Below are 56,282 nucleotides of genomic sequence, written 5' to 3'. Positions count from 1 at the left end.
ATTCAGGTTCGGGCCGTTCAGCACCAGGACCTTGCGCTTGCTCATGTCAGTTGCTCCGAAAACGGGGGCTCATCGCTACGCGACTTCGCCCCCTGACGTCAAGATTCGACGCTAGTGTGCGCTTGCGCAAACGCAAAGTCTTTTCGGGTTTTCGCTAATTTGTACCAACTAGTTAGTTTGTATAATTCGACGCACCATCCCAGTAAATTCGGGATATGGCGCGCGCAGCGGGCTCAACGACTGGTTCAATTCAGGGTCGGTCCGGCGCGCGCCACCCCGCTCATCCGCAGGATTCGCCCATGCAGCGCTCGATCGCCACCGTGTCCCTGTCCGGCACGCTCGCCGAGAAGCTCGCCGCCATCCAGGCCGCGGGTTTCGACGGCGTCGAAATCTTCGAGAACGACCTCGTCTACTTCGACGGATCGCCCGCCGACGTGCGGGCCATGGCCGCCGATCTCGGCCTCGACATCGTGCTGTTCCAGCCGTTCCGCGATTTCGAGGGCGTCAGCCCCGCGCAGCTCGCGCGCAATCTCGACCGCATCCGGCGCAAGTTCGACGTGATGCATGCGCTCGGCACCGATCGCATCCTCGTCTGCAGCAACGCGTCGCCCGACACGATCCCCGACGATGCGCTGCTGGTCGACCAGCTCGGCGCGCTCGCCGAGGCGGCGCAGCAGGCGGGTGTCGTCGCCGCCTACGAGGCGCTGGCGTGGGGCCGGGTCGTGAACACGTACGGCCATGCGTGGCGGCTCGTGAACGCGGTGAACAACCCGCACCTCGGGCTCGCGCTCGACAGCTTCCACACGCTGTCGCTCGACGATTCGCCGGACGCGATCGCCGACATCCCCGGCGACCGGATCGCGTTCGTGCAGATCGCCGACGCGCCGAAGCTCGTGATGGACGTGATCGAATGGAGCCGCCATTTCCGCTCGTTTCCCGGCCAGGGCGACTTCGACCTCGCGCGCTTCACCGCGCGCGTGATCGAGGCCGGCTACACGGGGCCGCTGTCGCTCGAGATCTTCAACGACGGCTTCCGCGCGGCGCCGACCGCGCTCACGGCGGCCGACGGCCACCGCTCGCTGCTCTACCTCGAGGAGCTCACGCGTGCGCAGCTCGCGCGGGAAGGCCGTGCGCCCGCCGCGAGCCAGCCGTTGTTCGCGCCGCCCGCACCGCCGGCACACGTCGGCTTCCAGTTCATCGAATTCGCGGTCGACTCGCGCGCGGCGGCCAATGTCGGCGAATGGCTCGGCAAGATGCGCTTCCGGCTCGCCGGCCGCCACCGCTCGAAGGACGTGACGCTGTTCCAGCACGGCGCCGCGTCGATCGTGCTGAACGCGGAGCGCGATTCGTTCGCCGATGCGTTCTTCCAGCAGCACGGGCTGTCGCTGTGCGCGTCGGCGTTTCGCGTCGACGACGCGAAGGTCGCGTTCGAACGCGCGGCGGGTTTCGGCTATGCGCCGTTTTCCGGGCGCGTCGGCCCGAACGAGCGCGTGCTGCCGAGCGTGAAGGCGCCGGACGGCAGCCTCGAATACTTCGTCGACGAAACCCCGGACGCGCCGACGCTGTACGAATCCGACTTCGTGCTGACCGACATCGACGGCCCGAGCGAAGTCGGCCCGCTGACCGGCATCGACCACGTGTGCCTCGCGCTGCCGGGCGACGCGCTCGACACGTGGATCCTGTTCTTCAAGACGGCGTTCGGCTTCGAGGCCGAACGCAGCTGGCTGGTGCCCGACCCGTACGGGCTGATGCGCAGCCGCGCGGTGCGCAGCGCGGACGGCTCGGTGCGGATCGCGCTGAACGCGTCGGTCGACCGCCACACCGCGGTGGCCGAGTCGCTCGACCGCTACCACGGCACCGGGCTGAACCACGTCGCGTTCCGCACCGACGACATCGTGAAAACGGTCGCCGAGTTCGCGGCCGACGGCGTGCCGTTCCTGCGCATCCCGCGCAACTACTACGACGACCTCGCCGCGCGCTACGCGCTGCCGGACGCGCTCATCGACACGCTGAGCGCACACCACCTGCTGTACGACCGCGACGAACACGGCGGCGAGTTCCTGCATGCGTATACGGAGCTGGTCGACAACCGGTTCTCGCTGGAGATCGTCGAGCGCCGCGGCGGATACGACGGCTACGGCGCGGCGAACGCGGCCGTTCGCCTGGCGGCCCAGGCGCAGCGCAGAAAATAAGGGGCAGGGAAAAACCGGGTGCGACGAAAGGTCATCGCCTATTTGTCTGGTGAATCGGCCGCACATGCACTACGCTGGCGCAAGTGCTGTCGGACGCCCGCCTGAAGCGGCTTGCGCCGATCGGGTTCGCAAAGCCGCCGCCGGGCCGTTACATGCTGTAACCACCGGCTCGCCGCGGCCGGTCAATGATCGGGGCGTTTTAAGAATCGCTTAAGTCTTCGACGGCACCATCCGCAACCATATCCGAAGACACTCTCGAAATAGGAGGACAGCGATGAGCGCCGTAGATGCACCCGCGGGCCGCCCGGCCGCGCCCCCTGCCAAACCCAAGACGATGCTGCGGCGCCTGCTCAGCCATCACGAAATCGCGACGCTGCTCGTGCTGCTGCACGCGCCGATCGGCGCGAGCGCGGCCAAACCCGAACTCCCTGCGCTGCAGGAAGACGGCCTCGTCGAGATGGTCAAGCTCGACGCCGACACGCAGCCGAGCTTCCGCCTGACGGAAAACGGCACGGCCGTGCTGAAAGGGCTCGGCTACCGCTGAACCGGCGGATCGCCCGCCGCCCCACCCACCGCGCCGGCTGTTGCCGGCGCGCGCCGTTTACCCCGCCCTTACCCGTTACCCCGCCCGATCCTGCAGCATCATCCGGTATTCCGTCGGCGTCACGCCGACCGTCGCCTTGAACTGGCGCGTGAACGCGCTGTGATCGGTGTACCCGCATAGCGCCGCCACGTCGGTCACCTTGTCGTGCGTGATCAGCAGCGCGGTCGCGGCGTCGAGCCGCGTCTTCAGCAGCACCTGGCGCGGCGTCAGGTGGAACACCTTGTGGAAATAGCGCTCGAGCTGCGCGACCGACATCCCGGCCATCAGCGCGAGCTGCTTCAGGTTCAGCGGCTGCACGTAGTGATCCTGGATGTACTGGACCACGTCCGCGAGCTTGCTGTAGGCCGGGTGCGAACCTTCCTGCGCCTTCAGGTCGCGCGAGATGCCGGCGAGCCCGACCACCTTGCCGGCCGCGTCGCGCAGCGGTTCCTTGCAGGTCAGGCACCAGCCCGGCTGGCGGCCCGGGTACAGATGCAGTTCGAGCTGGTCCATCAGCTGGTGGCCGGCGTTGATCGTCGCCATGTCCTGCTCGAAGTAGCCGTGGCCGAAGCGGCGCGGAAACACTTCGTCGGTGGTCTTGCCGAGCAGGTCGCGCTTGTCCTTGTAGCCGCAGCGCATCGCGAGCGTGCGGTTGACCAGCGCGTAGCGGCCGTCGGCATCCTTCACGAAGAACGCGACGTCGGGCAGCGCATCGAACACCGGCTCGAGCAGGCGGAAGTGCGCGAGCATCGCGCCGAAATCGGCGTTCTCGGGCTGGTAGCGCAAGGTGTCGGACAGGCTCATGGACGGTACGGCAAGCAAGGTCGTCATCCCGGCATCCGCTAGGCGAGTGGCTGATGGCGTCGATTATAGGAGCGCGCCCCGCATCCGGCGCGCCGGCGCGGTGCGGCGCCGCTTCGGGCGCGCACGCGTGCGCGCCCGAAGCCGCCATCCTAAAAAACGCCGCCGCGCCGCGTCTTGGCGCGATTGCGCATGCGGGATGACGATTTCAGCATATATCAGGGTAATCGACGATATGCCGAAATCGTCGCCAGCCGCGCTCCGAACACGCAAGACGCGTGCATTTTCGCTACCTAGACTTGCTTCACGGTCACGAGACGACACACGGCCATGCCGGCATGCGACACGCACACGATGCCGCAATCGCCATACGGCACGCCGATTTCGGCACAGCCAGGCCGGCGCGTCTCGCCCGGTTCACCGGCGCCGGCCCCTGCTCGCCCGCCGGCCCAACCACGCCATCAAGGGGAAGTGAAAGTGAAGCTGAAGGTATCGCACGTCGCGCTGGCCGCCGCCTGCGCACTGTCGGGCGCCCACGCCATCGCCGCCGACGTCGTCAAGATCGGTTTCGCCGCGCCGCTCACCGGCCCGCAATCGAACTACGGCACCGACATGCAGAAAGGCGTGCAGCTCGCGATCGCCGATTTCAACGCGACGCATCCGACGATCGGCGGCAAGCCGGTCACGTTCCAGCTCGACTCGCAGGACGACCAGGCCGACCCGCGCACCGGCACGACCGTCGCGCAGCGCCTGATCGACGACAACGTGAGCGGCGTGATCGGCCACTTCAACTCGGGCACCAGCATCCCGGCGTCCGATCTGTACGATCGCGCGGGGCTGCCGCAGATCTCGATGGCAACCTCGCCGCAATACACCGCGCGCGGCTACAAGACCACCTACCGGCTGCTGACGAGCGACGCGCAGGCGGGCCGCATCGTCGGCACCTACGCGGTGAAGACCCTGCACTTCAAGCGCATCGCGATCATCGACGACCGCACCGCGTACGGCCAGGGCATCGCCGACGAATTCGCGAAGGCCGTGCAGGCCGCGGGCGGCACGATCATCAAGCGCGACTTCACGAACGACAAGGCGCTCGACTTCTCCGCGATCCTGACCAACCTGAAGGGGATGAATCCCGACGCGATCTTCTACGGCGGCGGCGACGCGCAATCGTCGCCGATGATCCGCAAGATGCGCCAGCTCGGGATGAAATCCGCATTCGTGACGGGCGAGATGTCGCGCTCGCCGACGTTCCTGAAGGTCGGCGGCGATGCGGCCGAAGGCGCGATCGTCTACATGGGCGGGCTGCCGAAGGAGAAGATGCCCGGCTTCGCCGGCTACGCCGCACGCTACAAGGCGCGCTTCAACGAAGACGTGATCACCTATTCGCCCTACGCGTACGACGGCACGATGGCGCTGCTCACCGCGATGAAGGACGCCAACTCGACCGACCCGAAGGTCTACACGCCGTATCTCGGCAAGCTGGCGATCAAGGGCGTGTCGGCCCCCAGCATCGCGTACGACCCGAAGGGCGACCTGAAGGATGCGCCGGTGACGATCTACAAGGTCGAGCGCGGCGCGTTCAAGCCGGTCGACACGATCGCCGGCAACTGATAGGCGAGATTCCTTCCCGCGCGGCGCGCCAGCGGCTCACCGGCCGCCCGCGCCGCGCACTTCGGCGGCACGGTCCCAAGCCTTCCTCAGCGCACACCCGCGCGCGCATTTCGCGCTCCTGTAGAATCCCCCCACCCGCTTTGACGCTTCGTCTGCGCCGCGCCCCATCCCGGTGCGGCGATGCGCGTCGCGTGCCCCATCCGGCACCCGGCACGCTTCGACGATGCAAGCCGCGCCTTGTCAGTCCATGCCGATAGCGGGCCCTGGAGACGCAGCACCGACAACAACATTCAAAAACCGATCGCCCTGAACATGCAAGCTTCCGAACTGAGCGGCGTCCCGCGCGCCGCAGAGCGCGCGCTGACGCGCAGCGACTACAAGACCCTCGGCCTCGCCGCACTCGGCGGTGCGCTCGAGTTCTACGACTTCATCATTTTCGTGTTCTTCGCGCCCGCGATCGGGCAGCTGTTCTTCCCGCACGATATTCCCGACTGGCTGCGCACGCTGCAGACCTACGGCATCTTCGCGGCCGGCTACCTCGCGCGCCCGCTCGGCGGCGTGATCATGGCGCACTTCGGCGACCTCGTCGGCCGCAAGCGGATGTTCACGCTGAGCGTGCTGATGATGTCGGTGCCGACGCTGCTGATGGGCCTGCTGCCGACCTACGACACGGTCGGCATCCTCGCGCCCGTGCTGCTGCTGCTGTTCCGCATCCTGCAGGGCGCGGCAGTGGGCGGCGAGGTGCCCGGCGCGTGGGTGTTCGTGTCCGAGCACGTGCCGTCGCGCCACATCGGCTATGCGTGCGGCACGCTCACCGCGGGCCTGACGGCCGGCATCCTGCTCGGCTCGCTGGTGGCCGCGGGCATCAACAGCCGCTACTCGAGCAGCGAAGTCGCCGCGTTCGCGTGGCGCATCCCGTTCCTGCTCGGCGGCGTGTTCGGCCTGTTCTCCGTCTACCTGCGCCGCTGGCTGCACGAGACGCCGGTGTTCGCCGAGATGAAGGCGAAGAAGGCGCTCGCGGCCGAGATCCCGCTGAAGGCCGTGCTGCGCGACCACGGCCGCGCGGTGATCGTGTCGATGCTGCTGACGTGGATGCTGTCGGCGGCGATCGTCGTCGTGATCCTGATGACGCCCGCGCTGCTGCAGAAGCAGTTCCACCTGACGCCCGCCACGACGCTGTTCGCGAACAGCATCGCGACGCTGTGCCTGACCGCCGGCTGCATCACCGCGGGCTCGCTCGCCGGCGCGATCGGCGCGAAGCGCGTGCTCGGCATCGGCGGCCTCGTGCTGGCCGCGTGCTATTACCTGCTGTTCGCGCGGGTCGCGGCCGACGCGTCGACGCTGCCGATCTACTACGGCATCGCGGGCTTCGCGGTCGGCACGATCGGCGCGGTGCCATACGTGATGGTGAAAAGCTTCCCGGCGGTCGTACGGTTCTCGGGGATCTCGTTCTCGTACAACGTCGCCTATGCGATCTTCGGCGGCCTCACGCCGGTGATCGTGTCGCTGATGATGAAGTCGAATCCGCTCGCGCCGGTGATGTACGTGGCGGCGATCTGCGTGCTCGGCGCGATCGCCGTGCAGTTCGCGAAGGACGCGCGCTAACGCCGCGCCGAGGCGACGTGCCTGCAAGCGCGCGCCGCCGAACGTCGAAGGGCCGAATTCCGCAGCGCGCGGGATTCGGCCCTTTCGTTATCCGCGCGTCAAAGCGCTCAGCGCAGCGAACCGTACGACGAGTTGCCGCGGCGCGCGCCGTCGATGCTCGCGCCGCCCGCGCCGGTCACGAACAGCAGCAGGAAACCGCCGGCAATCGCGACGTTCTTCCAGAAGTGGATCACCATGTCATGCTGGACCGCGGGGTTCGTCGCGTCCCAGAAGTTGTGCCCGATCACGGCGGTCGCGAACGTATAGAACGCCATCAGCAACGCGAGCGGCTTCACCTTGTAGCCGACGATCAGCAGCAGCGCGCCGAGCCCTTCGATCGCGACGACGAGCGGCGCGACGATGGTCGTCAACGGCACGTTCATGCCGCGCAGGTAGCCGACGAAATCGCCATAGCCGAGCAGCTTCATCACGCCGCCCCATAGAAACAGCGCCGCCAGCGCCAGGCGCGCGAAAAAAATGACGCCGGAATCGACGGGACGCGTCATGCCTTTCTCCTCGTTGCAGTTCGGCCGGCCGCGCGGGATCGTGCCCCATGCGGCTCGCCGGGCCTGCCCGGCCCGGCAAATGGGCCAGAATAGAGGCACTTTCCGCCGCATCCAAGCAAAAGGTTGTACCAAATCTTTACAGAGCGGCGCCCGGTTCCGGACAACGAAACAATCGACGCGTTCAGCCCGCGTCGCTCAACAACACGCCCTTCTTGAACAGGAAGCAGCCGTAGCCGCGCGGCTCGCCGGTGACGATCACCGCGTAGGCCTGCTGCGCGCGCACATAGAACGCGAACCGGTCGATGCCGGCGAGCGGCACCGCGCGCCCTTCCGCGCGATCGATTTCGGCCTGCACTTCGCGCTGCACCGGCGGCACCGCGGCCGGATCGCCGACGACTTCCATCCGCCATGCGGGCGTTTCGACGAAGGTGTCGAGCGGCAGCACCGACAGCACCGCGCGCGCGACGCGCGCCGAATCGGCGCCGTCGATCCGCAGCGCGCGGCCGACCGCGGTGTGCCGCGCGACCGACTCCGCCGGGAAATTCGCATCGCAGATGGCGACTTCGTCGCCGTGGCCCATCGCGCGCAGCGCGTGCAGGATGTCGGCGTGCAGCAGCGGATCGAGATTCTTCAGCATGTCGGCGGGTCTCCGGGGTCGTGAACGAACCGCATAACGTTACCCGATCCCGACGCCCGCCTCCATACGACGACGGGCGCCCGAAGGCGCCCGTCTGCCTGCCGACCGTCCGATCGAACGCCCGCGCGTCAGGTCACCGGCGCCGGGTTGAACAGCGCCAGCGCGTTCGCGAGCTTCCATTGCTCGGCCCACGTGCGCCGCTTGCCACTCGCGACGTCGAGCATCAGCCGGAACAGTTTCCAGCCCACCTCCTCGATGGTCGCCGCGCCGGTGGCGATCTGCCCGGCATCGAGATCCATCAGGTCGTGCCAGCGGCGCGCGAGGTCGCTGCGCGTCGCGACCTTGATCACCGGCACCTGCGCGAGACCGTACGGCGTGCCGCGCCCGGTCGTGAACACGTGCAGGTTCATCCCCGCCGCGAGCTGCAGCGTGCCGCAGATGAAATCGCTTGCGGGCGTGGCCGCGTACAGCAGCCCCTTTTGCTTCGCGCGCTCGCCGGGCGGCACGACCCCGCTGATCGGCGCGCTGCCCGACTTCACGATCGAGCCCATCGCCTTCTCGACGATGTTCGACAGGCCGCCCTTCTTGTTGCCGGGCGTCGTGTTCGCGCTGCGGTCGACGCGGCCGCGCTGCAGGTAGCGGTCGTACCAGTCCATCTCGCGGATGATCGCGCGCGCGACGTCCTCGTTCGCCGCGCGCGACGTGAGCTGCGCGACGCCGTCGCGCACTTCGGTCACCTCGGAGAACATGATCGTCGCGCCGGCGCGCACCAGCAGGTCGGCCGCGAAGCCGACCGCCGGGTTGGCGGTCAGGCCCGAGAACGCGTCGCTGCCGCCGCACTGCACGCCGACCACGAGATCCGACGCCGGGCAGGTTTCGCGCCGGCGGCAGTCCAGCCGCGCCAGATGCGACTCGGCCATCCGCATGATCGAGTCGATCATCGACTCGAAGCCGATGTGCGCGGCGTCCTGCAGGCACACTACGCCGCCGTTATCGCCAGGTTCACCATCGGCCGCGACCGGGATCACGCCCGGCGGCAGCAAGCGCTCCGGCTGCAGCTTCTCGCAGCCGAGGCTCACCGTCATCACCTCGCCGCCGAAGTTCGGGTTCAGGCTGATGTTGCGCAGCGTGCGGATCGGGATGTCGGCGTCCGGCGCATCGATCGCGACGCCGCAGCCGTACGTGTGCTCGAGGCCAACCACGTCGTCGACGTTCGGGTAGCGCGGCAGCAGCTCCGCCTTGATGCGCCGCACCGCGTGCTCGACGACGCCCGATACGCACTGCACCGTCGTCGTGATCGCGAGGATGTTGCGCGTGCCGGCCGAGCCGTCCGGATTGCGGAAGCCCTCGAACGTATAGCCTTCGAGCGGCGGCAGCGGCGACGCCGCGCGGGTCGCGAGCGGCAGGTCGTCGAGCCCGGGCGGCTCGGGCATGCGCATCGTGCGCTCGTTGACCCAGCTGCCGCGCCGCAGGTCGGTCAGCGCATAGCCGATCACCACGTTGTAGCGGACGATCGGGTCGCCGGCCGCGAGATCGGCCAGCGCGACCTTGTGGCCCTGCGGCACGCGTTCGCGCAGCGTGAGCCCGTCGGCGAACGTCGCGCCCTCGGGCAGGCCGCCGTCGTTGACGACGATCGCGACGTTGTCGTCCGGATGCACGCGGATGTAGAGCGGGGAAGCAGTCATCGGAATTCCTGGGGCTACCGTCTTAATTGTTAGTCATCATATGACATTGAGCAGTACCCGGGAATGTTGCGTAAACCCTTACCCGGAAAGACCCTACTTACGCGATAACGGCAAACCGCTTGCGTCACCTTATCCTGCGTTGTACGATGACATACAACGACATCGCCACTCACGGCCCGCATGCCGTTCCCGACGAACCCAGCACTCGCGCTAGACGGACGACCCAACCATGACTTCTCCGCAAGAACTCAAACAGATCATTTCCCACGGCCTGCTGTCGTTTCCGCTGACGGACTTCGACGCGGCAGGCAACTTCCGCCCGGCCACCTATGCCGAGCGCCTCGAATGGCTCGCGCCGTACGGTGCGACCGCGCTGTTCGCCGCCGGCGGCACGGGCGAGTTCTTCTCGCTCACGCAGCGTGAATATTCGGATGTGATCCGCGTCGCGACCGAGACCTGCAAGGGCAAGGTGCCGATCCTGGCCGGCGCGGGCGGCGCGACGCGGGTGGCGATCGAGTACGCGCAGGAAGCCGAGCGCCTCGGCGCGAGCGGCGTGCTGCTGATGCCGCACTACCTGACCGAAGCGAGCCAGGAAGGGATCGCCGAGCACGTCGAGCAGGTGTGCCGCGCGCTGAAGATCGGCGTCGTGGTGTACAACCGCGCGAACTCGAAGCTGGATGCGGACATGCTCGAGCGCCTGGCGGACCGTTGCCCGAACCTGATCGGCTTCAAGGACGGCGTGGGCGACATCGAGAGCATGGTCACGATCCGCCGCCGCCTCGGCGATCGCTTCTCGTACCTCGGCGGGCTGCCGACCGCCGAAGTCTATGCGGCCGCGTACAAGGCGCTCGGCGTGCCGGTGTACTCGTCGGCCGTGTTCAACTTCATTCCGAAGACGGCGATGGCGTTCTACGAGGCGATCGCGAAGGACGACCACGACACGGTGGGCCGCCTGATCGACGAATTCTTCCTGCCGTACCTGAAGATCCGCAATCGCCGCGCGGGCTATGCGGTCAGCATCGTCAAGGCGGGCGCGAAGCTGGTCGGCCACGACGCGGGCCCGGTGCGCGCACCGCTCGTCGACCTGACCGAGGAGGAAGTGGCGCAGCTCGATGTGCTCATCAGGAGGATGGGAGCGCAGTGAGGGCCGCGTCGGGCCAAAGCGGTCAATCGTCCGAAGTGATGCGGCGGCCCGCGTCGGTTTCCACCCTCTCCCCTGCTGCGGGAGTCATGCGGCTCCCGCGCCGCATGCCCGCAGACAGCGCCGATGCGTGCGGGCTGCGTGTCTGGACGGCCAGGCGCTGCCGATGCGCCTCGATACGTCCTTGATGATCGATGGTCGCACTTCTTCATCGCTGTCCGTCGGTCACGTGCAGCAGCATTGCGAGCAAGCAGACGTCTCCGGATAATGTCGGGACTTGATCGAGGATCGCTGCCGCTGAACGCTGGATGACCGATACATTACCCACCGGCCCTTGGGGCGACGATTACCGAAGCTGGCTGACCGAACTCAAACAACGCGTGGAGCGTGCTCGGCAGCGCGCAGCTGCAAGCGCGAACCGCGAGCTCGTCACGCTCTACTGGCAGATCGGCCGCGACATTCTTGAACGGCAGCAACGACAGGGATGGGGGGCGAAGGTCATTGACCAGCTCGCACGGGATCTGAAGTCCGCATTTCCCGACATGCGGGGATTTTCACCGCGCAACCTCAAGTACATGCGCGCGCTTGCACAGGCGTGGCCAGCAGCGGAATTTGTGCAGCAACCTGCTGCACAATTGCCCTGGTTCCATCTCTGCACGCTGCTCGACAAGGTCAAGGATCCCGCTGCTCGCGACTGGTATGCAGGCAAGGCGCTCGAACATGGCTGGTCACGCAATGTCCTTGCCATGCAGGTCGACACGCAGGCCTATGCACGCGCCGGCAATGCCGTGACCAACTTCGACGCGCGGTTACCGCCTCCCCAATCCGATCTCGCACGCGAAGCGCTCAAGGATCCTTACATTTTCGATTTTCTGGGCCTCGCCGAAGATGCGCAGGAACGTGATATCGAACAGGCACTGACGCGTCATATCACGCGATTCCTGCTCGAGCTGGGTGCCGGATTCGCGTTCGTCGGCCGACAGTACCGACTTGTCGTCGGCGGCGACGAGTTCTTCATCGACCTGCTCTTTTACCACCTGAAGCTGCGCAGTTACGTCGTGGTCGAACTCAAGACCACGCCGTTCCGGCCCGAATACGCAGGCCAGCTCAACTTTTACCTGTCCGCCGTCGACGCACAAATCAAGGCGCCAGAGGATCAGCCTACGATCGGCCTGCTGCTCTGCCGGGAAAAGAATCGCCTGGTCGCGGAGTACGCGCTGCGCGGCATGGCCAATCCAATGGGCGTCGCAGAATATCAGTTACTGAGACACGTACCGGAATCACTTGAGGCAGGCTTGCCGTCGATCGATCAAATCGAGGCGGAATTGCTGCCGGATCTGCCGGACGTCGAAGCCTGACCGAAGCAGCAGTAGCGCGGCTCGACTTGTCGGGCAGGCGGCACCGTCTTCACATCTTCGCGATGCTCTCGATGATCCCCCGCCGCACATGCCCGAGCTTGATGCGGGCGTCGCGAATCTTCACGCTGGCGATCATGCTGTCGCGCGAGTTCGTGCCGTTTTGGGCCAGCTGGCCGAGCACGTTCTGGTCGACGACCGTATCGAAGAACCGGCCGACGGTCAGCGTCGCATACTGCTTCGCGGTCGCGAGCTGCGCGTTGGCCTGGGTCAGCGCGGCGAGGCGCGCGGCCGGCTCCCGGTCGTCGATGTTGCGCCGGTGCTGCAGTGCGAACACCAGCGCTTCCATATCCAGCCGGAACCGGCGCACGGCTTCGCCGAACGCGAGCGAGTGCGCGTCGGGGCCCATGACCGCCCGGCCCTTGTTGATCGTGATGTCGAATGCGCTGGATGACAGTTCGCGCTGCAGCGCGAACAGTTCGGTGCTCAGGACACGCCCTTCGCTGTAGTCGCCGACCTTGGCGCGGACCAGGCCGGCGACGTCGCCGATCGTCTTCCACAATCCGGCGGCGAACAGGTGGTCGCCACGCTTGCTGATGTTCATTGGGTGTATTCCCTCGTTTTGTTTTCTCGATCTCTCAGGCTCCGCCCGCGGGCCGTGCGGCCCGGGGCTCCGCTACTGTAGGAGAAAATCCGGCGTCGTGAAAGCCGACGGGACATCGACCCATGCGCCGGCTTCGGCGCCTATGCCTGATCGGCCTTGCGTGGCCGGCGTCTTGCGCATGCATCGAAAACAGCATCATTTGATGCCATAATTGATGCCATCCATTATCCGGGAGAGCATCATGCGCACTACCTTGTCCCTCGACGATGCATTGCTCGCCAAGGCGCAGCAACTGACCGGCGTCACTGAGAAATCCGCGCTCGTTCGCGAAGCGTTGCACGCGCTGATCGCGCGCGAAAGCGCCAGGCGGCTCGCGCGTCTGGGCGGCACCGAGTCCGACCTCGAACCCATCCCGCGGCGTCAATCGGAGTCGGCATGATTCTGGTCGATACATCCGTGTGGATTGATCACTTGCGTGCCAACGACGCGACCCTCGCCGCGCTCCTCGATACGGAAAAGGTACTGGTTCACCCGTTCGTGATCGGCGAGCTCGCGCTCGGCAGCCTGCGTAACCGCCACATCGTGCTGGATGCGCTGCGCGACCTGCCGGCCGCCGTCACCGCAACCGACGAAGAAGTACAACGCCTGATCGACGACGCACCACTTCATGGGCTCGGCATCGGCTACGTGGATGCACATTTGCTTGCGTCGGTCCGGCTGACGGCCGGCAGCAGGTTGTGGACCCGGGATCGGCGCTTGTTGTCCGCAGCCGATCGACTGCAGCTCGCCGCGCACCCCGCTCACTGACGTTCCAACAACCGGGCGGGCGCATTGCCAGCCCTGCCCTCCCACTCACTCCGCCTGGCCGTCCCGCAGACGCGGCACGCCAAGCGGGTTCGCCTCCTGCAACCCTTCCGGCAGCAGATCGTCCGGGAAATCCTGGTAGCACACCGGCCGCAGGAAGCGCTCGATCGCGGTCGCGCCCACCGACGTCACCGCCGGGTTCGACGTCGCCGGGAACGGGCCGCCGTGCACCATCGCGTCGCACACCTCGACGCCGGTCGGGAACCCGTTGACCAGCAGGCGCCCCGCCTTGCGCTCGAGCACCGGCAGCAGGCGCCGCGCGAGCGGCTTGTCGGCGGCATCCATCTGCAGCGTGGCCGTCAGCTGGCCTTCGAGCGCCTCGAGCACGCGCGCCATCTCGTCGAGATCACGGCAGCGCACGATCAGCGACGACGGGCCAAACACTTCGTGGCTGAACGCCGGCTCGCCGAGAAACGCGTGCGCCGGCACCTCGAACAGCGCGCCGCTCACGTCGCACGCGCCCTGCGCCGCGCCGCCCGCGCCGAGCTGGCGCACGCCGGGCAGCTCGGCGAGCTGGCCGCGGCCCGCGCGATACGCGTCGGCGATGCCGCGCGTGAGCATCACGCCTGCCGGCTTCGCGGCGAGCGCCTGCGCAGCCACCGCTTCGAAGCGGTCGAGATCAGGCCCGTCCACCGCGAGCACGAGGCCCGGGTTCGTGCAGAACTGGCCGACGCCGAGCGTCAGCGAATCGACGAAGCCCGTCGCGAGCAACTCGGCGCGCGCGGCGAGCGCGGCCGGGAACAGCAACACCGGGTTGATGCTGCTCATTTCCGCATAGACGGGAATCGGCTGCGGGCGCGCGTTCGCCAGCTGCGTCAGCGCGACGCCGCCCTGCCGCGAGCCGGTGAAGCCGACCGCCTGGATCGCCGGGTGGCTGACGAGCGCCGCGCCGACCACGCGGCCCGGGCCGATCAGCAGCGAGAACACGCCAGCCGGCATCCCGCACTTCGCGACCGCCGCGCGGATCGCGCGGCCGACCAGCTCCGACGTGCCGAGATGCGCCTCGTGCGCCTTGACGATCACCGGGCAGCCGGCCGCGAGCGCCGACGCCGTGTCGCCACCGGCGACCGAGAACGCGAGCGGGAAGTTGCTCGCGCCGAACACCGCGACCGGCCCGAGCGGAATCTTCTGCAGCCGCAGGTCGGCGCGCGGCAGCGGCGTGCGCGCCGGCTGCGCCGGATCGATCGACGCGGCAAGGAAACGGCCGTCGCGCACCACCCGCGCGAACAGGCGCAGCTGGCCGACCGTGCGTCCGCGCTCGCCTTGCAGCCGTGCGACCGGCAGGCCCGTCTCGGCGTGTGCGCGCGCGATCAGCGTGTCGCCGAGCGCGACGATCTCGTCCGCGATCGCGTCGAGGAACGCGGCGCGCGCCGCAAGCGGCCGCGCGCGGTAGGCATCGAACGCGTCGCGCGCGAGTTCGCAGGCGCGCTCGACGTCGGCCAGCGCGCCGACGCCGAACGCCGGCGCATCGATCGGCGCGCCCTGCGCCGGGTCGAACGCGTGCAGGGTTCCAGCCGCGCCGTAGACCGCGTCGGCGCCGATCAGCATCTCACCAGTCAGTTGCATGGGGTGTGCTCCGTGGTTCGGGTATGGATGGCCCATTGTAGCCGAACAGATATGATGTCTGCCGACTTGTTTTTTACGCGACCATGATGGGCCCCGATCTCACCCAATCGCGTCAGCACCTTATGCAGCCTGATTTTCCGACTGATTCCCACCTGACCCGGCCCCCTCCAGAGGGAAAACCCGGGTTACGTGGCGCGGCGGGCCATCTCTAAACTGCTCATCATGTTATATGACGACGTACATTAAAGTGCCCAATCAGACTTCCTCCCGCGACCTCCCGCTCGACCTCGCCCACGCGGCCCGCCGCACCGCCGTGCGCTACTGGATCCTCGCGATGCTGTTCGTCGTCACGACACTCAACTACGCGGACCGCGCGACGCTGTCGATCACGGGCACGCCGATCCGCAAGGCGTTCGGCATCGACCCGGTAACGATGGGCTACATCTTCTCGGCGTTCAGCTGGGCGTACGTGCTCGCGCAGCTGCCGAGCGGCTGGCTGCTCGACCGCTTCGGCGCGCGGCGCGTGTATGCGGGCAGCATCTTCCTGTGGTCGGCGTTCACGCTGCTGCAGAGCACGATCGGGCTCGGCGGCAGCGCCGCGTTCGCGGTCGCCGCGCTGTTCGCGATGCGCTTCGCGGTCGGCATCGCCGAGGCGCCCGCGTTCCCCGCGAACGCGAAGGTCGTCGCGAGCTGGTTCCCGACCGCCGAGCGCGGCACCGCGTCGGCGATCTTCAACGCCGCGCAGTACTTCGCGGCCGTCGTGTTCTCGCCGCTGATGGCGTGGCTCACGCACGCGTACGGCTGGCATCACGTGTACCTGTGGCTCGGCCTCGCGGGCATCGCGCTCGCGTTCGTGTGGCTGCGCGTCGTGAAGGATCCGGCCGATCATCCGGCGGTGAACCGCGCGGAACTCGAGCACATCGAGCAAGGCGGCGGGCTCGTGCGCACGGCCCCGCGCGGCAACGGCGCGACCGCCGAAGGCAACAAGGTCGCCGGCTGGTACTACGTGCGCCAGCTGCTGTCGAACCGGATGCTGATCGGCGTCTATCTCGGCCAGTACTGCGTGAACGTGCTCACCTACTTCTTCCTCACGTGGTTCCCGATCTACCTCGTGCAGGCGCGCGGGATGTCGCTGCTGAAAGCCGGCTTCATGACGTCGCTGCCCGCGATCTGCGGGTTCCTCGGCGGCGTGCTCGGCGGAATACTGTCCGACGCGCTGATCCGGCGCGGCGTGTCGCTGACGGTCGCGCGCAAGATCCCGATCGTCGGCGGGATGCTGCTGTCGATGGTCATCATCGGCTGCAACTACGTGCAGAGCGAAGCGCTCGTGATCATGCTGATGGCGCTGTCGTTCTTCGGCAAGGGAATCGGCTCGCTCGGCTGGGCGGTCGTCGCGGATACCGCGCCGAAGGAAGCGATCGGCCTGTCGGGCAGCCTGTTCAACATGTTCGGCAACACGGCGGGGATCGTCGCGCCGATCGCGATCGGCTACCTCGTCGGCGCGAGCGGCTCGTTCAACGGCGCGCTGGTGTTCGTCGGGCTCAATGCGCTCGTCACGGTGCTGAGCTACCTCGTGATCGTGAAGGACATCAGGCGGGTCGAGTTGCGGCATCGCGCCGCGTGAAGGATCGGCGGCCGCGCGCAGCGGCCGCCGTGTGCATCAGCTCGCGGTATGCACGGCGCGCAGCATGTCGTGCACGCCGGACGTCATCAGCGCGAGAAACGCCAGCAGGCCGACATAGCAGAGCGCGTAGGTCGTCTTGGTCTCGATCGACGTCGCGTAATAGGCGCGGTTCTCCGGCGCGTCGGGATCGCAGCGCCACGCGCGCTTGAGCTGCGGCAGCGCGAGAATCGCCATCACGCGGCTCGACGTCCTCGTCCGCATGAAGACGGGGGATTCTCACGCGTCAGCGCCGCTCCAGCGCCAGCTTCACGCCGAGCCCCAGCAACACGACGCCGCTGACGCGATGCATGCGGGTCAGGATGCGCGGGGTGCGGCGAATCGATGTCGACAGCAGGCCGGCGAACAGCGCGACCGGGCCCTTGACGAGAAACGTCAGGCCGGCGAACGTCGCGCCCAGCACGAACACCGACAGCATCGGACGCGCCGCATCCGCCTGCACGAACTGCGGCAGAAAGGCCAGGTAGAACAGCGCGACCTTCGGATTCGATACGTTGGACAGCGCACCCTGTGCGAACGTCCGCAGCGCCGATTCCGGCGCGCCGCCGCTGCTCGACAGCGTCAGCTCCCCCGACGCGCGCAGCAGCGTGACGCCGAGGTACAGCAGGTACAGCACGCCGGCCAGCTTCAGCGCCGTGAACAGCCATTCGGATGCCTGGAGAAGCGCCCCCAGGCCCAGCGTCGCGAGCATCGTGTGCAGGATGAGCCCGACACTGACGCCCGCCGCGGTGACGACGCCCGTGCGCGTGCCGCCGGAGAGCGTGCGCGACATCACGAGGACCATGTCCTGGCCCGGGGTGAGGATGATCAAGAGGGAAGTGGCCAGGAACGGCAACCACGAAATGTGCAGCATCGGACGACTCCTGAAAGGGTGGGCGGTCGTCCGATTATGGCCATCCTGACGTGGTGATTGGATGCAATCTCGGCCATGATCTGCCGTGAAATTGGCGCTATTCTCCAATATTCACAATCCTGGTAGTCAATCATGCCAATCAAGCTCGATGCGATCGACAAGCGCATTCTGCGTGCGCTCCAACAGAACTCGAACCGGACGAACGCCGAGCTGGCGGAACATGCCGGGCTCTCGGCTACCCCGTGCCTGCGGCGCGTTCACCTGCTGGAAGAACAAGGCGTGATCGATGCGTACGTTGCGCTGCTGAATCCCGCCGCCGTCGAATTGAGGTTCACGGCTTTCGTGCGCGTCACGCTCGAACGCCAGGACAAGACGACGGTGGAGCACTTCGCGCGGGAAATCGAAAAGGCACCCGAGGTGCTCGAGTGCCATCTGATGGCCGGCAGTTACGACTACCTGCTGCGCGTCATCGCAAAAGATCTGGATGACTTCCAGCGCTTTCAGATGGAGACGCTCACGCGGATCGCCGGGGTGCGCAACATCCAGACCGAGATTCCGCTGAAGCGGATCAAGCAGACCACCCGTCTCCCGATCTAGAAGCGGATTCGGTCACGTATACAGCGACGCCTGCGGCAACTCGCCCGTCAGCGCAAACCGCCCGACATCCCTCAGCCGATAGTCGAGCGGATCATGCAGCGTATGCGTGCGCGCATTGCGCCAGAACCGGTCGAGCCCGAGCGCCGCACCGGTCGCACGCGCGCCGCACGCATCGAACAGCGCTTCGCCGTTCTCGAGCGCCGCGCGCTGCGCGACGATCTTCGCTTCGGATACCGCCAGCGCCACCTCGGCCCGCCCGTCGGCCGTCAGCGCATCGCGCAGCATCCATGCGCGTTGCAGCGCATCGGCCGCGCGATCGGCGAGCGCCGCGGCGGCCACCGCCTGCACGCGCATGTCGCCGAAGCGCTGCAGCGTGTACGGATCGTCGCTCGCGCGCTCGACGCCCGCTTGAATCCACGGCCGCCCGTTGCGCAGCACGTAATCGCGCGCTTCCGCCAGCGCGCCTTCGGCCAGCCCGACGAACAGGTTCGTCAGCACGAGCTGCGACACCAGCGTGCGCAGCGTCGCGCGCGGCGTCGGCGGCGTTTCCGAGCGGTGCAGCACCTCGTCCGGCGCGAGCGTCACGCCGTCGAACGTCACGCTGCCGCTGTCGGTCTGCCGCTGGCCGATCGGATCCCAGTCGTCGTTGACCGTGATGCCCGCGCGCGCGGTCGGCACCACGCCGAACACGGTCCGGCCGAGCGCCGGATCGTGCGCGGACACGGTCATCCGCTGCGAGCCGCGCGTGCCCGAGCAGAAGCCCTTCGCGCCGTCGAGCCGGTAGCCGCCGTCGGGCGTCGCGGTCGCGACGAGCCGCGTGTCGAGCGGATTGACCGCATTGCCCCACCACCAGCGATGCTCGACCGTGCCGCGCAGATAGCGCGCGCGTTGCGCCGGATCGCCCCACACGTCGATGCTCACGACCTGCAGGCACTGGAAGCCGACCAGATGCGCGAGCGCGCTGTCGACGCGCGCGACCTGCCGGATCGCGTCGTAGATCACGGGCCACGCGGCTTCCTGCCCGCCGAACGCGCGCGGCACCGCGAGCGTCAGCAGCCCCGCATCGGCGAGCCATTGCTTTTCCTGCGCGGCATGGCCGCCCGCGCGATCGCGCGCGGCGGCGCTGCCGCGCAGCGCGTCGATCACGCGCGCGAGCGCCGCCGGATCGAAGGCGCGTGCGTTCGTCTCCGAAGCGAGCGCCGCGAGGCCGCGGGGATCGTTCATGCGAGCGCTTCCTGCGCAACCCGTTCGCCCGACAGCGGCACCAGCGCCCCAAGCGCGGGCCGCCCGGTCAGCCGCGCGAGAATCTCGCGGCGCCAGTCGTCGTAGATCGCGCGATAGTCGGCGATATCCGCGCCGAACACCTCGGCGGTATGCGCGTATTCGTCATGCAGATAACCGTCGAGCCGCCGCTGCGTCTCCTCGTCGGCGTCGATCACGCGGTCGATCAGCGCGTCGCGCTCGGCGGCCGGCAGCGCGGCGAGTTTCTCGAACCACCACTGCACGATCTGCACGCGATGCCATTCCTCGTCGGGCCGGATGCGGTTCTCGCCGTGCTCGCGCATCGCGCCGTCCGCGATGCGGCCGGTCTTGCGCTGGATCCACAGCTTCGCGAGGATGTGCAGCTCGTAATGCCATTCGAATGCAAGAAAGCCCGCGAGATCGCGCACGGCGAGATCGCCGATGCGCGCCCAGTGCGCGGCGACCAGCGCGTCGATCTCCGGCAGCGGATCGCGCCCGGTCAGTTCCTTCACGCGCTCGCGGCCGATCACCGCGTGCGCGCCGTCGTCGCCGAGCTGGCGCGACAGGATCAGCTGGAAATGCGGATCGTCGCTGAACAGCGTGTCGATCGCCTTCGCGACGACCTGCACGATGAACAGGTCGTGCGAGGCCATCTTCGTGTAGTAGTCGGCGACGGCGGCCAGTTCGTCCGCGCTGCGCGGCTCGCGCGGCGGCGTGGCGAGCTTGTCCGGAAAGCCGGGGCGATGGCGTCGCGCCACGTCGAGAAACAGCGCCTCCTCGAACTGCGCGTTCCACTCGCGCGGCGCGCCGATGGGCAAAGTCATGATGAATCGTTCTCTCGGAATCGTTGGAGGGAAAGAGCGGGCGCTTGTGGCGCCCGCTCAGGTACGCCTGGCCAGGTGTCGGGCCAGGCGGTCGCCCGTGACTTGCACGGCCGAGACGAGCGCGATCAGGATCACGATCACGGTCGCCATGACGGTGGTGTCGAAACGCTGGTAGCCGTAGCGGATCGCGAGATCGCCGAGCCCGCCCGCGCCGACCGCGCCCGCCATCGCGGTCGAGCCGATCAGCGCAACCACGGTGATCGTGAAGCCGCCGAGCATGCCGGGCAGCGCCTCGGGCAGCAGCACGTGCCACACGATGTGGCGGCGCTTCGCACCCATCGCGAGCGCGGCCTCGATCAGCCCGCGATCCACTTCGCGCAGGCTCACCTCGGCGACCCGCGCGAAGAACGGGATCGCCGCGATCGACAGCGGCACGACGGCCGCCCACACGCCGATCGTCGTGCCGATCAGCACGCGCGTGAACGGCAGCAGCGCGACGAGCAGGATGATGAACGGCGTCGAGCGGAACACGTTGACGATCGCGCCGAGCACCGTGTTCAGGCCGCGCCGCGCATAGATGCCGCCGGGCGCGGTCGTCACCAGGATCACCGCGAGCGGCAAGCCCAGCAGCGCCGCGATCGCGGCCGACGCGGCGACCATCGACAGCGTGTCGCGAAACGCGTCGAGCAGTTCGGGCCCCCACAGCTCAAACATAGCCGAGCACCTCCGCGTGGTTCGCATGGCGGCGCGCGCGCTCGAGCAATGCGGCGATCGCGCCGGTTGCAGGCGCATCCGATGCACCGGCTGCCGCGGCGATCACGAGGCGGCCCTGCGCGCGCCCCTGAATGCGCTCGATGCCGCCGTGCAGGAAGCGCACCGAGCCGCCGAGCGCGGCAGCCAGCGCGCCGACGTCCGGCTCGCCGCCGCTCTCGCCCGTGTAGCGGACGTCGAGCACGACCTGCGCGCCGTCGGGCAGCGCTGCATGCGCGGGCAGCGGCTGCACGCGCGCGGCGAGTTCGGCCGGCAGGTCGTGCACCAGCGTGCTGAGCAGCGCGCGCGTCGCGCCGTGCTGCGGATCGCCGAACACGCGCCACACGGGGCCCGTTTCGACGACTTCGCCCTGCTCGATCACCGCGACGGTGTCGCACACCGCGCGGATCACTTCCATCTCGTGCGTGATCAGCACGATCGTCAGGCCGAGGCGGCGGTTGATGTCGGCGAGCAGCGCGAGGATCGACTGCGTGGTTTCGGGATCGAGCGCGGAGGTCGCCTCGTCGCACAGCAGCACTTCCGGATCGTGCACGAGCGCGCGCGCGATGCCGACGCGCTGCTTCTGTCCGCCCGACAGGCTCGCCGGGTATGCGTCGCGCTTCGCGGTCAGCCCCACCAGTTCGAGCAGCGCCGCGACCTTGCGCGCGCGCTCGGCCTTCGGCACGCCGGCGATCTTCAGCGGCAGCGCGACGTTCTCGGCCACCGTCTTCGCCGACAGCAGGTTGAAATGCTGGAACACCATGCCGGTGCGGCGTCGCAGCGCGACGAGCCCGTTCTCGTCGAGCGCGCCGACGTCGACGCCCTGCACGCGCACGCGCCCGGACGTCGGCCGTTCGAGCCCGTTCACGAGCCGCAGCAGCGTCGACTTGCCCGCGCCGCTGCGGCCGATGATGCCGAACACCTCGCCGCGCCGCACGTTCAGCGTCACGTCGCGCAGCGCGGCGGCCGGCCCGCGCGGCGACGCGAACACCTTGCCGACCTGCTCGAATGCGACGGCGCTGCCGTCGGCCGGCGCGGCTGCTTCAGCACGCGCATGGGCGTCCCGCCCCGCATGCGCGGCCGACGTTTCGACGAAGCCCAGCGTATCGAGAAATTGCGTCATTGCTTCACTCCGCCACGTTCACGCATGCGCCGGCTCGCGCACGGCGGCCGGCCGGTGCTGTGCGCCCGCGTGCCACGCGGGCAGCCGCGCGCCGCCGCCGAACAGCTTCTCGCGCAGCGTCGGCGCGGGATCGTAGTCTTCCTTGTAGACGCCGCGGTTCTGCAGCTCCGGCACGACCCAGTCGACGAAATCCTCGAACGACTCGGGCATCACGGTGCGCGTCAGGTTGAAACCGTCGATGCCGGTTTCGTCGATCCACGCCTGCAGCTCGTCCGCGACCTGCGACGGCGAGCCGACGATCGGGTGATAGCGGCCGCCGAGCGACATCTGGTCGAGCATGCGGCGCACGGTCCACGCGCCGCTCGTGCTCTTGCGCGAGATCGCGTCGACCGCCGACTGGATCGAATCGGTCTTCACGTACGAGATCGGCTCGTCGAGCCCGTATTTCGCGAAATCGATGCCGGTAGAGCTCGCGAAATGCGCGAGGCCCGCCTCGGCGCTCGCGTAGCGCCGGTATTCGTCGAACTTCTCGCGCGCGAGCCGTTCGTTCTCGGCGGTGACGACGGTCACGCCCGCGAAGATCCTGATCGATGCCGGATCGCGCCCCTGCCGCGCCGCCGCCGCGCGGATGTCGAGCACCGCCGCGCGCGCGGCCGCCTTGCTCTGGCCGTTCACGAACACGCATTCCGCGTGCTTGCCCGCGAACTCGACGCCGCGCGCCGACGCGCCGGCCTGGTACAGCACCGGCGTGCGCTGCAGCGACGGCTCGCTCAGGTGGATCGCGTCGATCGAATAAAACGGCCCGTCGTGCTTCACGCGCCGCACCTTGCCCGGCTGCGCGAACACGCGCGCGCGCGCGTCGCGGATCACCGCATCGTCGTCCCAGCTCTGTTCCCACAGCTTGTAGACGACCGCCATGTAGTCGTCCGCGCGTTCGTAGCGGTCGTCGTGGCCGATCTGCTGCGCGAGGCCCATCCCGCGCGCGGCGCTGTCGAGATAGCCGGTGACGATGTTCCAGCCGATGCGGCCCTTCGTCAGGTGATCGAGCGTCGACATGCGCCGCGCGAACAGGTACGGCGGCTCGTAGGTCAGGTTCGCCGTCACGCCGAAGCCGAGATGCTTCGTGACCTGCGCCATCGCGGGCACGATCAGCAGCGGATCGTTCACGGGCACCTGCACCGATTCGCGCAGCGCGGCGTCCGGGCCGCCGCCGAACACGTCGTACACGCCGACGATGTCCGCGAGGAAGATGCCGTCGAACTTGCCGCGCTCGAGCGTCTTCGCGAGATCGGCCCAGTAGTCGAGATCGGTGTAGTGCGCGGAGCGGTCGCGCGGGTGAGTCCACAGGCCGTGGTTGATGTGACCGACGCAGTTCATGTTGAACGCGTTCAGCAGGATCTTCTTCTTGTTCGTGTTCGCCATGCGCGCCCCCGTCACCACGCGATCGCGTACAGCGTGCCGAACGCGTTGTCGAGCGCCTTGCGCACCGCGGGCGAGGTCTGGTAGATCGCGATGAACTTGCGGATGCGCGCGTCGTTCGCGCTCTCCGGCCGCACGACCCATTGCAGCGCGTAGTTCTTGTTCTCGGTGCCGTCGAACAGCAGCGCGCTGTTCGGGTCGGTGGTGCCCGCGAGCTTGATGAAGCTCGGGTAGCCCTGCGCGAGATCGACGTCGTCGAGCGAGCGCGCGAGCTGCGAGGCCTCGAGCGCGATGATCTTCAGGTGCTTCGGGTTCGCGACGATGTCGCGCGTCGTCGCGCGGTAGTCGATGCCCGGCGTCAGCGTGATGAGCCCCGCGCGCTGCAGCAGCAACAGCCCGCGCCCGCCGTTCACCGGATCGTTCGCGATCGCGACCTTCGCGCCGTCCTTCAGCTCGGCAAAGCTTTTCACCTTCTTCGAATACAGGCCGATCTTCATGATCGTGCCCGGCGCGATCGCGACGAAGTTGTAGCCGCCCTGCTTCTTCGCGTTCTCGAGGAACGGCACGTGCTGGAAGTAGTTGACGTCGATGTCCTTGTTCGCGAGCGCCGCGTTCGGCGTATTCCAGTCGGTGAACTCGATGATCTTCACGTCGAGCCCCTGCGCCTTCGCCTCCTTCGCGGCGATCTTCAGCGCGTCGATCTGCGGCGTGGTCGCGACGCCGACCTTGAGCGGCGCGGGTTCGGCGTGCGCGCCGGCGAACAGCGCGGCGCCGACGAGCGCCACGGCCAGCAGGCGGACGACGCGCGCGGCGCCGCGAACGGAAAGTACGGGATGCTGCATGGGAACCCACTCCAGTCGATAGACGGTGACGACGCATGCGCAAAGCCGCGGCGAGCGCGCGGGCGTTCTCCGGACAGGGCGTCATGCGAGAGGAAAAGTTCAGCCGATGATAGAGAGCGGCGCGGGAGCGGTCTACGAAGCGATTGTGCGAAGAAAATCTTCGTCAGCGATATGACCCGATCTGCGCCGGGCCGCGCCCGGCCGGCTGAAATCTCGGCCTGCGCGCGGGGCCGATTCCGAAGTTTCGGAACACCCGTTTCCCGCCGCTTTCATCACACCAAAAAAACCCGCGTCAAATCAATGTATTACGGATTTTCTCGCGAGATCGCTCCTGGCACGGACGTTGCGTAATAGTCGGCACGCGATGCCGCCACGCGGCGCCGGCATTCCAAATCCAAGGAGACACGTGTTGCAGACCTCTACGTCCACCCCCGCTCACGCGGAGCCGATCGCCCAGCTCCGTTCCGACACCCGCACGCGCTTCTGGCCCGAAGGCTGGTGGAAGCTGATGGAGATCCGCATCGGCATCATCCCGCTGCCGATCTATTTCATCCTGTTCGCGCTGATCGTCGGCTTCTCGGTCACCGGCAAGGTGCCCGGCGAGATCTCGATGGCGATCGCGGTGCTCGCGTTCTTCGGCTTCACCTGCGCCGAACTCGGCAAGCGCCTGCCGCTCCTGCGCAACATCGGCGCCGCGGCGATCTTCGCGACCTTCGTGCCGTCCGCGCTGACCTACTATCACGTGCTGCCGAAGCCCGTGCTCACCCTCACGACCGAGTTCACGAAGTCGACCAACTTCCTGTACCTGTTCATCGCGTCGATCATCGTCGGCAGCATCCTGAGCATGGACCGGCGCGTGCTGATCCAGGGCTTCGTGAAGATCTTCGTGCCGCTCGCGGCCGGCTCGATCGCCGCGGCGATCGTCGGCACCGCGGTCGGCACCGCGCTCGGCCTCGGCGCGCGCCACACGCTGCTGTACATCGTCGTGCCGATCATGGCCGGCGGCGTCGGCGAAGGCGCGATCCCGCTGTCGATCGGCTATTCGGAACTGATGCACCTGCCGCAAGGCGAGATGTTCGCGATGGTGCTGCCGCCGGTGATGCTCGGCAGCCTGACCGCGATCATCCTGTCGGGCGCGCTCGACATGCTCGGCAAGCGCCTGCCGCACCTGACCGGCAACGGCCGCCTGCAAGTGGGCGAGCACGGCGACATGACGCCGGAGAACGAGGAGATCCGCGGCCACGTCGACGTCACGCACATCGCGGGCGCCGGCATCACCGCGATCACGCTGTACCTGGTCGGCCTGATGGCGCACAAGCTGTTCGGCCTGCCGGCGCCGGTCGCGATGCTGTTCCTCGCGGTGCTCGTGAAGCTCGCGCGCGCGGTGTCGCCGCCGCTGCAGGAAGGCGCGTTCGTCGTCTACAAGTTCTTCTCGACCGCCGTCACCTATCCGCTGCTGTTCGCGATCGGCGTCGCGATGACGCCGTGGGACAAGCTGACCGGCGCGTTCACGCTGGTCAACGTGATCACGATCGTCGCGACGGTCGCCACGCTGATGGGCACCGGCTTCGTGGTCGGCCGCCTGCTGAAGATGTACCCTATCGACACGGCCATCGTGAACGCGTGCCACAGCGGGCAAGGCGGCACCGGCGACGTCGCGATCCTGACCGCCGCGAACCGCATGCAGCTGATGCCGTTCGCGCAGATCGCCACCCGCATCGGTGGCGCGATCGTCGTCACGGTGACGCTGATCCTGCTGGCGCATCTCGGATGACGCGTCGCCGCGCGTCCCGTCGCGGCGGCCGCACGCGGCGCAGCGCCGCGGCCGGTTCGCCCGGCGCGCGGCGCGCGCACATTCGGCGGGCCGGCGACGGGCATCGATGAGGGCGAATGTGCAGAAGCGTTACAAGGGAATCGCATGGTGGGGCTGGGCGGCGGCCGCGGCGCTGTATGTCGGCGTGACGGCCGCCGCGGTCGAGTTCGCGTGGGATCGCGCGATCGACGGCCTGGAGGAAACCGGCGCGCACCGGCTCGACCTGTATGCGGCGAGCCTGAAAAGCGAGCTCGGGCGCTACGAGATGATGCCCGTGCTGATCGCCCGCCAGGACAGCGTGCGCGCGCTGCTGAAAGCCACGCCGCATGACGCGCCCGGCCTGCTGCACACCGTCAACACCTATCTCGAAGCCGTCAACCGCGATGCGGGCAGCGGCGCCGCCGACGTGATCGACCTGCAGGGCTCGGTGATCGCGGCCAGCAACTGGAACCAGCCGGTCAGCTTCGTCGGCACCAACGTGTCGTACCGGCCGTACTTCAAGGACGCGCTCGCGCACGGCAGCGGCCGCTTCTTCGGCATCGGCACCAACACGGGCATCCCCGGCCTCTACTTCGCGAGCGCGGTGCGCGACGACGGCGCGACGCTCGGCGCCGCCGCCGTCAAGGTGAGCGTCGACGCGCTCGAATCGGCGTGGCGCGCGCCCGGCGTCGCGGCGATGGTGGTCGACCGCAACGGCGTGATCGTGATCTCGACCGAACCCGAATGGAAATTCGCCGCGCTGCGGCCGATCACCGCGCAGCAGCAGAGCGACATCCAGGCCTCGCGGCAATACGCGGGCCGCACGGTCGAGGCGCTGCCCTACCGGCGCACCGACGAGCGCAACGCCGCCGCGTGGCTCGGCGTGTTTCCGGACCTGCGCCATGCGGGGCGCACCGCACGCTATCTCGTGATGTCGCGGCCCGCGCCGCAGGCCGGCGATTCGCTGATGGTGCTGCTCGACGTGTCGGGCGCGCGCCGCCAGCAGCAGATGGCGTTCGCGTTCGTGACGGGCGTGTTCCTGATCGCCGCGCTCTACGCCGCCTACGCGATCCAGCGGCGCCGCACGATCGCCGCGCGGCTCAACGCGCAGGACGCGCTGCGGCGCGCGAACGACCAGCTCGAGCTGACCGTCGCGCAGCGCACGGCCGCGCTGACGGCCGCGAACGAACGGATGCAGCAGGAGATCGTCGAGCGCGAACGCACCGAACAGCGCCTGCGCGATTCGCAGCAGGAAGTCGTGCACGCGGGCAAGCTCGCGGTGCTCGGGCAGATGGCCGCGGGCCTCACGCACGAGCTGAACCAGCCGCTCGTCGCGATCCGCACGCTGTGCGACAACGCGCGCACGTTCTTCGAGCGCAGCCAGCCGGCGCAGGCGCTCGCCAATCTCGAACGCATCGGCAAGCTCGTCGACAGCATGGCCGTGCTGACCGGCGAGCTGAAGACGTTCGCGCGCAAGCCGGATATCGAGCGCGTCGCGGTGTCGCTGGCCGAGGCGGTCGCGCATGCGCGGCTCATCTACGACGCGCGGATTCGCGACGAGGGCGTGACGCTCGACGTGCGGATTCCGCCGGGCACGACCGTATACGCGGAATCGAGCCAGTTGCAGCAGGTGATCGTGAATCTGCTGGGCAACGCGCTCGACGCGGTGCATGATGCGGCCCGGCGCGAGATCGTCATCGCCGCGCACGGGCCGGACGCGCACGGCCGCGTGCGCTTCACGATCGCCGACAGCGGCGCGGGCATCGCGCCGGACGTGCTCGCGCATCTGTTCGAGCCGTTCGTCACGACCAAGCCGCGCGGCCAGGGGCTCGGGCTCGGCCTTGCGATCACGTCGCGCATCGTCGAGGGGTTCGGCGCGAAGATCGGCGCGGCCAACCGCGACGAAGGCGGCGCGCAGTTCAGTATCGAATTCGCGGCGGCCACGCCGCAAAGGACAGACCATGGAAGATGAGATTCGGGTGCTGGTCGTCGAGGACGATGAGAACGTCCGGATCGGCGTCGAGCAGGCCGTCGCGCTCGCCGGGTTTCCGGTGAGCGCGTTTGCGTCGGCTGCCGACGCGCTGGAACACGTCGCGCCGGGCGCGCCGATCGTGATCGTGTCGGACGTGCGGATGCCGGGCATCGACGGGCTGCAGCTGCTCGACCGCGTGATGGCCGTCGATGCGCAGATCCCGGTCGTGCTGATCAGCGGCCACGCGGACATCTCGACGGCCGTCGGCGCGATGCAGGTGGGCGCGTACGACTTCATCGAGAAGCCGTTCTCGTCCGACGTGATCGCCGGGCGGGTCGCGCGCGCGGTCGAGAAGCGGCGCCTCACGCTCGAGGTGCAAGGGTTGCGCGCGGCGCTGCACAACTGGCAGGGCATCGAGGCGTTCGTGCTCGGCAAGTCGCCGGCGATGGCCGACGTGCGCAAGAAGATCCTGCGGCTCGCCGATACGTCGGTGTCGGTGCTGATCACCGGCGAGACGGGCACCGGCAAGGAGCTGATCGCGCGCAGCCTGCACGACTTCGGCGGCCGGCGCGACGCGCATTTCGTCGCGCTGAACTGCGGCGGGCTGCCGGAGCAGGTGTTCGAAAGCGAGCTGTTCGGCCACGAGGCCGGCGCGTTCACGGGCGCGATCAAGAAGCGCATCGGCAAGATCGAGTGGGCGCACGGCGGCACGCTGTTCCTCGACGAGATCGAAACGATGCCGATCGCGCTGCAGGTCAAGATGCTGCGCGTGCTGCAGGAGCGCGTGATCGAGCGGCTCGGCGCGAACGAGCTGATTCCGGTCGATTGCCGCGTGGTCGCCGCGTCGAAGGCGGACCTCGCCGAGCTCGCGGCCGACGGGCGCTTTCGCGCCGACCTGCTGTACCGGCTGAACGTCGCGCAGATCGAGCTGCCGCCGCTGCGCGAACGGCGCGAGGACGTGCCGCTGCTGTTCGAGCACTTCGTGCTCGCGGCCGCGCGGCGGTTCGGGCAGCCGGCGCCCGTGGTGTCCGCTGCGCAGGTTTCCGAACTGATGACGCACCAGTGGCCCGGCAACGTGCGCGAACTGCAGAACGTCGCCGACCGCTTCGTGCTCGGGCTGACCGGCGACAGCCTGCTGTCGGCCGGCGGCGCCGCCGCGAAGGGCGGCACGCTCGCGGAGCAGCTCGCGTATTTCGAGCGGATGCTGATCGAGGACATGCTGCGCCGGCACAACGGCAACGTGGCGGACGCCAGCGTCGAACTCGGGATGCCGAAGAAGACGCTCTATCACAAGCTGCGCAACCTGAAGATTCCCGCGCGCGGCGACGCGGCGGCCGACGGCGGCGATGCTTAGGGCCTGTTCACGCATATCGAATCGGGCATGCCGTGGCCACGCGCGGCTGCCCACGCAACGCGAACGAGGATCGGAATACGCATGGATCGCATCACCCTCACCGACGCAGGCCAGCTCGACGGCTACCTGATCCGGGGCATCACGCACGCGCAGAAGACGTTCCGGCCCGGCGACTGGCCCGAGCGCCTCGCGGGCGTCATCACGCTGTTCGTCGGCGAGAAGCGGCCGGGCTTTCCGAGCGCGCTCACGCGGCTCGCGACGCCTGTCGTCGACAGCGGCGCCAAGTGCCTGCTCGTCTCGCATGAACTGCAGGCCGTATGCCCCGACGCATTCGCGTTCGTGATGCAGTTCGCCCGCGACAACGACCTGCCGGTCGACGCGCGCCCCGCGCCCGCTTTGGCGGCCCGCTGACGGCGGGCCGGCCGCCCGCTTTTCCCGCTTTTCCCGCTTCTCCCCCCTCTCCCGCTTCGCTGCCGCGCCGGGCTCACCGGCCCGCGGCACGCCGCCGCTCGGCCCGCGCGAAATCATCAGACCAATTGATCGCCAAGCTGAAGGCCCTTTCTACGACAGGGGTTTGCGGTGTTGGTATCAAGGAAATTGATCGATGCAATGAGAATTATCCATTTTTCTTAAATGCCGCCGTCGGGCATAGTTGCGACGTGATGACGCACCTGCGAGTTTTTCACTCATGAACATGCGAATCGAGCCTTCGGTGCTCGCGAACCCCGACCTGCAATTTGCGACGCTGTCGTCAGGCATCAGCCTGCCTTACGTCGAGAAGGGCACGGGCGCGCCGATGATCTTCGTCCATGGATCGCTCTGCGATTACCGCTACTGGGACGCGCAGCTCGCGTCGCTGTCCGCGCACTACCACTGCATCGCGCCGAGCCTCAGCCACTACTGGCCGGCCGTCGAGGCAGGCATCCAGAACGAGTTCGCGTGGCAGAACCACGTCGACGAGCTGGCCGAATTCATCGACGCGCTCGATCTCGGCCCCGTGCACCTGGTCGGCCACTCGCGCGGCGGCAGCGTTGCGTTCAACGTCGCACGCCATCGCCCCGATCTCGTCGCGACGCTGACGCTCGCCGATCCGGGCGGCCCGCTGCAGCAGGACGGCGTGCGCGAGGAAGCGAAGCTGCCGCCGGCCGCGATCGCGCTGCGCACGAAGGCCGTGAGCCTGATCGAGCACGGCGACGTCGAGGCCGGGCTCGAGATGTTCGTCGATTCGGTCAGCATCCCCGGCGCGTGGAAGAAGAGCACGTCGCGCTTTCGCACGATGGCGATCGACAACGCGAGCACGCTGCCGAAGCAGCTGCGCGACGCGCTGCCTGCGTATACGCGCGGCGCGGCCGCCGACATCGCGTGCCCCACGCTGCTGATCGACGGGCAGCGCAGCCCGAAGATGTTCCGCCACAACGTCGAGACGCTCGCGCAGTGGATCGGCGGTGCGCAACGGCAGACCGTCGCCGGTGCGTCGCACGGCATGAACGCCGCGGCGCCGGGCGTGTTCAATCGCTACGTGCACGAATTCGTCGCCGCGTAAGCGTTCTTCAGGCCGCGCGCCCATTTCCTCCGAAACGCGACCGGGCCGCGCGATGCGCGCCCGGTGCCTGCCGCGCTCAACCGCCGTGCGTCGCCGGCGCCGCCGTCCCGTAGATCTGCCTGCGCAATTCCGCGAGCCGCATATCGAGCGCTGCACGCTGCTGCTCGCGGTCCGGCACGGTGCGCGTCACCTCGTCGATGATCTTGCGGCTCTCCGCCACATAGGCCGCGTCCTGCCGCTCGCGCGCCGGCGACGGCGCACGCGCGCCCATCGCGAGATCGCGCAGGTGCTCGCGCAGCGCATCGCTGCCCGCGCGACGCGCGGCCGCATCGGGTTCCGCGTCCTGCCACAGCAGATCCGCGATGCCGGACGCTTCGTGCGGATCGAGCGCCCCCGCATCCGCGCCGGCGCGCAAACGCGCGAGCAGTTCGCGCGCGCGCGCCTGCCGCTCGGCAGCGCCGAGCGTCGCGCGGTCGTGCGCATAGCCGTCGAACTGCGCGTGGAAGTCGGCGGGCGAGGCAGTCGAAGCGTTCGTCATGCGGGTTTCCTGTTGAAGGGCAGGTGGAGAATCGGCTGGCCGCGCGGCGTCCAGGCGGCTGGTCCACAACACGGCGGCCGATGCGACGGTGCCTGCCGCCAGCACCACGCCACCCCACAACACGCGATCGCGGCTCATGCTGCGCTCCCGGTGACGCGCGCGAATAGCGGATCGGTGATGCTCGCCGCGCCCGTCTCGACGTGGCCGGCCAGCGCGCGCAGATAGTCCGCATCCGCGTCGACCGTCACGCTCAGGTCGTACCAGCCGCCGCTTCCGGCCAGGTTCCACACCGTCTCGACCGTCGCGCCCGGCTCGATGGCGCCGGCGCGCGGCGCGACACCGTAGCCGTTGTCCGTGATCGTCGCGGTGAGCCGCGCGTTGCCGGCGTTGCGCATCCGCACGACGAGCCCGCCGTCGACGCGATACGCGACGCTCACGTCGAGCAGCGCCGCGCTCGCCGTCGCGCCGCCCTTGAAGCGGCGATAGAAACCGTTCGGCCCGTATGCGGCGAGATCGTAGCGCCCCTGCGTATCGCGCACCGGCCACCATTGGTCGCTCAGCACGCGGCCGTTCTGGATCGTGTAGAAGCGCGGGCCGTTCTGCGCGAGCGCGTCGTGCACGTGGAACACCGCGGCCGACGTGCCGGCCGCGTTGCCGGGCAGCGCCTTGCCGTTGTTCGCGAAGCTCACGTTCAGCACGCCCGCGCGCACGTCGAGCGCGGCCTCGACGAACAATTCGTACGGCACCGGGCGCAGTTTGCGCTGGCCCGGCTCCTGCACGGGCAGCGGCGCATTCTCGGCCGGGTAGCCCGCCGGATAGCTCGGCTTCGCAAGGTAGTACTGGACCCAGTACGCGTTGTCGAGCTGCGCCTTGGTCGCCGTGAGGTCGAGCAGCGCGGACGGCACCGCGGCATCGGCGTCGCCCGCGAAATCGAACGCCGAGCTCAGGTCGCCGCACACCGCGCGGCGCCACGGCGTGATGTTGGTTTCGTAGACGCCCGGATGATCGTCGACGAAGCGCTTCTCGATGAAGCGGATCACCGACGTGTGGTCGAACACCTCGGAACAGGTCCAGCCGCCCTTCGACCACGGCGAGATCGCGATCAGCGGCACGCGCGTGCCGAGCCCGATCGGCAGCCCCGACTGCTGCTCGATCTCGCCTTCGACGCTGACCGTCGACAGCCCCTTGCCGGCCTTCCACGGCGGCACGGGCGCCGTCACATGATCGTAGAAGCCGTCGCCTTCGTCGTAGCAGAGCAGGAACACCGTCTTCGCCCACACGGCCGGGTTCGACGTGAGCGCATCGAGGATCCGCGACACGAACTCCTCACCGAACGACGGCCCCCACCATGGATGCTCGGACGACGAGAACGGCGGCACGATCCACGACACCTGCGGCAGGCGGTCGGCCAGCACGTCGTCGCGCAGCGACGCGATGCCGCGCGCGGTCATCCCGCGCTGGTACAGCGGCGAGCTCGTCGGTGCCGACTTGAATTGCGCGAACCACGCCAGCGCGTTGCAATCGAAATTGTTCGTGTTGTCGATCCAGTAGCGGCTCGACACGACATTCCACACGTCCCGATACGAGCCGACGCCGCCTTCCTGGTAGATCCGCCAGTCGATGCCGGCCTGCTGCAGGCGTTCCGGGAAGGTTGTCCACGACACCGTGCCGGTGCGGTCGCCCATGAAGTTGGACGTCGCGACCTGGCTGCCGTCGGGGTTCGGCGACGCGCGGCCCGTCATCAGGTACAGCCGGTTCGGGTTGGTGGGCCCCATCATCGACTGGTGATACGCATCGCAGATCGTGAACGCGTTCGCGAGCGGATAGTAGTAAGGCAGGTCGGTGCGCTTGAAATAGCCCATCGCCTCGGGCCACTGCACGGCCATCCACTTGTCGTTGCGGCCCTCGTTCCACAGCTGGTGGAACGGATCCCAGTCGTGGTATTCGGACGTCATCCACTGCGCCCACGTCTTCGACGTGTCGAGGTGCCAGGGCACGTAGTCGCGGCCCTTGTAGTTCTGATACCAGATCGCCTTGCCGTCGGGGCGTGCGACCGCGCGCGGATCGTTGAAGCCGCGCACGCCCGGGAAGGTGCCGAAGTAATGGTCGAACGCGCGGTTCTCCTGCATCAGCACGACGATGTGCTGCACGTCGCGGATCGTTCCGGTCACGCGGGCCGGCTCGACGGCGAGCGCGCGCCGGATGGATTCGGGCACCGCGGCCGCGAGTGCCGAAGCACCGGCGGCCTGGGCCGAGCGGATCAGGAACGTACGACGATCGAGTCGCGGCATCGACACACTCTCCTCGTTTTTTGACTCACGGGATGGAATGGATGAGCGCGCAACGAAGCCGCGCGCCACATCGTTTCGTCGAATTCTAGGAAGCGCGATCGGACAATTTTGTTAAGCCGCGACGAAAAACCAGACGATTGCGACATTAGAAGTCTTCTACCAATCGTCCTTCGATGCGGCCGGGTGGCCGCGCCAGTCAGGCGCGCAGGTGCTGGCTGAGTCGGTATTCGTTCAGCACCTGATCCATGACCCAGCTCGTTCTGGCCGCGTGGGTGGGCTCCAGATCGGGCTGGCAAGCGCTCGCCCCCGTCAGGCTCCGGACCACGCATTCGATCAGCGGTTGCTGGATATGCACGGGATTCCCGATCGCGAATCGCTGCTCGGGTTCGCCCGGCCGCGTGACGACGATGTCCCCATCGCCGAACGTCGCAAACGTGATTTGCCCTTCGCTGCCGACCACGCGAACCTCGTCGTACCGCTCATGGCACGCGAAATTCCACATCCCGCAGCCGTGCATGCCGTTGCGGAAGAGGAACGACATCGATACGCAGTCTTCCGCGGGATAGGCATTCGACTGCGAACTGGCATGCCCGCGCACCGACGTGATTTCGCCGAACAGGAAATCGAGGATGTCGAGCGTATGGCACGCCAGATCGACGAAGAGGCCGCCGCCCGAGATGTCCGGCATGACCGTCCACGGAAGCTCGGCCGGGTTCCGGTATCGCGCTTCGAGCGGCCGATGAAGCATGCAGGTGACGAACCGGGGCGTTCCGATGCAGGCGCCCGACGCGATCAGCTCGCGGATCTTCAGGAAGCGGGGCAGGCGTCGGCGGTAATAGGCGACGAACAGCGGCGTGCCGTTGGCCCTCGATGCCGCGAGCATCTCCGCGCACTCCTGCGCATTCAGGGCCATCGGTTTTTCGACGTACACGGGCTTGCCCGCCTCCATGCACTCGATCGCGTATGCCTTGTGCATGTTCGGCGGCGTCGCCACATACACCGCGTTGACTTCCGGATCCTCGATGAGGCCGGTGGCATCCGCGTACCAGCGCGGGACGTGATGCCGACTCGCGTAATCCGCCGCCAGCCGGGCATCGCGGCGCATGACGGCAACCACGCGCGAGTTGGCCACCTTCCCGAAGGCCGGGCCGCTCTTCACTTCGGTCACCGCGCCGCAGCCGATGATGCCCCAGCGTACTTCCGTCATGCGTTCTTCCATTCGATCGACCTGCGATACGCTTTCGATTCGTGCCAATATACGCGCGTCGCCGCCCGCGCAGGACGCGAGGGTGCGGCCTACGCCTGCGGTTCGGCGTGGCGCGTCACCGCGTCCGGCAGCCCGAACACGGCGTCGAACGACCAGTTGTAGACGAACGTGAAGATCGGGAAGAACACGATCAGCACGGCGTCGAACAGGAACGCCTGAAGCAGCGACACGTCGAGCCACCACGCGATCAGCGGGATCAGGAACGTCACGAGCGCGACCTGGAACCCGATCGCGTGCAGCACGCGGCGCCCGACCGAGCGGGTGGTCGCCGCGCGGCGCCGCTCCCATGCCTCGAACGCGAGGTTGTACAGGAAATTGACGACGACGCCCGTCGTCGAGATCATCACCCCCAGCATGCCGCTTTTCGCGGCGCCCGCGCCGCTCAGCGCACCCAGCGTCGCGGACGCGACCAGGATGCCGAGCACCTCGAACAGCACGACATAGACGATGCGTCTCTTCCAGCCTTGCATGACCACTCACCTGCGAATCGAACAAGGCGCCGAGACTAACAGCGAGGCGGCCGTCCGCAAAAGTCAGGTCCTTTCAATTCTGCTTACAGGAGGCGTCTCGTGCTCACCAGCGACCACATCGACATGCTGCTGACCGTCATCGACAAAGGCTCCTTCTCCGCCGCCGCGCGCGCGCTCGGCCGCACGCCGTCGGCCGTCAGCATGGCCATCGCGAATCTCGAGGCCGAGCTGGGCCTCGCGCTGTTCGACCGCGGCACGCGCGAACCCACGCCCACTGCGGCGATGACGGCCTTGCTGCCCGACGCGCGGTCGATCGCCGAACGGCTGCAAGCATTGCGCGCGCATGCGCAGCACCTGTCCGCGGGCGTCGAGGACACGCTGCGCATCGGCCTTGCCGCCGAGATCGACGGCGCGCCCGTCGCGCAGGCGCTGACCGCCGTCGCCTCAACCTACCCGGCGCTGGCGATCAGCGTCACGACGGCGCCGCAGGACGTGATCGTCGACGCGCTGCATCGCTCCGCGGTGGACCTGTGCGTCGCGTACGGCGGGCTCGATCTCCATCCGCAGGAGCAGATTCATGCGCTGTGGGCCGAGACGCTCGTCGCGGTCGCCGCGCCGGGCCATCCGCTGGTTGCCGATGGTGCGCGGCCGGCAGCGATCGAGCGGCTGTCGGGCTTCCGGCAGATCGTGATCGCCGATGCCGATACGCCGCTGACCGATATCCGGCCCGTGATCGGCAGCCGCACGTGGAAGGTCGACGACATGGCCACCGCGATCGCGCTCGTGAAGGCCGGCCACGGCTGGGCGAACTTGCCGGAATCCGTGATCGGGCGTCATGTCGACGCCGGCGAGCTCACGCGACTGGTATTCGCGAATATTCGCAATGGTTTGACGCTGCCCGTTTATCTGCGCCTGCCGAAGCACACGGGGCTCGGCAAGGCGGCGGGCGAGCTGGTGCGGGCGCTAAGGGCGACTGGTGCGGTGGGCTGACGATCGCGGGCTAACGACCGCGGCAGCGCCGCGCGCGTCAGTTCGCGGGCGCCGGCGGGGATAGGCCGTTAGTTGCGGCACGAATGCCGTGCCGGTCGTTCTCCTGGCCGCATGACGTACTATTTCCAGGTTGCGAAAATGAACCACGTATCGACCTGAAGGAGACGCGAATGACAGCATCCGTCACGAACCGGAAAGAGGTGGCGCCATGACAACCGACGAAATCAACCGCCCGATCACGCCGTCGCAAACCGCGCTCGTCGTCATGCATTACCAGACCGACATACTCGGGCTCTTTCCATCCGTCGCGCCGGCCTTGCTCGCCAATACGCGCCAGCTCTGCGACGCCGCGCGGGCCAAGGGCGTCGGCGTGTATTTCGCCAACCTGCGTTTCAGTCCGGGCTATCCGGAAGTCAGCCCGCTGAACAAGAACGGGCAAGGCATCAAGCGGCTGGGGCTCTTCGTCGAAGACCGGACCGCGCCCGAACTGGGCCGGCAGGCCCACGAACCGCTGATCGCCGCGCACCGGGCCAGCGTGTTCTTCGGCACCGATCTGGCGGTGCGACTGTCCGCGCAAGGCGTCGATACGCTGATCATGGTCGGCATTGCGTCGACCGGTGTCGTGCTGTCGTCGGTCGCGTATGCGAGCGACGCGGATTTCCGCCTGTTCACGGTCAAGGATTGTTGTTACGACCCGGACCCGGTCGTACACGACCATCTGTTCTCCACCGCATTCGATTCGCGCACGACGGTGCTGTCGCTCGCGGATGCGTTGCGCCTGCTTGCCTAGACGTTCGACGTCCGCACCAAAACAAACCCCGGCCACGCGGCTCATCGCCGCGCGCCGGGGTTCGATGTTCATCCGGGCGATGCATCCCGCCGCATCGCCCGCCACGCTCGCTCAACGCGCGGCGACTTCGTCCTTGCCGCGCGCCGCGTCGCCGACCGCCGCCGGGGCATCGCCCCACCCGCCGCCCAGCGCGCGGATCAGGTTCACGGTGGACACCGCCTGCGTGCCCGTCAGCGCATTCGACTGCAACTGCGACACGAGCACCGAGCGCTCGCTGTCGATCACGTCGAGATAGCTGACCTCGCCTTCCTGATACTGGGTGCGCGACAGCGTCGCCGCACGCCGCGACGCGTTGACGGCCGAATCCTGCGCGCGAATCTGGTCGTCGAGCAGCCGCAGGTCGGCCAGATTGTCCTCGACCTCGCGGAACGCGACGAGCACCTGCTGCCGGTAGTTCGCAACCTGTTCGTCGTACTGCGCGCGCGCCTGCTGCACGCCCGCGGCACGCCGCCCGCCGTCGAACAGCGGCAGCGTCAGCGCGGTGCCCGCGAACGGCCCGAGCAGGAACGTGCGGCTCGACCACATGAACAGGTTGCCGAGCGTCGATGCTTCAAAGCCGGCCGCACCGGTGATGTCGAGCTTCGGGAAGTACGCCGATTTCGCGAGCCCGATGCGCGCGTTCGCCGCGGCCATCGCGCGCTCGGCCGCCGCCACGTCGGGGCGGCGTTCGAGCAGCGCCGACGGCAGGCCCGCCGGCACCCTCACCGCGACCGGCACGAGCGGCGTTTCCTTGAACGCGAAATCCGCCGGCGCCTTGCCGAGCAGGATCGCGAGCGCGTGCTCGGACGCCGCGCGGCGACGCGCGACGCCAACCGCATCGGCCTGCGCGGTCGCCAGTTCGTTCTTCGCGCGCGACACGTCGAGCTCGCTGATGTCGCCCTCGTTGAAGCGGCGCTGCACGAGCTTCAGCGCCTGTTCACGCAGTTCGACCGTGCGGCGGTACAGGTCCTGGTCGGAATCGAGCCGGCGCAGCTCGAAGTAGTTCTGCGCGACGTCCGCCTGCAGCGCGAGCTGCACCGAACGGAACAGCGCCTCGCTCTGCGCCTCGTCCGCACGCGATGCCTCGACGTTGCGGCCCACGCGGCCGAACAGGTCCGCTTCATACGACACCGTGCCCTCCGCGCGCCACAGCGTCGAATTGACCGGGCCGCTGCCCTGCGGCAGCGACTGCGACGCCGACGACAGCCCCTGACGCGTCGGCCCGAAGCCTGCGCCGACCTGCGGGAACCATTGCGAGCGCGCCGAGCGGGTGGCCGCGCGCGCTTCCTCGACGCGCGCCGCCGCGGCCTTCAGGTTCTGGTTCGCGGCGAGCGCCTGCGCTTCGAGCGAATCGAGCACCGGATCGCCGAACGCCTTCCACCATTCGCCGCGATGCGCGGCATCCGACGGCTCGGCGGTTTTCCACGTGCCGGCCTGCTCGCCGGCCGCGAGCGCCGGCGCTTCCTTGAACGCGGCGGGCGTTGCAACGTCCGGCCGCTTGTAGTCGGGCCCGACCGCGCAGGCGGCCAGCAGCGATACGAGCAGGCCGCTCGCCGCCGCCAGCTTCGCGATGCGCATCAAACCAGATTGAGTCTTCGAGTTATCCATCGTGTTGTCCTCAAGCATCCGAAGCCGGCACGCCCGGCGCCGGAACGCCATAGCCGGCCGAATCCTTGCCGGCGACGTGAATCTTGCCGCCCGCGAGTGTGCGCAGCACCACATAGAACACCGGCGTCAGCATCAGGCCGAACAGCGTCACGCCCAGCATCCCGAAGAACACCGCGACCCCCATCGCATGGCGCATCTCCGCACCCGCGCCGGTCGACGTGACGAGCGGCACGACGCCCATGATGAACGCGATCGACGTCATCAGGATCGGCCGCAGCCGCAGCCGGCTCGCCTCGATCGCCGCCTCGAGCGGTGTCCTGCCGTCGTGCTCCAGCTCGCGCGCGAACTCGACGATCAGGATCGCGTTCTTCGCCGACAGCCCCACCAGCACCATCAGGCCGATCTGCGTGAAGATGTTGTTGTCGCCCTGCGTGAGCCACACGCCCGTGAGCGCCGACAGAATGCTCATCGGCACGATCAGGATCACCGCGAGCGGCAGCGTCAGGCTTTCATACAGCGCGGCGAGCACAAGGAACACGAGCAGCACGCTGATCGGGAACACCCAGATCGCCGAATCGCCCGCGAGGATCTGCTGGTACGTGAGGTCGGTCCACTCGAAGCGCACGCCGCGCGGCAGCGTCTCGTGCGCGATCCGCTCGATCGCGGCCTGCGCCTGCCCCGACGAGAAGCCCGGCGCCGGGCCGCCGTTGATGTCGGCCGCCGTGTAGCCGTTGTAGCGCACCACCATCTCGGGGCCGAACGTCGGCGTCACGGTGACGAGCGACGACAGCGGCACCATCTCGCCCGCGCCGTTGCGCGTCTTCAGCTGCAGGATGTCGTCCGCGCGCTGGCGGAACGGCGCATCCGCCTGCACGCGCACCTGGTACACGCGGCCGAAGCGGTTGAAGTCGTTCACGTACAGCGAGCCGAGATACACCTGCATCGTGTTGAACACGTCGGTGACCGACACGCCGAGCTGCTTCGCCTTCACGCGATCGAGATCGACGTTGAGCTGCGGCACGTTGATCTGGTAGCTCGTGAACAGCGGGCCGAGTTCGGGCGCCTGCTGCGCGCGCTTGATGAAGTCGTTGGTCGCATCGGCGAGCTTCGCGTAGCCGACCGCGCCGCGATCCTCGATCTGCAGCTTGAAGCCGCCGAGCGTGCCGAGGCCGAGCACCGGCGGCGGCGGGAACACCGCGACGAACGAATCCTTGATCGCGCCATATTGCTGGTTCAGCGCGCCCGCGATCGCGCCGGCCGACAGCGCCTTGCCGTGCCGTTCCGAGAACGGCTTCAGCGTGACGAACACGATGCCCGCGCTCGAGCTGTTCGTGAAGCCGTTCACCGACAGCCCCGGGAACGCCACCGCGCTCTCGACGCCCGGCTGCTTCAGCGCGATCGAGCCCATGTCGCGGATCACCTTCTCGGTGCGGTCGAGCGACGCGCCGTTCGGCAGCTGCGCGAACGCGATCAGGTATTCCTTGTCCTGCGCGGGCACGAAGCCGCCCGGCACGACCTTCGACACCAGCAGCGTCGCGCCCACCAGCGCAACGTACACGCCGAGCATCACGGCCTTCCTCGACAGCACGCCGCGCACGCCGTGGCCGTAGTGCTCCGCACCGCGATGGAACACCTTGTTGAAGCGCTTGAAGAAGCCGCCGAGCACGCGGTTCATCACGCGCGTCAGCCAGTCTTCCTTGTCGCCATGGCCCTTCAGCAGGATCGCCGACAGCGCCGGCGACAGCGTCAGCGAGTTGAACGCCGAAATCACCGTCGAGATCGCGATCGTCATCGCGAACTGCTTGTAGAACTGGCCCGTCAGGCCCGACATGAACGCGAGCGGCACGAACACGGCGACCAGCGTGAGCGCGATCGCGATGATCGGCCCGCTCACTTCCTGCATCGCCTTGTAGGTCGCCTGCCGGGCGGTCATCCCGTTCTCGATGTTGCGCTCGACGTTTTCCACCACCACGATCGCGTCGTCGACCACGATACCGATCGCGAGCACCATCCCGAACAGCGACAGTGCGTTGATCGAATACCCGAAGCCGAGCAGCAGCGAGAACGTGCCGACGATCGACACCGGCACCGCGATCAGCGGAATGATCGACGCGCGCCAGGTCTGCAGGAACACGATCACGACGATCACGACCAGCGCGATCGCCTCGAGCAGCGTGTGCACGACGGCCTTGATCGACGAACGCACGAACTGCGTCGGGTCATAGACGATCTTGTAGTCGACGCCCGCCGGCATGTCCTGCTTCAGCTCGGCCATCGTCTTGCGCACTTCGTCCGAGATCTGCAGCGAGTTCGCGCCCGGCGACTGGTTGATCGCCATCGCGACGGCCGGCTTGTTGTCGAGCAGCGAGCGCAGCCCGTACTCGGACGCGTCGAGCTCGATCCGCGCGATGTCGCGCAGGTGCGTGACGCCGCCGTCCGGCGTCGTCTTCACGACGATGTCGCCGAACTCGTCTTCCGTCTGCAGGCGGCCGCGCGCGTTCACCGACAGCTGCAGCGGCGTGCCCGGCAGCGACGGCGACGCGCCGATCACGCCGGCCGCGACCTGCACGTTCTGCTCGCGGATCGCCCGCACGACATCCTCGGCGGCGAGGCCGCGCTGCGCGACCTTCTGCGGATCGAGCCACACGCGCATCGCGTAGTCGCCCGAACCCCACAGCTGCACCTGGCCGACGCCCTGGATCCGCGACAGGCGGTCCTTCACGTTGATCAGCGCGTAGTTGCGCAGGTAGGTCATGTCGTAGCGGTTGTCCGGCGAGATCAGGTGCACGACCATCGTCAGCGTCGGCGAGCTCTTCACCGTGGTGATGCCGAGCCGCTGCACGTCTTCCGGCAGGCGCGGCAGCGCCTGGTTCACGCGGTTCTGCACGAGCTGCGTGGCCTTGTCCGGATCGGTGCCGAGCTTGAACGTGACGGTGATCGTCATGTTGCCGTCGCTGTTCGCCTGCGACTGCATGTACAGCATGTCCTCGACGCCGTTGATCTGCTCCTCCAGCGGCGACGCGACCGTCTCGGCGATCACCTTCGGGTTCGCGCCCGGATACTGCGCCTTGACGATCACCGACGGCGGCACGACTTCCGGGTATTCCGAAATCGGCAGCAGGAACATCGCGATCACCCCGCCGAGCAGGATGATGACCGATAGCACCCCTGCGAAGATCGGGCGATCGATAAAGAATTTGGATATGTTCATGAATGGCTCTGTCTGGTTCGACGCGAAAGCGTGGCGGGCGGGCCGCTTACGAATTCGCCTTCGCCGGTGCAGCGGGCTTCGCGTTGCCCGCGAGCGGCGCGGACGGCGCATCGCCGCCCGTCATCGGCACCATGTGCGGCTTGACCTGCTCGCCGGGGCGCACGCGCTGCGTGCCGTTGACGATCACGCGGTCGCCGGCGGCGAGGCCGCTGACGATCACGCGCCGGTTGCCGTGCTGCAGCCCCTGCTGCACTTCGCGGTACGACACGCGGCCCTGCTGGTCGACGACGAACACGAACTTCTTGTCCTGGTCGGTATTGATCGCCGCGTCGTCGACGAGCAGCGCCGGGTGCGGCGCGCTGCCGCCCACCTTCACGCGCGCATAGAGGCCCGGGACGAGCGCGCCGTCCGCGTTGTCGAAGCGCGCGCGCACGCGGATCGTGCCGGACGACGTGTCGAGGCGGTTGTCGACCGAGTCGATCGTGCCGCTGCGCGAGTAGCCGCTCTCGTTCGCGAGGCCGAGCTCGACCGGCACCTTGCGGCCGTCGCGCGCGCCGTTGATGTATTGCAGGTAGGTCTGCTCGTCCGCGTCGAACGACGCGTAGATCGGCGACACCGACACGAGCGTCGTCAGCGGCGCGGCCGATGCGCCGGCCGACACGACGTTGCCGAGCGTGATCTCCGCGCGCGACACGCGGCCCGACACGGGCGCGGTGATTCGCGTGTAGCCGAGATCGATGCGCGCGGTTTCGAGCGCGGCCTCGGCCGCCTTCAGGTTCGCGCTCGCTTCGCGCGCGGCGTTCTGCTTCTCGTCGTAGTCGCGCTTCGCGATCGCGTTGTCGCCGATCAGCCGCTGCGCGCGCTGCCAGTCGCTTTGCGCGTAGCCGTTGCGCGCCTGCGCGGCCGCGAGCTGGGCAGCCGCGCGATCGACCGCGGCCTGGTACGGGCGCGGGTCGATCACGAACAGCACGTCGCCCTTCTTCACGAGCGCGCCGTCCTTGAAGTTGACCGACACGATCGTGCCCGACACCTGCGGGCGCACGTCGACCTTCTCGATCGCTTCGAGACGGCCGGAATAGCTTTGCCAGTCGGTCACGGTCTGCGGCACGACGGTGGCGACGTCGACTTCGGGCAGCGGCGCCGCCTGTTTCTCGGGTGCGCTCGCATTGACGCGCAGCGCGCCGAACGTGCCCAGCCCGACGACGGCGAGCGTCGCGATCGCGGCAACCGCGATCCGGGTGCGAGGGGTGCGTAGGATGGCCATGGTGATCTCCAAGTGAGCGTGGATTGGATTGGTTATTCGGTTCGATTCGCGATTCGGTTCGGCTGGCACGCCTGGAAGCGGCACTGGAAGAAGCGCACGGCTTCCTCGAACGCGGCCTCGTGCGTCGCAAGCGCCGCGTGCGTAATGTCCGGGTAGCGGATTACCTGCGTCAGCACGCCGGACGAGATCAGGCAGCCCGCGTATTTCTCCGCCTCGACGTGCAGCACGTCGTTCTGCGCGGTGACGATCAGCGTCGGCGGCAGGCCTCCGAGGCGCACCGACTCGAGCGGCGCCGCATACGGGTGCATGCGCTGCGACGCCTGCGGCAGGTAGGCGCGGTAGCACGCCGCGCATTCCCGCGCGGTGATGTCGGACGCGAGGCGCTCGGCGTCGCCGATGCGCGTCATGCTCGGGTCGAGCATCGGGCCGAACAGCGCCTGCGCGGCGATCGGCACGTCGCCGCGGTCGCGCGCGATGAAGGCGAGGCAGTTCGCGAGCTGGCCGCCCGCGTCATGGCCGGCGACGCCAATCTTCTTCGGATTGCCGCCGAACGCGCGGGCGCGGGTCGCGGCCCACACCGCCGCGCGATATGCGTCTTCCGGCGCGGCCGGAAACGGATGCGCGGGCGCCAGCGAATAGTCGACGGAGACTACGAGTGCCGGTAAGCGTTCTGCTAAAAAGCGCGCGGCGAAATCGGCGTCGTCGAGCGTGCCGCGCACGAAGCCGCCGCCGTGGAAGTAAAGCACTACCGGCAGTCCGGTTTTATCGGGACGGCGATAGATGCGCAGTGCAATGTCCTGCGCATAGCCGGGGATCTCCACCTCGGCGACCGTCAACGCCGCGCCGGCATTGGCATTGGCCGGCAGCGCGGCTTTCAGGAATTTGCTGAATTCAGAAGCGTCCATGACGAAACGTCATCCATTTCAAGATGGATCGCATTCTGGGTCCGGCAGACATCCGGATAAATGCCTATAATCCGGCAACACAATTCAACGACCCCGAACAATCACAGGCTGCGTTCACCTCAGGTGACGCAGCCTTGTCGTTGGGTCAGTCAAATGCGGAGGTAGCGATGGATCGGCTGCAAGCCATGCAGGTGTTTACACGCGTCGTCGACACGAGCAGCTTCACCAAGGCGGCAGAAACGCTCGGTCTGCCGCGAGCCTCCGTCACGACGATCATCCAGAACCTGGAGGCGTTCCTCGGTGTGCGGCTGATGCACCGGACCACCCGTCGGCTGTCGCTGACCCCCGACGGCGCCGCGTACTACGAACGCTGCGTGCGGATCCTCGCGGACGTCGAGGAAACCGAAGCAAGCTTCCAGAACAACAACCGCAAGCCGCACGGAAAGTTGCGTGTCGACATGCCCGGCTCGCTCGGACGGCTGGTCGTGATCCCGGCGCTGTGCGAATTCCACGATCGCTATCCGGACATCGACCTGCAGCTCGGCCTGACGGACCGCCCGGTCGACCTGCTGCAGGAAGGCGTCGACTGCGTGATCCGGGTGGGCGCATTGCAGGATTCGTCGCTCGTCGCGCGCCGCGTCGGCCTGTTCGAAGGTACGTCGGTCGCATCGCCCGCGTATCTCGAGAAGTACGGCGAGCCGCAGTCGATCGAGGACCTGAGCCAGCACAAGGCCGTGAACTACTTCTCGAACCGCACCGGCCGGATGATCGACTGGTCGTTCCTGATCGACGGCAAGGAAGTCGAGGTCAAGATGAACGCGGTCGTGTCGGTGAACGACGCGGACGCATACGTGAGCTGCGGGCTCGAAGGCTTCGGGCTGATCCAGCCGCCGCTGTTCATGGTGCTGCCGTACCTGCGCGACGGCCGGCTGAAGGAAGTGCTGCCCGGCTACAAGCCGCTGCCGATGCCGATCTCGGTCGTCTATCCGCACAGCCGCCATCTGTCGCCGAAAGTGCGCGTGTTCGTCGACTGGGTGGCCGAGGTGTTCGACCGCTGCCCGCTGCTGAGCGGCAAGAAGGGCCTCGACGCGACCTGCACGAAGCGCACGTTCGAGGATGCCGAGCGCGCGCCGGCGCTCGACACGCCGGTGCTCAACGAGTGGGTGGCCTGAGCGGCACGCAAGGGTTGTACAAGGCCGGCGCACGCCGGCCGTCCCGTCACTTCACCCGCCAGGCGGCCATGAAATCGCCGGCCCGGCCGGCGGGTGCATCGCGATCCGCTCGCTTCACGCGCGCCAGGGCCCTCGCAACGTCGGCGCGCTGCGCGCTCACGTGCCGCGCGCAATGGCGGTCGACCACACCGATCTGGTTCTTCAGGAACGCGATCGTCTGTTCGATGCCCCCGCGCACACTCGAGTGGCACCACGCCAGCAACTGATACTCCGCCATCAGCGTGCGTGCGAGTTGCCGGCGGCGCTGCACCAGCGCCTGTACGTAGCGCAGTTGCGGATCGGACAGCGGCGCAACGATCCGGCTGCAAGACGGATGCCGCACGAGCACGCACGCCAGTTCCGCCAGCATACGGGCACGCGCCCCTTTCCCTTCGAGCGACCGCTCGGCCGCGCCCGCGACGAAATCGCGGGCATGGTGCGGATTGACCACCACGACAGGCAACCGCACTGCCTGCAGCGCACACGCCACTTCCAGCTCGAGACCGCCGGCTGCCTCCAGCACGACGAGCGCCGGCGACCATTCGGCAATCGCATCGGTCAGCGATTCGATGCCGAACGTCTCGTTCCGGTATCCGAGAATCACGCTCAGCGACGACACGGAGATTTCAACGATCTCGGTCGCGACACTGATGCCGACGTACACGGGATCCGTCCCCAACGCCTCGTCTTCCTGCTGGATTGCACAGTCGCTCATACGCTTTCGCGCCTCCGTCCCGCCCGCTCGCACATGCCGGCGCGGGTTTCGACCTTGACAGCAACAAATGTCATAAACAAAATGTAAGATTGACGAATGGAACTGGTTCCATCCGCAACGGCAGCACATTCGCCGCCGTTGCACGGCAAACCTCCGTCCATGCGTCGCGCCCGTCGTCATCTGCAGCAGCACCGCTGCGGCACACGACCCGCCCGCCTCTTCTCGACATCGACACGACGACGTTTCATATGCCAAATGATCAGGATTCCTCATCCCGAGACAGTTCATCCGTGTGCGCAGCGATCTCGAACCGGCTCCGATCCTGGCCACGCAGCCACGTCGGCTCCCGACCGACACCTGACCACGTCTGCCCGGTCTGCGGATTGAAATACTTCACGCGGCGCTTTTTGCTCCGAGCGCCCGCGCCTGGAAAAACCACGTCTTGGCTAAAACCGAATTCTTCGATGCACCGCCGCACCTCGAGCAACACGGTTGCCGCTATCGCGAGACGTTCCCGCTCCAGCTGCTCTTCGAGCAGCGCCTTCTTTTCGATGAACGATCTGTAGATCAGCATGCCTGCCTCCGAAAAACGCACGTCCGCGGTCGTCGCATCGACGCCATGACGGCACGTCCAAGCGTAATCGCGCGAGCTGGTCCAATTGACAACTTTTGTCAACGCGCGCCCATCGATACTAAATTCAAGAACAAATTAAATCCCGATTATCTATTTTTGCATTTCCAAAAAAGGCTTCGAAAAATCTTGATTTAAAAAATCAAAGAAAATCCAACTTATTCCGGTTTAAATAATTCCACTGAAGTTCACAATTGTTGACAATTCAAGAACGCAGCGATGCGAACATCGTGGCTGCTGATTGCCCGCTTACGGGCGGTTCCGCGCGGATCGTCACACCCGATGCAGCCCGATCGATTCGCCCGCTACCAAAGGAGTACTGAAGATGAACGTTCTATATCTCGAGGACGATAAAACTTATATCGAATTGATCACCGCAGTACTGGAAAAATCGGGATACCACGTGCATGCGGTGAGCAACGGTCACCAGGCAATCCGCCATCTGGAAAGCTCGGTCGTCGATCTGCTGATCCTCGACTGGCTCGTCCCGGGGCTGTCCGGATTCGAGGTTCTCAAGTGGACCCGCGAACGCATCGGCGGGCGCCTGCCGATCCTCTTCCTGACAAATCGTGTGCGGGAGGACGTGATGTTCTCCGCGATCAACGCAGGCGCCGACGACTACATGGTCAAGCCGGTCAACGAGTTCGAGCTGCTGGCGCGGGTCAATGCGCTGCTGCGCCGCGCGTATCACGACGGCGTCGTCCGTCAGAGCGTGCTCGACGTCGGCGGCTACCGGATCAGCATGAAGACGCGGACGGTGCTGCTGCATGGCGCGCCGGTCAGGCTGACGCCGCGCGAATTCGATCTCGCCGTGCTGCTGTTTCGCAATCTCGGGCGCATCATGCCGCGCGACGAACTGATTCGCTCGCTGTGGGGACGCGACATGGCCGGCGTGTCGCGCAGCCTCGACACGCACATCTACCGGCTGCGGATGAAACTCGCGCTCCATCCGGCGAACGGCGTGCGGCTCAGCACGATCTATACGCTCGGCTATCGGCTCGAAGCGGCCTGACGAGCGCGCGCCGGCCATTCTTCCTCGATAGGCACAGCACTATTGCGCCAATAGGATTCATGCATCGCGCGGCGGACGGCACGACCGCCCGGGGCGTGCCGCCATCCCGCGCCAGCCCCTTGCGGCATCGCGTTGCGCGATATCCCCAATGCGCACGCGGGATACGATTGTTCCGCCCTGACGACAATTCAATTCGCTGAACCGCCATTTATCGCAGCGGGTTCGACTCTTAGAGTAAACCCTGTCGCGCAACCCCATGCGCATCGAATCGACAGGAGTTCCATCATGAACCGCCGCGGTCTGCTCTCCGCCCTCGTTCTCGCACTCGCCGTGTCCGCGCCGGCCTTCGCCGACACCACCCCGGTTCACGCGGGCGATTACAGAAACACGTCGTTGTACAGCCAGAACAACGGCCCCCGGACCCGCGCCGAAGTGCTCGCGGAACTGGAGCAGGCGCGCCACGACGGCACCGTCGAACGCCTGCGCAAGGAAACGTCGTACGCGCAAGGGCTCGATCTCGTGCCGCGCCCGTATCGCCCGACGCCGGAAGGCAATCAGCTCGCGGGCGCCGGCCGGTAAACGGACGACGCCGCGCGGCGGGCCATCCCCGCGCGCGGCGTCGCGATCTGCATCAGGCAATCAGCCAGTCAATTGAAGGAGTTCGTCATGAACGATCAACTGCCCTCGCCGCTCGATCACTGGAACAGCGATACGCCGGTCTGGACGCCGTATCGGCCGTCGCAGTATTCGCACTGAACCGTCAGCGGCGCGGCACGCCGCCGCGCCACTCGCCCCAGTGCGACACGATGTCCTGCACGAGCGGATTGCCCGCGCGGTACAGGTTTTCGGTCGCCGGGGCGAAGCCGCCCTGGTCCGCGTAGTTCAGCAGGTTGTCGACGCTCGTCTGCCCCGCATACGGCCGGTCGAAGTCGGAGCCGGTGCGCAGCACCGCCACGCGCGACAGGTCCACCCGCTTCACGCTTGCCGCACGCTTGAGCGCCTCGAACGTCGCGTTGTCTTCCTGTGCGGTCATGCAGTAGGTGCCCTTGCCGTCCGTCAGGATCTTCGTCCATTGCCGCGCGCGCTCGCCGAGCAGCGTGCCCGAGAACCACGTGTTGCCCGACGACGTGTCGCAGCGGATCACCGACGGCGGCTGGTTCGCGGGCGCGTAGCCGAACTTCGCGCGCGCGGCCTGCGCCTGCGGGCTGTCGGCGAGCACCACGTTGCGCGACAGCGCATACGCGGCGTCGGCCAGCTGCGGGTTCAGCTGGAACACTTCGTTGCGGTAGTCGAGCGGCGGCTTTTCCGTCGGGCTCTTCGTGTTGATGCCGAGATAGCCGGTGTTCCAGCCGGCGGGAATCTCGCGCGCATCGAGCTCCCACTGGATACCGAAATCGACGAGGTAGTTCGCCCACGCGGCGGAGCCCACCGTCCCTTGCGCGGGGTCGACGCCGGCGATGCCGGAGATCAGGAAATACGTGTGCCGCAGGTCGAAGCGCTGCGAGAACGTCAGCGCCATGATCGACGCCGTGGCGTTCGCATAGCCCATGCCGGTCGTGATCACGCACACGTCCTGCTTGTTGCAGTGGACCGCGGGGTAGTCGGGCGACAGGCCCGGCACCGTCACGTCGCGCCACGGGCCGAGACGATCGAGCCAGGCCTGGCCTTCCGGCCCGAACATCGTGATGATCATGACCTTGACCGGGCGGCCCTGTGCACCGGTCTCGGCAAACGCATTGCCCGTGTTGTCCTGCGCGATCGACGGTGCGGTCGCACAAGCCGCGAGCGAGAATGCGGCGGCTGAAAGAATGGAGCGAGTCAGCATCGGCGTTCCTTGTTTGGGGATGTTGGGTGAGAACGACTGTCGGAGACTGCGCGACGGAGTATAAAGCGATCGGCATCGATGCGGGATGCGTGGCGCGACGCCAGCGGCGGGATGCATCACGCGCCGCCGGCTTCGGATGCGTGCGATGCAGCGCGGAATCGCAGCGTCAGGGGAAAACGTCAGGAATGCTATCCGCTCGATCCCGGCGGGCGTCGCGCGCGCCGCCGCGCGCGCGACAGATCGATCAGATCACGTCGACGCGCCCCGGCCCGTCGACCATCTCGCCGATCACCGCCGCGCGATCGAACCCGTCCGCACGGAAGCACGCGAGCACGTCGTCGACCGCATCCGGCGCGCAGGCGACAAGCAGGCCGCCCGACGTCTGCGGATCGGTCAGCAGCGCCTGCGCGACCGGCGGCAGCGCATCGGCAAGCCGCACGTCCGCGCCGTACGCGGCCCAGTTGCGCCCCGACGCGCCGGTGAACACGCCGTCTGCCACGAACGCCTCGACGCCCGCGAGCCACGGCAGCGACGCGTAGTGCACGCGCGCCGTGAGCCCCGCACCGCGCGCGAGTTCGAGCGTATGGCCGAGCAGCCCGAAACCCGTCACGTCGGTCAGCGCATGCACGCCCGGCAGCGCGGCCAGTTCGGCGCCCGGCCGGTTCAGCTTGGTCGTGGTGGCGATCATCTGCGCGTAGCCGGCCTCGTCGAGCTGGTTCTTCTTCAGCGCGGCCGACAGCACGCCGACCCCGAGCGGCTTGCCGAGCACCAGCACGTCGCCCGCGCGCGCGGCCGCGTTGCGCTTCACGCGCGACGGATGCACCACGCCGATCGCCGCGAGGCCGTAGATCGGCTCGACTGAATCGATCGAATGGCCGCCCGCGACCGGAATCCCGGCATCCGCGCACACCGCTTCGCCGCCGCGCAGCACCGCCGCGATCGTCTCGTGCGGCAACACGTTGATCGGCATCCCCACCAGCGCGAGCGCGAGGATCGGCTTGCCGCCCATCGCGTACACGTCGGACAGCGCGTTGGTCGCCGCGATGCGGCCGAAGTCGAACGGATCGTCGACGATCGGCATGAAGAAATCGGTGGTCGCGACGATCGCCTGCTCGTCGTTCAGGCGGTAGACCGCCGCGTCGTCGGAGGTTTCGGTGCCGACGAGCAAATCCGGGAACAGCGCCGGCGGCGTCGCGCGCTTCAACAGCTCGGACAGCACGCCCGGCGCGATCTTGCAGCCGCAGCCGCCTCCATGCGACAGGCTCGTGAGGCGCGGAACGGCGGGCGGGGTCTGGGTGGCTTCGGTCATCGTCGGCATCCGGTGAATAACAACGTTCTATTATCGACAATTCCGCGCCCGCGCGCGCGCCGCCCACATAATGACGGCGCTGCCCCGTCCGTCTTCCCTCTGCCGCCCTCCATGGATCACCTGTTCATCGGCCTCGTGCTGTGCTCCGCGCTGCTGCACGCCATCTGGAATGCCTTCCTGCACGTCAGCGAGGACCGGCTCGTCCAGCTCGGCACGATGTCGCTGCCGTATCTCGCGTTCGGCGTCGCCGGCGCCGCGCTGCTGCCCGCGCCGGCGCCCGCCGCGTGGCCGTATATCGCCGCGTCGGCCGCGCTCGAGGTCGCGTACTGCTTCACGCTCGCGCGCGCGTATCGCAACGGCGAGTTCGGGCAGATCTATCCGATCGCGCGCGGGATATCGCCGCTGCTCGTGTCGGTGCTCGCGTTCGCCATGCTGCACGAACGGCCGACGCCGTTCGGCTTCGCGGGGATCGCGCTGGTGTCGTTCGGGATCATGTCGCTCGCGCTGCGGCGCGGCTTCCGGTTCTCCGGGGAAGGCGTGCCGTACGCGCTGCTGACCGGCGTGTTCATCGCCGCGTATTCGATCTGCGACGGGATCGGCGCGCGCGTCGCGGGCAGCGCGCTCGGCTACATCGCATGGGTATACCTGCTGTGGAGCGTGCCGCAGATCGTGCTCGTCTGCGCGGTGCGCGGCGGCCCGCGCGCCGTGCTCGGCTCGCGCGTGGCGCTGAGGCAGGGCGCGATCGCCGGCACGATCTCGCTCGCCGCCTACGGGATCGTGATCCTCGCGTACCGGCACCTGCCGGTCGCGACCGTGTCGGCGCTGCGCGAGACGAGCTCGATCTTCGCGGTCGCGATCGGCTGGTTCGTGATGCGCGAGCGGCCCGGCGCGCAGCGGCTCGTCGCCTGTGCGCTGGTGGTCGCGGGCGCGGCGTTGATCCGGATGTGAGCGCACCGCTGCGCACGCACGGCGCTCACGCGACGGCAATACCCGGCCGGTCGAACGCCCGCTCGTCGATCGCCTCCGCCAGCGTCGCGAACGCCGGCGCGATCTCCTGCTCCGGCACGCACGCATAGCCGAGCAGCAGGCCCGACGCCGCGCGCTCGCGATCCGCGTAATACCCGGACAGCGGCCGCACGACGATGTTGCGTGCAAGCGCGGCCTGCGCGACCGCGCGATCGTCGACGCCATCCGGCAGGCGCGTCACGAGATGCAGCCCGGCATCGCTGCCCGCCGCCTGCAGCGTGTCGCCGTAGCGGCGCGCGACCGCGTCGAGCAGCATCTCGCGGCGCTGCCCGTACAGCGTGCGCATCTTGCGGATATGCGACACGAAATGCCCTTCCGCGATGAATTCCGCGAGCACCGCCTGCTGCAGCAGCTGCCCTTCGCGATACAGCTCCGCGCTCGCCGTCGCGAAGCTCTCCGCGAGCGGCTCGGGCGCGACCAGGTAGCCGACCCGCAGCCCCGGGAACAGCGTCTTGCCGAAACTGCCGACGTAGATCACCTGCCCGGCCGTATCGAGCCCCTGCAGCGACGCGAGCGGGCGGCTGCCGTAGCGGAATTCGCTGTCGTAGTCGTCCTCGATGATCCAGCAGCGGTGCTGGCGCGCGTATTCGAGCAGCATCCGCCGCCGCGCGAGGCTCATCACCATGCCGAGCGGATACTGGTGCGACGGCGTGACGAGCATCAGCTTCGGCGGCTCGGCGAGATCGGCGGCCGACGGCGCGATCCCTTCGTCGTCGACCGGGATCGGCCGCGTCGTCAGCCCCGACACGTTCAGCACGCTGCGCACGCCCCAGTAGCACGGGTCTTCGGTCCAGATCGCGTCGCCGGGGTCGGTCAGCAGCCGCACCGCGAGGTCGATCGACTGATGAATGCCGGTCGTGATGACGATCTGCTCGGGCGTGCAGCGCACCGAGCGCGACGTGCGCAGGTAATCGGCAAGCGCCTCCCGCAGCAGCGCCAGCCCGCCGCCCGGCGCGTAGGTCAGCAAATCGGGGCGCAAGCGCCGCCAGTACTTGTTGTGCAGCCGGGTCCACACGCGTGCCGGAAATCGCGACACATCGGGCACGCCCGGCATGAACGCGCCGCCCTGCCGCTTCGACACGCCCGCCCCCTCGACGAGCCGCGCGCCGCGCGCGGACAGCGGCCGCGCGGCCGTCGGCAGCATCACGGCCGGGCTCGCCAGGTCCGGCGGCGCGCCGACGATCTCGTCCGGCGCGCTGTCGGCGACGAACGTGCCGCGGCCGGTGGCCGAACTCACGTAGCCCTCGAGCGCGAGTTGCTCGTACACCTGGGTGACGGTATTGCGCGCGATGCCGAGCTCGGCCGCGAGCAGCCGCGACGACGGCACCCGCGTGCCGGCCGGCAGCTCCCGCGACAGGATCGCCTGCTGCAGCAGCCGGTGCAGCTGCCGGTAGATCGGTTGTCCGCCGCCGCGCACGAGACGCTGCGCCAGCCAGTCCGACAACACGCTTGCCCGCATGATTGGCTCCTAACTATTTATTGAAATGGCTCTGATTGTCAGAGCCAAATCTGATTATAGTCGCCGTCATGGGCTGCCGGAGCGCACCCGATTCCTTCTCACCGGATACGAAACATCAAGGAGATGACCGTGAAGAATGCCGATCTGCAGGCCCGCAAGAACGCCGCCACCCCGCGCGGCGTCGGCGTGATGTGCGATTTCTACGCAGCCCGCGCCGAGAACAGCGAGCTGTGGGACGTCGAAGGCCGCCGCTTCATCGATTTCGCCGCCGGCATCGCGGTGCTGAACACGGGCCACCGCCACCCGAAGATCGTCAAGGCGATCGCCGACCAGCTGAACAACTTCACGCACACGGCGTACCAGATCGTCCCGTACGCGTCGTACGTCGAGCTGGCCGAGAAGATCAACGCCCGCGCGCCGGGCGACTTCACGAAGAAGACCGCGTTCTTCACGACCGGCGCCGAAGCCGTCGAGAACGCGGTCAAGATCGCGCGCGCGGCCACCGGCCGTCCGGGCGTGATCGCCTTCTCGGGCGGCTTCCACGGCCGCACGATGATGGGCATGGCGCTCACCGGCAAGGTCGCACCGTACAAGCTGAACTTCGGCCCGTTCCCGGGCGACGTGTTCCACGCGCCGTACCCGAACGCCGTGCACGGCGTGACGACCGCCGACTCGATCAAGGCGATCGAGATGCTGTTCAAGGCCGACATCGATCCGAAGCGCGTCGCCGCGATCATCTTCGAACCGGTGCAGGGCGAAGGCGGCTTCAACCCGGCGCCGGCGGAATTCGTGCGCGCGCTGCGCAAGATCTGTAACGAGCACGGCATCCTGCTGATCGCCGACGAAGTCCAGACGGGCTTCGCGCGCACCGGCAAGCTGTTCGCGATGCAGCACTACGACGTGCAGGCCGACCTGATCACGATGGCGAAGAGCCTCGCGGGCGGCATGCCGCTGTCGGGCGTCGTCGGCCGTGCGGACGTGATGGACGCGGCGGCTCCCGGCGGCCTCGGCGGCACGTACGCGGGCAACCCGCTGGCCGTCGCGTCGGCGCACGCGGTGCTCGAGATCATCGACGAAGAGAAGCTGTGCGAGCGCGCGACGCAGCTCGGCGACGTGCTGAAGGCCAAGCTGAACGCGCTGCAGGCCGACGTGCCGCAGATCGCCGACGTGCGCGGCCCGGGCGCGATGATCGCGGTCGAGTTCCTGAAGCCGGGCTCGGGCGAGCCGGACGCCGATTTCACGAAGCGCGTGCAGGCGCGTGCGCTCGAGCGCGGCCTGCTGCTGCTCGTGTGCGGCGTGTACTCGAACGTCGTGCGCTTCCTGTTCCCGCTGACGATCCCGCAGGCCGTGTTCGACGAAGCGCTCGTCATCCTGGAAGAAGTGTTGAAGGAAACGGTCGGCGTGCCGGCCTGACGTCCCGCCCCTGATCGCGCCGCCGCCGTCCCGCCATTGCGCCGGACCGCGGCGGCCGTCGCATCTGCAGCATCCGCAAACAGGCATCCCCATGAGCACTGTCCAAGAAACGCTTTCCCTGAAAGACCCGTCGCTGTTCCGCCAGCAGGCCTACGTCAACGGCGTATGGCAAGGCGCCGCGAACGGCGAGACGTTCGAAGTCCGCAACCCGGCGACGGGCGGCCTCGTCGGCGTGGTGCCGGCGATGGGCGCGGCCGAGACGCGCCAGGCGATCGACGCCGCCAACGCCGCATGGCCGGCGTGGCGCAAGAAGACCGCGAAGGAACGCGCGGCGATCCTGCGCAAGTGGCACGACCTGATGATGGAACACGCCGACGATCTGGCGCTGATCCTGACGACCGAGCAAGGCAAGTCGCTGGCCGAGGCGAAGGGCGAGATCGGCTACGCGGCATCGTTCCTCGAGTGGTTCGCGGAGGAAGGCAAGCGCGTGTACGGCGACACGATTCCGACCCCGGCGAGCGACAAGCGCATCGTCGTGACGAAGGAGCCGGTCGGCGTGTGCGCGGCGATCACGCCGTGGAATTTCCCGGCGGCGATGATCACCCGCAAGGTCGGCCCGGCGCTCGCCGCCGGCTGCCCGATCGTCGTGAAGCCGGCCGAGGCGACGCCGTTCTCGGCGCTCGCGATGGCCGTGCTGGCCGAGCGCGCGGGCGTGCCGGCCGGCGTATTCAGCGTCGTGACGGGCGACCCGAAGGCGATCGGCGGCGAGCTGACGTCGAGCCCGATCGTGCGCAAGCTGTCGTTCACCGGCTCGACGCCGGTCGGCCGCCTGCTGATGGCGCAATGCGCACCGACGGTCAAGAAGGTGTCGCTGGAGCTCGGCGGCAACGCGCCGTTCATCGTGTTCGACGACGCCGATCTCGACGCGGCCGTGCAGGGCGCGATCGCGTCGAAGTACCGCAACAGCGGCCAGACCTGCGTGTGCACGAACCGCTTCTACGTGCATGAAGCCGTGTACGACCAGTTCGCGCAGAAGCTCGCGGCGGCGGTCGGCCAGCTGAAGGTCGGGCGCGGCACCGAGCCGGGCGTCACGCAAGGCCCGCTGATCAACGAAGCGGCGGTGC

50 protein-coding genes and 1 pseudogene (2 of these 51 only partly in view) are annotated in these 56,282 nt (G+C 67.9%); 23 read left to right on the top strand and 28 right to left on the bottom strand.

Going from position 1 to position 56,282, the window contains the following annotated elements:
* On the bottom strand, positions 1-45 hold the 5' end (the start) of the coding sequence (aroQ, locus tag ABFO07_RS30730; protein WP_059563796.1) for a type II 3-dehydroquinate dehydratase. Its footprint begins 411 nt before the window's first position; the window shows 45 of its 456 coding nt (coding positions 1-45); its start codon is at positions 43-45; the stop codon falls past the left edge of the window.
* Positions 46-299: 254 nt separating this feature from the next.
* On the opposite strand from aroQ, the gene ABFO07_RS30725 reads away from it, so the two are divergent.
* On the top strand, positions 300-2,192 hold the full coding sequence (locus ABFO07_RS30725) for a bifunctional sugar phosphate isomerase/epimerase/4-hydroxyphenylpyruvate dioxygenase family protein (RefSeq protein WP_059810677.1): 1,893 nt from the start codon (positions 300-302) through the stop codon (positions 2,190-2,192).
* Positions 2,193-2,466: 274 nt separating this feature from the next.
* On the top strand, positions 2,467-2,736 hold the full coding sequence (locus ABFO07_RS30720; protein ID WP_059810676.1) for a hypothetical protein: 270 nt from the start codon (positions 2,467-2,469) through the stop codon (positions 2,734-2,736).
* A gap of 75 nt (positions 2,737-2,811) precedes the next feature.
* On the opposite strand, the gene ABFO07_RS30715 is transcribed toward ABFO07_RS30720, so the two are convergent.
* On the bottom strand, positions 2,812-3,606 hold the full coding sequence (locus ABFO07_RS30715) for an AraC family transcriptional regulator (protein ID WP_059563793.1): 795 nt from the start codon (positions 3,604-3,606) through the stop codon (positions 2,812-2,814).
* Between the two features lie 447 nt (positions 3,607-4,053).
* Here ABFO07_RS30715 and ABFO07_RS30710 point away from each other — a divergent pair, with 447 nt between their 5' ends.
* Together ABFO07_RS30710 and ABFO07_RS30705 are read left to right on the top strand one after the other, a co-directional pair.
* Positions 4,054-5,190: a branched-chain amino acid ABC transporter substrate-binding protein gene (locus tag ABFO07_RS30710; RefSeq protein WP_081067731.1), complete on the top strand. Its 1,137-nt coding sequence runs from the start codon at positions 4,054-4,056 to the stop codon at positions 5,188-5,190.
* 312 nt (positions 5,191-5,502) lie between these two features.
* The gene (locus tag ABFO07_RS30705; protein ID WP_124484014.1) at positions 5,503-6,795 is read left to right on the top strand and encodes an MFS transporter; all 1,293 of its coding nucleotides are present in this window, start codon (positions 5,503-5,505) and stop codon (positions 6,793-6,795) included.
* Positions 6,796-6,902: 107 nt separating this feature from the next.
* Here ABFO07_RS30705 and ABFO07_RS30700 read toward each other — a convergent pair whose 3' ends face one another.
* From ABFO07_RS30700 to garD, 3 genes are all read right to left on the bottom strand, one after another.
* Positions 6,903-7,340, bottom strand: a complete 438-nt coding sequence (locus tag ABFO07_RS30700) for a DoxX family protein (RefSeq protein WP_060013496.1) — start codon at positions 7,338-7,340, stop codon at positions 6,903-6,905.
* Positions 7,341-7,521: 181 nt separating this feature from the next.
* Entirely contained in the window at positions 7,522-7,977 is a 456-nt protein-coding gene (locus ABFO07_RS30695) for an RbsD/FucU family protein (protein WP_059563791.1), read from the bottom strand.
* Positions 7,978-8,105: 128 nt separating this feature from the next.
* On the bottom strand, positions 8,106-9,662 hold the full coding sequence (garD, locus tag ABFO07_RS30690; RefSeq protein ID WP_347469314.1) for a galactarate dehydratase: 1,557 nt from the start codon (positions 9,660-9,662) through the stop codon (positions 8,106-8,108).
* A 229-nt stretch (positions 9,663-9,891) separates the two neighbouring features.
* Between garD and kdgD the strand changes: the two genes are divergently transcribed.
* Together kdgD and ABFO07_RS30680 are read left to right on the top strand one after the other, a co-directional pair.
* Positions 9,892-10,806, top strand: a complete 915-nt coding sequence (kdgD, locus tag ABFO07_RS30685) for a 5-dehydro-4-deoxyglucarate dehydratase (RefSeq protein WP_059563789.1) — start codon at positions 9,892-9,894, stop codon at positions 10,804-10,806.
* Positions 10,807-11,111: 305 nt separating this feature from the next.
* Positions 11,112-12,161, top strand: coding sequence for a PDDEXK nuclease domain-containing protein (locus ABFO07_RS30680; RefSeq protein WP_059920598.1), 1,050 nt, complete (start codon positions 11,112-11,114; stop codon positions 12,159-12,161).
* Between the two features lie 49 nt (positions 12,162-12,210).
* Here ABFO07_RS30680 and ABFO07_RS30675 read toward each other — a convergent pair whose 3' ends face one another.
* On the bottom strand, positions 12,211-12,762 hold the full coding sequence (locus ABFO07_RS30675; RefSeq protein WP_059993698.1) for a hypothetical protein: 552 nt from the start codon (positions 12,760-12,762) through the stop codon (positions 12,211-12,213).
* Positions 12,763-13,003: 241 nt separating this feature from the next.
* Between ABFO07_RS30675 and ABFO07_RS30670 the strand changes: the two genes are divergently transcribed.
* Complete coding sequence (locus tag ABFO07_RS30670; RefSeq protein ID WP_059563810.1) at positions 13,004-13,201, top strand: type II toxin-antitoxin system VapB family antitoxin; 198 nt, start codon at positions 13,004-13,006, stop codon at positions 13,199-13,201.
* Positions 13,198-13,569, top strand: coding sequence for a type II toxin-antitoxin system VapC family toxin (locus tag ABFO07_RS30665; protein ID WP_059563787.1), 372 nt, complete (start codon positions 13,198-13,200; stop codon positions 13,567-13,569). The genes ABFO07_RS30670 and ABFO07_RS30665 overlap by 4 nt, the downstream gene beginning before the upstream one ends.
* A 45-nt stretch (positions 13,570-13,614) precedes the next feature.
* On the opposite strand, the gene ABFO07_RS30660 is transcribed toward ABFO07_RS30665, so the two are convergent.
* A complete protein-coding gene (locus tag ABFO07_RS30660; RefSeq protein ID WP_347469313.1) occupies positions 13,615-15,192 on the bottom strand; it encodes an aldehyde dehydrogenase (NADP(+)) in 1,578 nt (525 codons plus the stop codon).
* Between the two features lie 247 nt (positions 15,193-15,439).
* On the opposite strand from ABFO07_RS30660, the gene ABFO07_RS30655 reads away from it, so the two are divergent.
* Complete coding sequence (locus ABFO07_RS30655) at positions 15,440-16,816, top strand: MFS transporter (RefSeq protein ID WP_347469312.1); 1,377 nt, start codon at positions 15,440-15,442, stop codon at positions 16,814-16,816.
* Positions 16,817-16,852: 36 nt separating this feature from the next.
* Here ABFO07_RS30655 and ABFO07_RS30650 read toward each other — a convergent pair.
* Positions 16,853-17,053, bottom strand: a pseudogene (locus ABFO07_RS30650) (site-2 protease family protein); the annotation flags it as partial.
* A 46-nt stretch (positions 17,054-17,099) separates the two neighbouring features.
* Positions 17,100-17,726, bottom strand: a complete 627-nt coding sequence (locus ABFO07_RS30645) for a LysE family translocator (RefSeq protein ID WP_347469311.1) — start codon at positions 17,724-17,726, stop codon at positions 17,100-17,102.
* 132 nt (positions 17,727-17,858) lie between these two features.
* Here ABFO07_RS30645 and ABFO07_RS30640 point away from each other — a divergent pair, with 132 nt between their 5' ends.
* The gene (locus ABFO07_RS30640) at positions 17,859-18,323 is read left to right on the top strand and encodes an Lrp/AsnC family transcriptional regulator (protein WP_059810669.1); all 465 of its coding nucleotides are present in this window, start codon (positions 17,859-17,861) and stop codon (positions 18,321-18,323) included.
* 12 nt (positions 18,324-18,335) lie between these two features.
* Here ABFO07_RS30640 and ABFO07_RS30635 read toward each other — a convergent pair whose 3' ends face one another.
* Genes ABFO07_RS30635 through ABFO07_RS30610 form a run of 6 tightly spaced genes read right to left on the bottom strand, consistent with a single transcriptional unit; the run spans position 18,336 to position 24,523 of the window.
* Positions 18,336-19,547, bottom strand: a complete 1,212-nt coding sequence (locus tag ABFO07_RS30635; RefSeq protein WP_059993696.1) for an acyl-CoA dehydrogenase family protein — start codon at positions 19,545-19,547, stop codon at positions 18,336-18,338.
* Positions 19,544-20,389, bottom strand: coding sequence for a hypothetical protein (locus ABFO07_RS30630; RefSeq protein ID WP_347469310.1), 846 nt, complete (start codon positions 20,387-20,389; stop codon positions 19,544-19,546). The genes ABFO07_RS30635 and ABFO07_RS30630 overlap by 4 nt, the downstream gene beginning before the upstream one ends.
* Before the next feature lie 57 nt (positions 20,390-20,446).
* Positions 20,447-21,103 carry a methionine ABC transporter permease gene (locus ABFO07_RS30625; protein ID WP_059563780.1) on the bottom strand — a complete coding sequence of 219 codons (657 nt, stop codon included), beginning with the start codon at positions 21,101-21,103 and terminating at the stop codon, positions 20,447-20,449.
* On the bottom strand, positions 21,096-22,262 hold the full coding sequence (locus tag ABFO07_RS30620; protein ID WP_060292434.1) for a methionine ABC transporter ATP-binding protein: 1,167 nt from the start codon (positions 22,260-22,262) through the stop codon (positions 21,096-21,098). The genes ABFO07_RS30625 and ABFO07_RS30620 overlap by 8 nt, the downstream gene beginning before the upstream one ends.
* Positions 22,263-22,280: 18 nt before the next feature.
* On the bottom strand, positions 22,281-23,684 hold the full coding sequence (locus ABFO07_RS30615; protein WP_347469309.1) for an LLM class flavin-dependent oxidoreductase: 1,404 nt from the start codon (positions 23,682-23,684) through the stop codon (positions 22,281-22,283).
* 11 nt (positions 23,685-23,695) lie between these two features.
* The gene (locus ABFO07_RS30610; RefSeq protein WP_059993694.1) at positions 23,696-24,523 is read right to left on the bottom strand and encodes a MetQ/NlpA family ABC transporter substrate-binding protein; all 828 of its coding nucleotides are present in this window, start codon (positions 24,521-24,523) and stop codon (positions 23,696-23,698) included.
* Between the two features lie 409 nt (positions 24,524-24,932).
* Between ABFO07_RS30610 and ABFO07_RS30605 the strand changes: the two genes are divergently transcribed.
* From ABFO07_RS30605 to ABFO07_RS30585, 5 genes are all read left to right on the top strand, one after another.
* Positions 24,933-26,297 carry a 2-hydroxycarboxylate transporter family protein gene (locus ABFO07_RS30605; RefSeq protein ID WP_059985915.1) on the top strand — a complete coding sequence of 455 codons (1,365 nt, stop codon included), beginning with the start codon at positions 24,933-24,935 and terminating at the stop codon, positions 26,295-26,297.
* 106 nt (positions 26,298-26,403) lie between these two features.
* Positions 26,404-28,287, top strand: coding sequence for a sensor histidine kinase (locus ABFO07_RS30600; protein ID WP_059906467.1), 1,884 nt, complete (start codon positions 26,404-26,406; stop codon positions 28,285-28,287).
* A complete protein-coding gene (locus tag ABFO07_RS30595; protein ID WP_059563774.1) occupies positions 28,277-29,641 on the top strand; it encodes a sigma-54-dependent transcriptional regulator in 1,365 nt (454 codons plus the stop codon). The genes ABFO07_RS30600 and ABFO07_RS30595 overlap by 11 nt, the downstream gene beginning before the upstream one ends.
* 81 nt (positions 29,642-29,722) lie before the next feature.
* Positions 29,723-30,052, top strand: a complete 330-nt coding sequence (locus ABFO07_RS30590) for a DUF3579 domain-containing protein (protein ID WP_059563773.1) — start codon at positions 29,723-29,725, stop codon at positions 30,050-30,052.
* A gap of 277 nt (positions 30,053-30,329) precedes the next feature.
* Positions 30,330-31,184, top strand: coding sequence for an alpha/beta fold hydrolase (locus ABFO07_RS30585; protein WP_059563772.1), 855 nt, complete (start codon positions 30,330-30,332; stop codon positions 31,182-31,184).
* A gap of 76 nt (positions 31,185-31,260) precedes the next feature.
* Here the strand turns inward: ABFO07_RS30585 and plcR are convergent, their stop codons facing one another.
* The 4 genes from plcR to ABFO07_RS30565 all read right to left on the bottom strand — a co-directional run bounded on the left by plcR (position 31,261) and on the right by ABFO07_RS30565 (position 35,750).
* A complete protein-coding gene (gene plcR / locus ABFO07_RS30580; RefSeq protein ID WP_059563771.1) occupies positions 31,261-31,860 on the bottom strand; it encodes a phospholipase C accessory protein PlcR in 600 nt (199 codons plus the stop codon).
* Positions 31,857-34,013: a phosphocholine-specific phospholipase C gene (locus ABFO07_RS30575; RefSeq protein ID WP_347469308.1), complete on the bottom strand. Its 2,157-nt coding sequence runs from the start codon at positions 34,011-34,013 to the stop codon at positions 31,857-31,859. Before ABFO07_RS30575 ends, plcR begins: the two co-directional genes overlap by 4 nt.
* A gap of 196 nt (positions 34,014-34,209) precedes the next feature.
* On the bottom strand, positions 34,210-35,220 hold the full coding sequence (locus tag ABFO07_RS30570) for a Gfo/Idh/MocA family protein (RefSeq protein ID WP_347469716.1): 1,011 nt from the start codon (positions 35,218-35,220) through the stop codon (positions 34,210-34,212).
* Between the two features lie 89 nt (positions 35,221-35,309).
* Positions 35,310-35,750 carry a PACE efflux transporter gene (locus tag ABFO07_RS30565; protein WP_347469307.1) on the bottom strand — a complete coding sequence of 147 codons (441 nt, stop codon included), beginning with the start codon at positions 35,748-35,750 and terminating at the stop codon, positions 35,310-35,312.
* A gap of 99 nt (positions 35,751-35,849) precedes the next feature.
* On the opposite strand from ABFO07_RS30565, the gene ABFO07_RS30560 reads away from it, so the two are divergent.
* Complete coding sequence (locus tag ABFO07_RS30560; RefSeq protein WP_059985905.1) at positions 35,850-36,740, top strand: LysR family transcriptional regulator; 891 nt, start codon at positions 35,850-35,852, stop codon at positions 36,738-36,740.
* A 208-nt stretch (positions 36,741-36,948) separates the two neighbouring features.
* Positions 36,949-37,530 carry an isochorismatase family cysteine hydrolase gene (locus ABFO07_RS30555; RefSeq protein ID WP_059957939.1) on the top strand — a complete coding sequence of 194 codons (582 nt, stop codon included), beginning with the start codon at positions 36,949-36,951 and terminating at the stop codon, positions 37,528-37,530.
* Between the two features lie 111 nt (positions 37,531-37,641).
* Here ABFO07_RS30555 and opcM read toward each other — a convergent pair whose 3' ends face one another.
* From opcM to ABFO07_RS30535, 4 genes are read right to left on the bottom strand one after another with little or no spacing between them, the layout of a single operon-like run.
* On the bottom strand, positions 37,642-39,177 hold the full coding sequence (gene opcM, locus ABFO07_RS30550) for a multidrug efflux transporter outer membrane subunit OpcM (RefSeq protein ID WP_347469306.1): 1,536 nt from the start codon (positions 39,175-39,177) through the stop codon (positions 37,642-37,644).
* A 10-nt stretch (positions 39,178-39,187) separates the two neighbouring features.
* Positions 39,188-42,388 carry a multidrug efflux RND transporter permease subunit CeoB gene (gene ceoB, locus ABFO07_RS30545; protein ID WP_059563766.1) on the bottom strand — a complete coding sequence of 1,067 codons (3,201 nt, stop codon included), beginning with the start codon at positions 42,386-42,388 and terminating at the stop codon, positions 39,188-39,190.
* Between the two features lie 46 nt (positions 42,389-42,434).
* The gene (locus tag ABFO07_RS30540) at positions 42,435-43,652 is read right to left on the bottom strand and encodes an efflux RND transporter periplasmic adaptor subunit (RefSeq protein WP_347469305.1); all 1,218 of its coding nucleotides are present in this window, start codon (positions 43,650-43,652) and stop codon (positions 42,435-42,437) included.
* A 32-nt stretch (positions 43,653-43,684) separates the two neighbouring features.
* Positions 43,685-44,557 carry an alpha/beta hydrolase gene (locus ABFO07_RS30535; RefSeq protein ID WP_124492003.1) on the bottom strand — a complete coding sequence of 291 codons (873 nt, stop codon included), beginning with the start codon at positions 44,555-44,557 and terminating at the stop codon, positions 43,685-43,687.
* Between the two features lie 167 nt (positions 44,558-44,724).
* On the opposite strand from ABFO07_RS30535, the gene ABFO07_RS30530 reads away from it, so the two are divergent.
* Complete coding sequence (locus ABFO07_RS30530; protein ID WP_059565759.1) at positions 44,725-45,729, top strand: LysR family transcriptional regulator; 1,005 nt, start codon at positions 44,725-44,727, stop codon at positions 45,727-45,729.
* Between the two features lie 46 nt (positions 45,730-45,775).
* Here the strand turns inward: ABFO07_RS30530 and ABFO07_RS30525 are convergent, their stop codons facing one another.
* Positions 45,776-46,675 (bottom strand): hypothetical protein, encoded by a 900-nt coding sequence (locus ABFO07_RS30525; protein ID WP_347469304.1) that lies wholly within the window; start codon positions 46,673-46,675, stop codon positions 45,776-45,778.
* Between the two features lie 67 nt (positions 46,676-46,742).
* Complete coding sequence (locus tag ABFO07_RS30520; RefSeq protein WP_059565761.1) at positions 46,743-47,057, bottom strand: H-NS family nucleoid-associated regulatory protein; 315 nt, start codon at positions 47,055-47,057, stop codon at positions 46,743-46,745.
* Positions 47,058-47,439: 382 nt separating this feature from the next.
* Here ABFO07_RS30520 and ABFO07_RS30515 point away from each other — a divergent pair, with 382 nt between their 5' ends.
* Positions 47,440-48,126, top strand: coding sequence for a response regulator transcription factor (locus ABFO07_RS30515; RefSeq protein WP_059565762.1), 687 nt, complete (start codon positions 47,440-47,442; stop codon positions 48,124-48,126).
* A gap of 285 nt (positions 48,127-48,411) precedes the next feature.
* Positions 48,412-48,705, top strand: coding sequence for a DUF4148 domain-containing protein (locus ABFO07_RS30510; protein ID WP_059803826.1), 294 nt, complete (start codon positions 48,412-48,414; stop codon positions 48,703-48,705).
* 181 nt (positions 48,706-48,886) lie between these two features.
* On the opposite strand, the gene ABFO07_RS30505 is transcribed toward ABFO07_RS30510, so the two are convergent.
* Entirely contained in the window at positions 48,887-49,951 is a 1,065-nt protein-coding gene (locus ABFO07_RS30505; protein ID WP_059565764.1) for a purine-nucleoside phosphorylase, read from the bottom strand.
* 244 nt (positions 49,952-50,195) lie between these two features.
* Positions 50,196-51,260 carry a selenide, water dikinase SelD gene (selD, locus tag ABFO07_RS30500; protein ID WP_063897985.1) on the bottom strand — a complete coding sequence of 355 codons (1,065 nt, stop codon included), beginning with the start codon at positions 51,258-51,260 and terminating at the stop codon, positions 50,196-50,198.
* Between the two features lie 111 nt (positions 51,261-51,371).
* Between selD and ABFO07_RS30495 the strand changes: the two genes are divergently transcribed.
* The gene (locus ABFO07_RS30495) at positions 51,372-52,208 is read left to right on the top strand and encodes a DMT family transporter (protein ID WP_059803823.1); all 837 of its coding nucleotides are present in this window, start codon (positions 51,372-51,374) and stop codon (positions 52,206-52,208) included.
* Between the two features lie 25 nt (positions 52,209-52,233).
* On the opposite strand, the gene ABFO07_RS30490 is transcribed toward ABFO07_RS30495, so the two are convergent.
* Entirely contained in the window at positions 52,234-53,745 is a 1,512-nt protein-coding gene (locus ABFO07_RS30490) for a PLP-dependent aminotransferase family protein (RefSeq protein WP_060018544.1), read from the bottom strand.
* A gap of 129 nt (positions 53,746-53,874) precedes the next feature.
* On the opposite strand from ABFO07_RS30490, the gene ABFO07_RS30485 reads away from it, so the two are divergent.
* Together ABFO07_RS30485 and gabD are read left to right on the top strand one after the other, a co-directional pair.
* Positions 53,875-55,158 (top strand): 4-aminobutyrate--2-oxoglutarate transaminase, encoded by a 1,284-nt coding sequence (locus ABFO07_RS30485; protein WP_124481864.1) that lies wholly within the window; start codon positions 53,875-53,877, stop codon positions 55,156-55,158.
* Between the two features lie 91 nt (positions 55,159-55,249).
* Positions 55,250-56,282, top strand: partial view of an NADP-dependent succinate-semialdehyde dehydrogenase gene (gene gabD / locus ABFO07_RS30480; protein ID WP_059957954.1) — the 5' portion only. It continues 437 nt past the right edge of the window; the window shows 1,033 of its 1,470 coding nt (coding positions 1-1,033); it begins with the start codon at positions 55,250-55,252; the stop codon falls past the right edge of the window.

Origin of the sequence: Burkholderia stagnalis (genome assembly GCF_039848545.1) — a bacterium.
Lineage (GTDB): Bacteria > Pseudomonadota > Gammaproteobacteria > Burkholderiales > Burkholderiaceae > Burkholderia > Burkholderia stagnalis.
Note: the sequence above shows the minus strand (reverse complement) of the source record. Positions and strands in the feature narration are given on the sequence as shown.

What these genes read in the sequence shown, in the direction of transcription:
- ABFO07_RS30600 (WP_059906467.1), top strand. Translation starts at nt 26,404, where the DNA reads ATGAGGGCGAATGTGCAGAAGCGTTACAAGGGAATCGCATGGTGGGGC.
- ABFO07_RS30670 (WP_059563810.1), top strand. Translation starts at nt 13,004, where the DNA reads ATGCGCACTACCTTGTCCCTCGACGATGCATTGCTCGCCAAGGCGCAG.
- ABFO07_RS30515 (WP_059565762.1), top strand. Translation starts at nt 47,440, where the DNA reads ATGAACGTTCTATATCTCGAGGACGATAAAACTTATATCGAATTGATC.
- ABFO07_RS30570 (WP_347469716.1), bottom strand. Translation starts at nt 35,220, where the DNA reads ATGACGGAAGTACGCTGGGGCATCATCGGCTGCGGCGCGGTGACCGAA.
- ABFO07_RS30530 (WP_059565759.1), top strand. Translation starts at nt 44,725, where the DNA reads ATGGATCGGCTGCAAGCCATGCAGGTGTTTACACGCGTCGTCGACACG.
- ABFO07_RS30565 (WP_347469307.1), bottom strand. Translation starts at nt 35,750, where the DNA reads ATGCAAGGCTGGAAGAGACGCATCGTCTATGTCGTGCTGTTCGAGGTG.
- ABFO07_RS30640 (WP_059810669.1), top strand. Translation starts at nt 17,859, where the DNA reads ATGCCAATCAAGCTCGATGCGATCGACAAGCGCATTCTGCGTGCGCTC.
- ceoB (WP_059563766.1), bottom strand. Translation starts at nt 42,388, where the DNA reads ATGAACATATCCAAATTCTTTATCGATCGCCCGATCTTCGCAGGGGTG.
- ABFO07_RS30610 (WP_059993694.1), bottom strand. Translation starts at nt 24,523, where the DNA reads ATGCAGCATCCCGTACTTTCCGTTCGCGGCGCCGCGCGCGTCGTCCGC.
- ABFO07_RS30520 (WP_059565761.1), bottom strand. Translation starts at nt 47,057, where the DNA reads ATGCTGATCTACAGATCGTTCATCGAAAAGAAGGCGCTGCTCGAAGAG.
- kdgD (WP_059563789.1), top strand. Translation starts at nt 9,892, where the DNA reads ATGACTTCTCCGCAAGAACTCAAACAGATCATTTCCCACGGCCTGCTG.
- ABFO07_RS30575 (WP_347469308.1), bottom strand. Translation starts at nt 34,013, where the DNA reads ATGCCGCGACTCGATCGTCGTACGTTCCTGATCCGCTCGGCCCAGGCC.
- ABFO07_RS30555 (WP_059957939.1), top strand. Translation starts at nt 36,949, where the DNA reads ATGACAACCGACGAAATCAACCGCCCGATCACGCCGTCGCAAACCGCG.
- ABFO07_RS30675 (WP_059993698.1), bottom strand. Translation starts at nt 12,762, where the DNA reads ATGAACATCAGCAAGCGTGGCGACCACCTGTTCGCCGCCGGATTGTGG.
- ABFO07_RS30615 (WP_347469309.1), bottom strand. Translation starts at nt 23,684, where the DNA reads ATGGCGAACACGAACAAGAAGAAGATCCTGCTGAACGCGTTCAACATG.
- ABFO07_RS30620 (WP_060292434.1), bottom strand. Translation starts at nt 22,262, where the DNA reads ATGACGCAATTTCTCGATACGCTGGGCTTCGTCGAAACGTCGGCCGCG.
- ABFO07_RS30490 (WP_060018544.1), bottom strand. Translation starts at nt 53,745, where the DNA reads ATGCGGGCAAGCGTGTTGTCGGACTGGCTGGCGCAGCGTCTCGTGCGC.
- ABFO07_RS30510 (WP_059803826.1), top strand. Translation starts at nt 48,412, where the DNA reads ATGAACCGCCGCGGTCTGCTCTCCGCCCTCGTTCTCGCACTCGCCGTG.
- plcR (WP_059563771.1), bottom strand. Translation starts at nt 31,860, where the DNA reads ATGAGCCGCGATCGCGTGTTGTGGGGTGGCGTGGTGCTGGCGGCAGGC.
- ABFO07_RS30595 (WP_059563774.1), top strand. Translation starts at nt 28,277, where the DNA reads ATGGAAGATGAGATTCGGGTGCTGGTCGTCGAGGACGATGAGAACGTC.
- ABFO07_RS30630 (WP_347469310.1), bottom strand. Translation starts at nt 20,389, where the DNA reads ATGACTTTGCCCATCGGCGCGCCGCGCGAGTGGAACGCGCAGTTCGAG.
- ABFO07_RS30695 (WP_059563791.1), bottom strand. Translation starts at nt 7,977, where the DNA reads ATGCTGAAGAATCTCGATCCGCTGCTGCACGCCGACATCCTGCACGCG.
- ABFO07_RS30585 (WP_059563772.1), top strand. Translation starts at nt 30,330, where the DNA reads ATGAACATGCGAATCGAGCCTTCGGTGCTCGCGAACCCCGACCTGCAA.
- ABFO07_RS30715 (WP_059563793.1), bottom strand. Translation starts at nt 3,606, where the DNA reads ATGACGACCTTGCTTGCCGTACCGTCCATGAGCCTGTCCGACACCTTG.
- ABFO07_RS30680 (WP_059920598.1), top strand. Translation starts at nt 11,112, where the DNA reads ATGACCGATACATTACCCACCGGCCCTTGGGGCGACGATTACCGAAGC.
- ABFO07_RS30590 (WP_059563773.1), top strand. Translation starts at nt 29,723, where the DNA reads ATGGATCGCATCACCCTCACCGACGCAGGCCAGCTCGACGGCTACCTG.
- ABFO07_RS30505 (WP_059565764.1), bottom strand. Translation starts at nt 49,951, where the DNA reads ATGCTGACTCGCTCCATTCTTTCAGCCGCCGCATTCTCGCTCGCGGCT.
- ABFO07_RS30495 (WP_059803823.1), top strand. Translation starts at nt 51,372, where the DNA reads ATGGATCACCTGTTCATCGGCCTCGTGCTGTGCTCCGCGCTGCTGCAC.
- ABFO07_RS30720 (WP_059810676.1), top strand. Translation starts at nt 2,467, where the DNA reads ATGAGCGCCGTAGATGCACCCGCGGGCCGCCCGGCCGCGCCCCCTGCC.
- ABFO07_RS30665 (WP_059563787.1), top strand. Translation starts at nt 13,198, where the DNA reads ATGATTCTGGTCGATACATCCGTGTGGATTGATCACTTGCGTGCCAAC.
- ABFO07_RS30535 (WP_124492003.1), bottom strand. Translation starts at nt 44,557, where the DNA reads ATGGACGCTTCTGAATTCAGCAAATTCCTGAAAGCCGCGCTGCCGGCC.
- ABFO07_RS30660 (WP_347469313.1), bottom strand. Translation starts at nt 15,192, where the DNA reads ATGCAACTGACTGGTGAGATGCTGATCGGCGCCGACGCGGTCTACGGC.
- ABFO07_RS30625 (WP_059563780.1), bottom strand. Translation starts at nt 21,103, where the DNA reads ATGTTTGAGCTGTGGGGGCCCGAACTGCTCGACGCGTTTCGCGACACG.
- garD (WP_347469314.1), bottom strand. Translation starts at nt 9,662, where the DNA reads ATGACTGCTTCCCCGCTCTACATCCGCGTGCATCCGGACGACAACGTC.
- ABFO07_RS30705 (WP_124484014.1), top strand. Translation starts at nt 5,503, where the DNA reads ATGCAAGCTTCCGAACTGAGCGGCGTCCCGCGCGCCGCAGAGCGCGCG.
- ABFO07_RS30635 (WP_059993696.1), bottom strand. Translation starts at nt 19,547, where the DNA reads ATGAACGATCCCCGCGGCCTCGCGGCGCTCGCTTCGGAGACGAACGCA.
- opcM (WP_347469306.1), bottom strand. Translation starts at nt 39,177, where the DNA reads ATGGATAACTCGAAGACTCAATCTGGTTTGATGCGCATCGCGAAGCTG.
- ABFO07_RS30725 (WP_059810677.1), top strand. Translation starts at nt 300, where the DNA reads ATGCAGCGCTCGATCGCCACCGTGTCCCTGTCCGGCACGCTCGCCGAG.
- ABFO07_RS30645 (WP_347469311.1), bottom strand. Translation starts at nt 17,726, where the DNA reads ATGCTGCACATTTCGTGGTTGCCGTTCCTGGCCACTTCCCTCTTGATC.
- ABFO07_RS30540 (WP_347469305.1), bottom strand. Translation starts at nt 43,652, where the DNA reads ATGGCCATCCTACGCACCCCTCGCACCCGGATCGCGGTTGCCGCGATC.
- ABFO07_RS30700 (WP_060013496.1), bottom strand. Translation starts at nt 7,340, where the DNA reads ATGACGCGTCCCGTCGATTCCGGCGTCATTTTTTTCGCGCGCCTGGCG.
- selD (WP_063897985.1), bottom strand. Translation starts at nt 51,260, where the DNA reads ATGACCGAAGCCACCCAGACCCCGCCCGCCGTTCCGCGCCTCACGAGC.